The organism is Paraburkholderia sediminicola, from assembly GCF_902859805.1.
Lineage (GTDB): Bacteria > Pseudomonadota > Gammaproteobacteria > Burkholderiales > Burkholderiaceae > Paraburkholderia > Paraburkholderia sediminicola.
In genome coordinates, this window is record NZ_CADIKC010000001.1 from 922,741 (window position 1) to 979,500 (window position 56,760).

Below are 56,760 nucleotides of genomic sequence, written 5' to 3' on the forward strand. Positions count from 1 at the left end.
CGTTGACGTTTATGCGGGTCCGTCCGGAGATTATCCGGTGGTCGCGCAAGTGCCGCCGAGCGCGCAGCTTACGGTGTACGGCTGCGTTTCCGATTACAGCTGGTGCGACGTCGGAGCGCCTGGACTGCGCGGCTGGATCTACGGCGAATATCTCGACTATCCGTACCAGGGTACCGAGGTGCCGATCATGACTTACGGCTTACAGATCGGACTGCCGGTCGTGGTGTTCTCGTTCGGTACTTACTGGGATCACTACTATCGCGGCCAGCCCTGGTATCACGACCGGGACCGGTGGGCGAATCATCCGCCGCCAATGCGAGGCGGTCCGGCTGTGAACCCGAGGCCTGTCATGCACGGCGGCCCGCAACCGCAGCAGCAGCCGCAGCCGCAGCCGCAACCCCAGCCCCAGCAGGGGTACGCTCATGGACCGATGCAGCCGCAGCCAGGATATCAGCGAGGACCTGCACAGCCGCCTGGACAAATGACGGGCGGTCATCAGGGACAGGCTGCCGTGCACCCGGGCGGTCCGTCCGGTGAGCGTGGCGGCGAGGCACGCGGCGGCGGCAATGAAGACCGCAATCATCCGCAGGATAACCATTAGCGACTGAACGCTTTTCGCCCGCCACCGCTTCGCGATCGCATAGCAACGCACCTCGCGCCCATGCCGCTCAATTCGACGGCTGATCGTCGGCGTGATCGTGAAGCGGGTTCGGGCTCTTTTGCATCGAGCGCAACTCGCCTGCGTCGTCGAAATGGAAGCAAGTGGATCTGTCGCGTCAGGAAAAACCGCTCAGGATCGGATAGATGATTGGCAGGACAAAGGACGTCAGAATGCCGTTCAGGCCCATCCCGAGGCCTGCAAATGCGCCGGCTTCTTCACTCATCTGCAACGCACGAGCAGTGCCGATTCCATGAGACGCCACACCCAGTGCGAAGCCACCCAGGTCATGCCTCGACACGTGAATCAGCCTCAAAACTCCGCTGCCGATCACCGCGCCCGTGATGCCGGTCATGATCACAAGGACGGCCGTCAGCGACGGCAAGCCACCGATTTTCTCGGAAATACGAATAGCAATTCCTGCCGTAACGCTCTTCGGCGCAATAGTGGCAAGTATTTGACCCGTGGCTCCCAGGAACCGTGGGATCAAAACGGCCGATAGGATGCCCGTCGCACAGCCCGCTGCAAGTGCGCCAGCCAACTGCGGGGCTAGCCGGCGCAATTTAGGCAATTGCCGGTACATCGGTATAGCAAGCGCAACGATTGCCGGTCCGAGCAAAAAATGAATGGGCTGGGCGCTTTGCATGTAGGTGACATACGACGTGTTCGATTCACGCAAGGCAAGTATCAAAAGCGCCACTGCAATTAACACGGGATTCGCGAGCGCACTTTTTCCTAGCGAACCGTGGACAGCCTGCGCGATTGCGTACGCGACGAACGTGAGGGTCAGCCAAAGAAGTGGTGTTGTTCCGAGAAACGTCCACGCGGACGCGATGTTCTGATGAGCGTTCACGGTGTATCAACCTTCTTGATGTCGACAGCCGCGGGCGCTGTGTTTCCGTCGGCATGGAGCGGCGATGCAAACGCTGTTGCCGGGGCTGCGAGCGGTGCAGCGCGCGCGGGCCATAAAGCGCACAAGCCTTGACCAACAAGCGCGGTAACGACGATTGTCAGCGCCGTACACACAACAACGGACACGGCTATCGGGAGCAGGTCACGAGCCACGCGGCCGGCAAAGACCATGATGCCGACTCCTGCTGGAACGAACAGAAGAGGCAGAAACCTGAGCATGGCAAGAGCGTCGCTCTCAATAACGGATGCAAGGCCGGGGCGCAGACTCAGTGAGGCCAACAACAGGATCATCCCTATAACCGCGCCGGGAATCGGCAGGTTCCCGGCGTAGGCTATTAATTCGCCAAGGCACTGGTAGGCGAGAAGGACAGTGAACGTCTTTATCATCGGGTCACCTTCGATTCCGACGCACACACGTTGAGCCACCAGCAGAGCACGACGAAGTGGCTTAAAGCCGTCATGCCAGAACGTGTTCACCCGTTCGCAATAGTCATCATTGCGGTGGGCAAAAAGCGTCGGGCATCCCGTGCATCTGCTCACTGCCCGCCGTAGAGCGCGTTCAGGCGATCCAGCGTGCCGTCCTGCTGGGCGCGCTGCAATTCCTGTTTGACCTCCGCGCGAGTCTTGCCATGGAGGGCGCCGCTATCGCTACTGCCCATGGACATACCGCCGACAGCGTCCGACGTCATCGCTGCGTTGCTGTCGGTGGCCGTCCTGGATGTATCGGTGTTGTCAGCCGCATAGGCGAGCGTGGTGCACAACGTCAATGCGGCAATGGGGATCAAAGTCAGAGCTTTCATCATATTCTCCAGCATGGTGCATGACATGCCCGACGCCAATCGAATCACGCGGTTTGCGCCGGGATTTCGTGCCGCTTCGAAAAGCATCAAAGGTTCTCGCAAGGACTCGGCACGCTCTTGCAATACCCGGAAGGAATTTCCTTTATTCCCGAGTCATCTTCCTTTTTTGTATCGCGACCGCTCCAGGATGGGACCGGTGCATCCATCCTGGATCTATTTTCATAGCCTGCCACTTGCCGGCGATCCTCGTGGAGTTGCCAGGTTTCGACTGCCCGCCCCGTCCACGGATTGCGGCATGCCGGCAGGTCCCACTGCACTGTATGCGTTGATCGCATACGTATGAATAAGGCGCTTTTCCTAAACGAGGCTAGGGGATTGCCTTATTCAGTGACTGGGCTCCGCTCTATTGGCTCTCGATCCATTGAATTGCAAAGCGCATCAGCTCGTTGCCGCTCCGGATATTCAACTTTTCTTTGATGTTGGCCCGGTGTGCCTCGATGGTCTTGACGCTCCGATTCAGCTTCGCGGCGATCTCGCGAGTACTGAAGCCGAGTCCGATCAGATGCAGGACTTCGAATTCCCGCACCGAAAGGCTTGCAATTGGGCCGGCCGGTGTTTTTCTGGGACCCGCAAGAGCTCGCGCCAGGTTTTCATGCATGGCGGCGCTCAAATAAATATTGCCTGCCAGCACTTCGCGGATGGCGCTCACTACATGGTCTGTGGCCTCGAGTTTCATCAGATATCCGTTTGCCCCGGCCCGTAGTGCGCGTTCGGCAAACAGGCTTTCGTCGTGCATGCTGAGGACGAGGATTGCCAAGTTTGGGTAGCGGTGACGGAGGGTCTTGACAAGATCCAGGCCGGAGTCCGATTGCAGACTGATATCCACAATGGCCATGTCGGGCTGGCAGGCCATTTCCGCCAGGGCTTCTTCGGCGCTGCCGGCCGCACAGCAAACGTGCAGATCCTCTTGCAGATTCAGCAAGTGCGTCATCCCCTCCCGGATGATGGGGTGGTCATCCACGATCAGGATTTGAGTCGCGCGGCCTGGGTTAGACGGATTCCCGTGCATGGTCTGGGCGCTCCGGTATCGGATAGCTAATGGCGACCGTAGTGCCACCAAATGCATTGCGGGTCACGGTGCAGGCGCCACCTAGAAGACTCGCCCGGTGACGCAGGTTTTGGAGCCCCAGTCCTGAGGCACGCTCCATTTGTTCAGGGCCGACGCCCACCCCGTCGTCACTGATTGAGAGCGTCTGCAAACCGCCTACGCGGTCCAGGTCGATCCAGATGTGGCGGCCTTCGCTATATTTCAGCGCGTTGTTGACTGCTTCCTGTGCCGCACGATACAGGTTGATCTGAGTAGGCTGATCCAGTAAGTCTACGTCTGGCTGAATCCGGAGCATGCAGTCTATGCCATCGAGCGTACGAGCCGTTTCGGCCAGCGCATGGAGTGCGGCTGCAAGGCCACCATATTCAATGGCGACCGGATCCAGGCCATGGGCAATCCTGCGGGTCATCAAGGACGACTGCTTGACCAATCCGACGATGTTTGCGGCGTCGGCGGCGGCTGGGTGGCCCTGTGTCTGCAGTTTCTGATTCAGCGCGGCGCAATACAGACCCAGGCTGGTCAGATGTTGCCCAAGTCCATCATGCAGTTCCCGGCCGAAGAGTCTCTGCTGCTGATCGCCGATCTGGATCAGTTCTTCTTCTAACAGACGGCGTTGCGCGATCTCCTCCTTTAGTTCGCTGTTTGTCTTCTTCAGGTCTTCGGTTCGCTCCTCTACGCGCCGTTCCAATTCGATGTAGGACGCCTGCAGCAGGCGATGCACGCGCTGTTCCTGAGCACGTGCCGCCACCAGCAGCAGTCCGGTTATCGCCACGACGTTCGCGAAGGTGCACCACCTCACGAGGCTATCCACCGGCGAATTGGCGGCGAAGGGGCCCGTGCCGTGGGTGGTACCCCAGATAGCCACAACTGAAACCATCAAGGTCGCGAGACTGGTGCCGAGGTGATCGAAGCGCAGAGCCGCCCAGATAATGAACGGAAAAATTGCCAAGGCCGCAGGATAGTAGCCGTGTCCTGCAAGTTGCGGGGCGCCGAAGATGAGATAGCTCACCCAGACGGTCGCAATGGTCATTCCGCACGCCTCTACGGCCTGCTCCGCCGAGCGGATGGGATTCGGATACACGAGCAAGCTGAGCAGGGGCGGAGCCACCACCAGAACACCCATCATGTCGCCGAGCCACCATTTCAGAAAGGCCGCGCCGTACTCGGCGACCGGCATCAAGCCCCCTGCGAATACGGCGGTCGCACCAATCAGCGCACTCACTGCCGTGCTGAGCACCGCAGCCAGGGCAATGAGGGCTAACACGTCCTTGATGCGGTCGAGGGTGATCTGGAATCGGGCTACGCGGTTCAACAGTATTGCCGCCGTCAAGGCTGCAACTATCGCGCCAACGCTAATCACAGCGGCCACTGGCAAGGGCACGCCCACCGACACGTTGGCGAGGAGGGAGCCAACGACAATTCCCGGGGCAACTTCGAAGCCCAGAGCGAGCAGTGCAACAAGGGCGATGCCACTGGAGGGCCACACCAGAGACACGGCGCCGCCCACTATCGCGTAAGCAAGTCCTACTTTTGCGCCTGCGTAGTAAGTCAATGCCACAAGCCCGGTGAGCAGGAAGAGTCTAAACCTGGAATCGCACCGAATAATGGCCATGGTTCGCCTCACCCCTCATGCGAGCGATGCCCCACACGTCCCTGCACAGCCCGCGGGCAGCAATCCTGATGAACCTGTCAATCTGGCGAATCTGATGCCGGGATTACGCGGGTCACATTCCTCATATCAAGGCTACCAAAACTACGATGAACCCACGTCAGAATTCTTCTGCACGCCTTCGCACATACGAAGGATCGTCATGGTAGTGCCGGGCGAAACGGCCATCCATTTGCGACATGGGGCCATAACACGTTAGCACACCGGACTACCGCTCAATGTTGATGGGAGTTCCCTCGCATTGCCCGCCAAAACACAGGTTTCAACTCGCGGAACGCCGTTCGGCCTCCGCCCGGGGTCTATGCTTGATTGGCGCATTCGCACTATATGACCAAGGAGGCGTGTCATGAAACCCGCGCTATGTGTCGCCGTCGTCAGTATGCTGTTCGGGGCCCAACTGGCGCACGCCGCCTGCCCCAACGACGCCGTCTTCGTCATTCTCGGTGATCAGATTCGCGGTTACTCCTTGCGCGCCAATGGAGCGACCGAGCCCTGCCAGGTCCTGCAAGGGTCGCTCACCACCCTCATGACCGCTGGCGCGACGGTGATCGACAAGAAGGACGCCTTTCACGTCGCGCAGTTTCTTACCAACAGCACGGTCGACATCTTTCGGCGGAAGGCCGAAGGCAATGAGGCACCCAGTCGGTCGTTCATGTTGACGATGACAAATGACCTGCTCAGCATCGCGGTGGATTCCCATCTCAACGACTTCGTCCTGACCGTGCGTCCCGCGGAGGCAGGAGTGCTGATCGCTCCCGCCAACAGCTCAGGACCTTTAGCCAATCCGATTCACATCACCGATCCGAATATCGTCCAGTACGTGAGCATTGCGATTGACAGCGACGACAATCTGCTGATTGCGGGCTATGACATACGGGGGGCGGCGATCATCGACACGTTTGGCACGCGTCGGAGCATGACCGCGCCGCCGCTTCTGCGCAGCCTGACGGGTAGCAAAACCGGCCTGCTGCCAGGGGCCGGACTTTTTGCAAGGAACAACATGACGATCGCGGTCGATCCGCGTACGGACGAGTTATTCGTCTACAACCAGACCGCGGACATGACGCAGATCCAGGTGAGCGTTTTCGCCGCCAAGGCGAACGGCGACGCGCCGCCGCTACGCACAATCAGCGGTCCAGCGACGGGAATCACTGGCTCTGGCCTGCCGGGAAACAAGATTGCCGTCTCCACGGACGGGCGGCTCTTTGATGCCGAGCCGAACCTGCGCATTCTCGCGTTCGCGCCGGGGGCAAGGGGCAACGTGGCGCCGTCTCAGGTGATCGAAGACTCCACCCCCGGTCCAGTCACCCTGGGCGGGATCGCGGTCCGATCGAGAGGAGGCCGGCAACATGATGAAGATGACGATGCTCAATGAAACGGACGAGATCGGAAAATCCGTTAATCAGCTAACTAGCGGGACGGTCGGAGATGTTGGTTATCGTCGTTCGCTGCAGGTGCCAACGCCAGCGCCAGCCTTGCCCCAACCTCGGCATTGTGTTTCACGAGCGCGATGTTCGTCGCCAGGCTGCGTCCGCTGGTCAGTGCCTTGATGCGGGCTAGCAGGAAGGGTGTCACGGCCTTGCCGGCAATTCCTTTCGCAGTGGCCTCGGCGAGCGCCTGCTGGGTCAGCGTGTCGATCTCTTCGACGCTCATCGCTGCCGCTTCCGGCACCGGCGTGCTCAACACCACGCCGCCCGCGAGGCCCAGGTCCCACTTGGTGCGGATGAAGCGCGCCTGCTGTGCCGCGTCGTCCAGTCTGAAGTCCGCGCGAAAGCCGCTGTCGCGTGTGTAAAACGCAGCGAAGTTGTCTTGCTCGCAACTGAGCACTGGCACGCCGTGTGTTTCCAGGTATTCCAACGTGAGCCCGATGTCCAGGACAGACTTCGCACCGGCGCAGACCACCGCCACCGACGTCTTTGCCAGTTCCTGCAGGTCGGCCGAAATGTCGAAGGTTTCCGGCGCGCCCCGGTGAACACCGCCAATGCCGCCGGTCACGAAAACCTCGATGCCGGCAAGAGCGGCACATATCATCGTGCCGGCCACTGTCGTGGCGCCAAGCCCGCCGTCGGCCAGCACGGCCGGCAAGTCGCGGCGGCTGACCTTGTGTACCTGGTCCGAGCGGCCGAGCAGTTCCAGTTCGTCGTCCGAAAGGCCGATGCGGATTCTCCCGCCGATCAAAGCGATAGTCGCGGGCTCAGCGCCCAGGTCACGGATCAAGGCCTCCACTTCGCGCGCAGTGCGAACGTTCTCCGGATAGGGCATGCCGTGAGCGATGATGGTCGATTCCAGCGCCACAAGCGGGCGGCCGGCGGCCCGTGCAGCGGCTACAGGTGCGCTGTAGGTCAACCACGAGTGTGCAAGGTCCGCAACCATGTCGACGTATCCGGTGATGTGATTCGCTTAAGTATGCAACACAAGGCTGGTCCACGGGTCGCGCGAAGCGCGACGTTGCCTGGGGCGGAATGCGCCTCGCTCTTCGTGTATAAAGGAGGAAGCCTGTACTACGTGAGCCCGCCGTGCCCGAAACCCCGCCGTCAACCACGAACTCAAGCGCGGAAGGTCCGAACCCGTCCTTGCCGCGAATCATCAAGCCGTTGGCCATCGGCGGCGCCATTGTGCTGTTGCTCGGCATTGCGCTGCTGATCTTCAAACCGTTCCACAAGAGCCCGGACGAACGGGCGCTGAGCGAACTGGGATTCATCAAAGCCACCTGCAACAACAGCGACGCGTCGACAACCACACCCGACTCGGAATGCCTGGCGTTGCGGGCGAAACCGACAATGACGGCATCTCAGGTCGCGGCCGCTTTGCCACATCTAAAGAATTCCGACCGCAAGATTGAACTGAATCTGGCAGGCACCCAGATCGATAACCTCGATTCGCTGAAGGAACTGGACGATCTGGAATCGCTTGACCTGACGGACACGCCCGTCTGGAACATCGACGCCCTGAAGGACATGCATTCGCTGAAAAGGCTCGTGCTCCATCGCACCGAAGTCGAAAACATCGCCGCGCTCAAAGGGCTGACCGGTCTGCAATCGCTGAACCTCTGGGATACTCGTGTCTCGAATCTCGACGCGCTCAAGAACCTGCGCGATCTGCGAGACCTCGACCTGCGCGATACTCAGGTTCGCGATCTCAATCCGCTCGAAGATTTGCCGCATCTGGAAACGCTCAAACTCGGGGGTGCGAGGAACGTCCGGAACGTCGACGCGCTCAGCCAGGTCGCGTCCTTGCAGACGCTCGACCTCAACGAAACCCAGGTCGACAGCATCAGTGCGTTGAAAAAGCTCTCCGGTCTGCAAGCGCTCTATCTGGCGAACACGCCGCTGCGCGACATCGACGGACTAAAAGGAATGTCCTCGCTCAGGACGCTCGTGCTGGACGGCTCGAAGGTCGATGATATCGACGCGGCGCAGGGCATGCTCCAGCTGAACACACTGGTGCTCGCTCGCACGCAAGTGACGAACATCGATGCATTGAAGGGGCTCACCGGTCTGCAAAGGCTCAATCTCGCCGACACCCGGGTGGAGAACATCGAGGCGCTGACAGACCTGAAAAGCCTGCGGATGCTCAATCTCTTTCGCACCAGGGTTCGAAACATCGATCCCCTGCGAGGTTTGACCAGTTTGCAGGAACTCTACCTTGCGAACACCCCTGTCGAAGACGTCGACTCGCTGAAAGGGCTCACTGGTCTACGAGAGCTCGTTCTGTATGGCACTCAGGCCAGGAACGTCGACGATCTCAAAGCGGCGCTTCCAAAAACGCGAATCGTGTGGTGATCATTCGACAGTTTCTCAACACGCGCGCGAGACCGACATCAGCCATCGTGGCGCCCGTGCCGCATCAAACCCGTAAGGCAACGGAAGCAAATCGGCATCGATATCTTCGCCATCTTCCTTGCGTATAACGTTTCTTCTACGGTTAAATAAACCCACCTTAGCGCGTTGATTTCAATGCGCTAAGGCACAGTGCATTTCTTCCAAAAAAGGCAACCGGAGGCCCGCTCTAACCAGCGGGCTTTTGGCTTTCTTACGCCCGCTAAAAGTAGTCATACCTACTCAATATCTGAATCGGCTGCGTGCTAAATCCTTACCAAATTTCAGAGGTCACATTCGACAGAACAGATCGCAAATAGCACGGACGTACGCATAGAATCACCACTGCCTACCAGTAAAAACAGTAAAGACAGAGGAGATAAGATGAAGCAGACAAAGGCATTCGGCGTGGCTGCCGCATTGTTCGTGTGTACGGCCGCCCACGCGCAGAGCGCCGGCGATATTGTTGCAGGCTTCGGCTGGTTTCATCTGGCGCCGCAGGACTCGAGCAAACCGCTGACGGTAAACGCACTTGGCACGAGCGTAACCGAAACCGGCACGGGCGCGACAGTGGATGATTCGGACACCTTCGGTCTGACGGCCACCTATTTCATCACCGACCACATTGCCACGACCGCCGTGCTCGGCGTACCGCCGAAGTTTCATTTAACCGGCACCGGATCGCTCTCCGCGCTTGGGCAGATCGGCTCCGCTTACGAATGGAGCCCGACGCTGCTCCTGAAGTATTACTTCAACGATGCAAAGAGTCACTTCCGTCCTTACGTTGGCGCGGGCGCATCGTACGTGTGGTATAGCGGAGTTAAATTGAGCTCAGCGGTATCGAGCGGCAGTTTTTTGTATTCGCAAACCTATGGCACCGCGTTGGAAGGGACGACAACCGCGAAGTTGAGCAACTCGTTTGCGCCGGTCATCAATGCCGGCTTTGCCTATAACATCGACAAGCACTGGTCGGTCGATGTCTCGCTGTCGTATATGCAGTTGTCGACGCGTGCCACGCTGACTACCCAGTCCAAGGTAGGAACGGTGACCAGTAGCACGAAGCTCAAACTTAACCCGATCATTTCTTATGTTTCCATCGGGTATCGTTTCTAACCGGGCTCCGCATTGCGCCGATGCAATGCGGAAACCAGCGTGATAAGTGTCGTCAACCAGCCGTTAGTCAATGACGTTCACTTCAACGGCTTTTGGATCGGTCAGCTCGAATGTACGAATCCGGCCGGCGCGGACGTCGAGCACCAGCCGGTCTATCCATTCGATTTCGAGCATTTCCCTTTCGACGTTGTCGCTCGCGGCAGTCGCAATCTTTCCCTGCCAGCCACGGCGGTGATATAGCAACATAATCACGGCGCTGCCGCGCCGCATAAAGAACCGTTCCATTCTCCGCGTCCGTCAGTCTTGAATGCCCGTTTCTCAATTCCGGACAGACCATAGCACGCTGGTATCGCCGACTGCGGAGCCGCAAAGAACGTGAAAGAAATTGATGCTTGAGCGGAGGCGGTCAATGCACCGCCTCCGCTCAGCGTAGTGACGCCGTTGCCGCTTAAACCTGCAACGCGCGTAAATCAACGCTCCACTTTCGACATAACCGCCGTCGTTGGGTCATACCGATAACCCTTCTGCGAAAGCCGCTCGGTCATCGTCGCCCCGATCAGCTTTTGCTGCGTGTCCCGGGATACCAACTCACTATCGGGCTTGAGCCGCTCGAGTTCAGATGAGAGCTTTCGGATGAGCGCCACTTCTCCTGTGCTGCGCGAGTCGATGAACAAAAGCTTTTCGTTTGCGGAAGCGAGTCGGTCTTTCAGGTCCTTGGCATGCTCGACCCACTGCTCGGCAATCGTGCGCAGTTCGTTAAAAGCCTTCTCATGCGCTTTGGCCTGAGCCGATATCTGCCGTTGTAACTCGGCGACTTCTTCCGCCTTCGCAGAGTCGCCCGCTTGAAGGGCAAGTTGATGGCTGCGTCGCGCTTCTTCGGCGCGCGCCTTCTCGGCTTCTCCAAGGCGCTGCGCCAATGTCGCCGCATGCTGTTCGGCGGCCTCTGCCCGCTCCTTCACGCTAGACGCATCCTGCGAAACCTGGGCCAGTTCAGCCATCGCAGCCGCTTTCGCCTCGGTCACGGCGCTGACCTGCTCCCGCGCCGCCTCCAGTTCCCGGGTGACGCGTTGGAGTTCGTCGTGTTGAATCGACGCCGCCCCGCTCCGCTCGGCGTTTGTCCGCCGCTCTGCTTCGAGCGCGATTCGCGCTTCCTCGAGTTCCCGGGCGACGCGTTGCAGTTCGTTACGTTGACCCGACGCTTCCTCGCTCCGCGCTGCGCTTGTCTGGCGCTCGGCTGCGAGTGCATTGCGTGCCTCATTGAGTTCAGCCTCGATCGCGGCGACCCGCGCAAGGCTCTCACTCACCTGTGCCGTAGCAGCTTCTGCGCGCGATGAAGCCGCACTGGATTCCTGCGACCAGCGTTCCGCTTCGGCAGACTTCGCCTGCTCGGATTCTGCGAGCCGCTGCTGCAACGTCACCGCATGCTGCTCTGCGAACTCTGCCCGCTCCTTCGCGGCAGACGCGTCGTGCGAAACCTGAACCAGTTCAGCGGTCGCGACCGCATTCGCCTCAGTCATGACGCTGACCCGCTGTCGCGCTGCCTCGAGTTCATGGGTGACGCGCTGCAGTTCGTTGAACTGACCGGACGCTTCCTCGCTCCGCGCTGCGCTTGTCTGGCGCTCGGCTGCGAGTGCAGTGCGTGCCTCATTGAGTTCAGTCTCGATCGCGGCGACCCGCGCGAGGCTCTCGTTCGCGTGCGCCGTAGCAGCTTCCGCACGCGACGAATGCGCGCTGGATTCCTGCGCCCATCGCTCAGCTTCGGACGACTTCGCCTGCTCGACTTCCGCGAGGTGCTGCTGCAACGTCGCCGCATGCTGTTCCGCGAACTCTGCCCGCTCCTTCGCGGCAGATGCATCCTGCGAGACCCGCGCCAGTTCATCCCTCGCGACAGACGCGTCGTGCGAAACCTGGGCCAGCTCAGCGCTCACAGCCGCCTGTACCGCACTCATCGCGCTGACCTGCTCCCGCGCCGCCTCCAGTTCCCGTCCAACGCGCTGCAATTCGTCGAACTGAATCAACGCTTCCTCGCTCCGCGCCGCGCTTGTCTGACGCTCTGCGTCGAGCGCAAAGCGCGCTTCATCCCGCTCAGCCTCCAGTCCAGCAACCCGCGCGAGACCCTCGTTCAGCTGCGCCGTGGCCGCTTCGGCGCGCGCCGAAGCCTCGCCAGCCTCCTGCAACGCTCTATCCGCCTCAGCCGACTTCGCCTGACAGTCGTAGCCCATCGAGATCACGTCCTGCCGCGCCTCGTCGAGCTCCTGCTTCATCTGTGTGATCTGATCGTTGTGACTGGCAGCAGCAGCGGCCAACCCCTCACGCGCGTGACGTTCCTGGTCGAGTTCCGCCTTCGTGTGTTCCAGCGCGGCCTCTTCCAGAGACACACGTTGCGCCAGTTCTTCCGCGCGAGCCTCGGCAGCCTCAGCGCGCCCCATCGCGGCCGCGAGTTCTGCCGTGAGACGCGTGGACGTATCCTCGGCTGTGCTCAGCGCGCTCGTCAGCACACCATGCCGCTCACGGCCGGCTTCGACTTCCGCCGCCGTCTTCTGATACTCGGCAAGCGCCTCGTCCCGTTCCGTGCGGGCAGCGTCGAGGTGCTGGTGCACGGCGCTCAGGTGCTGACTGACCGCCCGGTCAGCTTCGCCCTGGGCGGCCATCCAGAGCCGCTCAGCGGCGCTCGTCATGGTTTCGGCAATGTGCTCCGGCAACCCGGCCTGGACCTGCACGTGGGGCGTGAGGGGCTGTCGCGCTTCGCGCCAGCGCTGCAAAGCTGCCGCAACGGCAACGATCGAACTGCCAGGAATCTCCGGCCAAATGGTCACCGGAGACACCTTCCGGCCCTCTTCGACCATGCGATCTGCGATTCCGGCGACGAGTTCGTCCGTGATTGTGTCTGCGTCCGTAGACATAAGCGCCTCAAAGCTCATTTTGGCCTGACGAAAAATTGAGTCCCCAATACGTTACTCCAACCCGGCACTATTCCCGATGAAAGGATTGCAGGTTGGCTCATACCGCGCGATTCGCCGTTCACTGAAAAAGTGGCGACGCGATGACCGACGTCATCCGCGCAGTAAAGCGTGAGATCGATATTATGGGCGATATCAAGGTGCCATCGGGCGAGCTAACGCGAGGCATCGAACTGGCCAATGTTTAAGGCGGTTTAAGGCGAACCCGCAGTCTTTCCCTATTCCTTATTCGCCGGGATGCAGCCCGGCGTATTCCCGTTTGCTGGTTGTCGGCGGCGCCACCAATGACGATGGTGTGCTCATTGATGGCGCCTCCCGCACTTACTTGCCCTGAATCAGACGACCCAACGGGGCGAGCGGACCGACGTGCATGAACTCGTACTGCGCATGCCCGCCGGACGTGAGCGGCAGCGCTTCTATCGCCGCCTTCGCTTCTCCGATCGATTCAACATCCATCAGGAAGATGACGCCGGGCTTATCCTGGCGCATCCAGAACTGCTCGATCTTGCCGTCGAGATAGAGCTTGAGCGTGGCAGGCACCTCGACCGGAAAGATCTGCGCCTTCTCTTCGTCGGAGAGCGGCTTGACGATGGACGCAACGGCTAAAACTTTCATGAGTGCACTCCTTGTGCGATGGTTGTTCCGGGATAAACGGTCTGAGTATCGGCTCTGCGTTCGGAAAACCGAAAAGTCGCAAATGATGATCTTTATGTCATTCACGCCACAGGCCCGACGAAAAAAGTGTAGTCTTTCGACTATCGGAACGGTACAGTCGCAAACGACAACTTTAGGGTCATTCACGCCATGAGAATTTTCATACTCGCGCTCGACGGTGTCTTCGATACGGGGCTGACCGTGCTGCTTGACGCGCTGGGGCTCGCAAACAAATTTGCGGCCGCGCAGATGGGAGGAGCGCTCTCTTTCGAGGTGTCGATCGTTGGTGTGAGAAAGAAAGTCAAGTCCGGGCAAGGATTTGCCATACCCGTACAGGCGATAGCGCCGGATTCGAAGCCGGACTGGGTGATCGTTCCCGCGCTCAATACCGGAAGTCCGGAGACGTTGGTCCCGGCACTTGGCCGGCGGGATGTGAGCCAGGCAATGGAACAACTACGGAAATGGCACGCTGAGGGCGCGCATATTGCGGCTTCCTGTATCGGCACATTCCTCCTCGCGGAAGCTGGCCTTCTGGATCATGGGGAAGCCACGACGACCTGGTGGCTCGCTCCGCTATTTCGCCAGCGGTACCCGAACGTCCGGCTCGACGAGACCAGGATGCTCGTGCCGTCGGGCAGAGTCGTTACAGCCGGAGCCGCCATGGGCCATCTCGATCTCGCCCTCTGGCTAGTGCGCAAGGCCAGCCCTGAAGTGGCCGCCGTCGTTTCGCGCTATCTGCTCGCCGACTTTCGTTCCTCGCAAGCGCCCTACATCATCCCCAACCATCTGGCCCAGGCAGACCCTGTTATTCAGCGCTTCGAGCGATGGGCGCGGGACCATCTCAAGGAAGGTTTCTCGCTGGAGGCTGCAGCCGACGCGCTGGCTACGAGCCCGCGAACGTTGCAACGGCGTTGCCAGGCTGTGCTCGGGAAATCACCCCTGTCCTACTTCCAGGACCTGCGTGTCGAACGCGCGAGATCGCTGGTCCACGGCAGCGACCTTGACCTCGACGCCATCGCAGTTGAGGTCGGATACGTTGACGGCGCAACGTTGGGAACGCTCTTGCGGGATCGCTTAGGGCGGGGAGTGCGTGAGCTTCGCGCAGAGCTACGTTAGCGGCGCTTAGTTCGTGGAGTTCGGAAGAACGTCAAGCGAACGCGACGCCTATAGGCTCACAACTCCCGCGCTGCGTCACGCAGAATTTCCTGAGCGCGTTGCGCGATCGGAGATAGATAGCCCGCCCTTCGTATCAGTCCAACCTGACGCTGCAGGCCGTCGAACTGAATCGGACGCACGGCAATGTCGACCGGTAGCGGGCCAGGGTCGAAGCTGCGCGCGTTGATAAAGCTGACCAGCTGCGTAGTGGATACGATAAGAATCAACGCGGCCAGACTATTGGCCTCGGCCACAACGCGCATAGGCAGGTGGCCCTGTTTTGCAAACGCCTGCTCAATTTGCACACGCGCAAATTCCTGTCGGCTGGACGCGGCCCATTCGCAGTCCACCAGATCGTCTACCGTGACCGATTTCCGTTTGGCCAGAGGGTGCGCGGTGCTAACCATCAAGCTGTAGTGATCGTCATACAGCACCTCCTTGACCATCGATGCGTCCAATGTCTCGGGCAATGGGCAGACAGCCAGTTCCACTTCACGCTTGTCGATAGCGTCCAATAGCGTGTCGCTAAACGCTGTCGTCACACTGACGCGCGCGGCGGGCCGCTCCACCAGCAGTGTTGGGAACAGCGAGCGCAGCGCGAAACTCGTGGTGGCCGGCGTCGCGCCGATGCGCAGCAGTCCCGCGTGTCCGCCACCGATATCGCGCGCTTCCTGCACCGCGCTATCGAGCTGCATGGATACGCCCAATACCCGTGTGTGGAATATCTTGCCCGCCTCGGTCAATACCGAGCCGCGCGCGGTGCGCTCGACCAGCGTTACGCCCACCTTGCGCTCCAGCCGCTGTATGGCCTTGGTCACGGCAGGCTGAGAAATACCCAGCTGTTCGGCGGCGCGTGCCAGCGTCCCGGTACTCGCGATGGTCAGGAAGTACGTGAGGTCGCCATCAATCATGCCATTCCCTGGAGTTATGGATGTTGGCTTTTCAGTTATTGGATTTTATATCTCACTCGCTCAAATAATGAAGCTCCAATCACACAGAGAAGGAGTAGTTCCATGGGACACAATGAACAGTGCGCCGCATTCCGCCATATGCGCGAGGGTACCGAGCAGGATTGGGCGATCATCGGCAGTGAGGTTGGGCCGTTCGCCAAAGGACTACCTGGGCGCCTGCTGGACCACCTGCGTTTGCTGAATGGCGACTTTGGCGGCTTTCCTGTCGATCGCCTGACGCACAGCTTGCAGACTGCCACGCTGGCACATCGCGACAACCAGGACGAGGAATACGTGGTCTGCGCGCTGCTGCACGACATTGGCGATACGCTGGGAAGTTACAACCATGCCGACGTTGCAGCCGTGCTGCTTGAACCGTTCGTCAGCGCGGAAAATCACTGGATGATCAAGCACCATGGGATCTTCCAGGGGTATTACTTCTTTCACCACATGGGCATGGACCGCAATCTGCGCGATCAGTACCGCGACGTGCCGGAGTTGTTCAAACGTACCGCGCATTTCTGCGAGAAATATGACGCGGCGGCCTTCGATCCGGATGCGGAAACACTGCCGCTAGCGTTCTTCGAACCGATGGTGCGGCGAGTGTTTGCCGAGCCGAAGCGAACCTTGTACAAAGCCGCATTCGAGAAAATCGGCTAAGTGTCTGCAACAGCCGATCACCCCCCCGACAGCAACGCCCCCGCCCCAGGCACGATCGGCTCGAGCTCAAGATGATCTAGCATGCGCCGAACGGTGCATACGGCAGTCGAGACAGTACGGATTCCCAGTATGTCTTCAATGCGCTGAATCGCCGGCAATGAAGGCATCTGGACGCAAGCGGACGCCACCACTACGTCCGCGCCTTCCGTGTTCAGGCCGCGCACGTCGTCAACTAATTGCATCGGGTCGCGCAGACCGACTTCAAGGTTGTCGGGAATCTCAAAGCAGAGGGAATCGATGACCTCAATGCCTTCGTTCTCGATATAAGCGACAACAAGGTCAGTCAAGGGCCGCATGTACGGCGCCATCAGCGAAATCCGGCGAGCGCCCATGATCTTCAGACCTTCTACCAACGCGCCCGCGGAGGTCATGACGGGCGCAAGGCAATGATTGGCCCGCGCAACTTCCAGCAGTTCGCGTTCGGTTTGCCGATGATATCCAGGCCCCATCGCCATGATCGCGACCAGGCACGCCGTACTCATGACATCGACACGAGCGTCGGCGAGTTCCGCCGCACAGCGCAGGCCTTCTTTGTTCATTGCAACCAATTCTTCTTTCGTGACCTTATGCATTCTCATCCGGCTCGAATGGAACGTGAACCGTTCGGGACGGATCGCTTCACGGGCACGCAACATGGCGGGAATTTCAGTTTCCATGGTCGTATTCGAGCTTGGAACGATCTGTCCAATACGAAAACTTTGAGGCATTTTTCTCTCCAAAATAGAATTAGGTATCCAGATTTCTGAACTGACTCAGTCCGGCATGCCTGTGCCACGCGTTTCCGGCAAAAACCACGGAACCACGATACCGAGCAGATACACCGAGCCGAGTGCCAACGCGGCTTGAGACACACCACCAAACGATTTGATCATGCTGCCCGCGATGATCGGGAACACCCACGCGATCAGACGCGCCGCATTGAATACGAAGCTAATCGCGGTGGAACGCACGCTGGAACCAAAGAGTTCGCATGGGTAGATCGCCATCCAGACATAGGCACAGCCCAGCGTGAAGAAACCATTGATCGGCGCCACGACCATCATCGCTTCGACGCTCGTCGTCAGCTTGTACGTGACGATCGTTGTGAGCAGCGCGCCGACGAAAGTGAGTGACAGGAACGCTCGCCGGCCGATTGCATCCACCACAAAGCCTGCGACCATGTAGGCCACAATCGCGCCGATGGTGTAGACAATCGATACCTTCGAGCCCCACGACAAGGCATCGGGAATGCCTTCGGCTTTAGCAAGCGCCACGGTAAACGTCGGCAGCCAACTGGAAATGGCCCACCAGCCGACAGTCGTGACAATCGACAGCACGAGCAGAAGCAGCGTGCGTCGCAACGCTTCAGGTTCGCTGAACAGTTGCGTGAGCGTGAACGGACGCTTGTCGGATGCAGGCGCATCACCCGCAACCGGCCGCGTGCTCGTTGTGCTCGTTGTGCTCGTCGCGCTCCAGCGTTTTTCGCGCACCGCGCGTTGCCATTTCTCCGACTCGTTGACCCCGCGGCGGATGTACAGCACGAATAGCGCCGGCACTGCGCCAAGCACGAACATCAACCGCCAGGTTTCGGCGCCGAGTGGATGCGCCGACGAAAGCGCGTACCACACAACCGCCGCGATCAACGTGCCCCAGCCGAAACCCGACTGCAGGAAACCCGCTCCTTTCGCGCGCGCCCGCTCGGGCCAGGTTTCCGACAGCAACGCGACGCCTGTGCTCCATTCGCTGCCCATCGCGAGGCCAGTCAGGAAACGCAGCCCGCACAATACCCAGAAGGTTTGCGAGAACGCGGTCAAACCCGAAAACACCGCATAGAGGAAGACGGACCAGAGCATCATCCGCTTGCGTCCGACATAGTCCGCGAGAATCCCGCCGATCAGACCGCCCGCCCCCCAGCCAAGCAACGTAATACCGATGACCAGACCCGCGTATGTCGTGGGAGACGCGGCTTGTGCCGGCGAGAGCACCGAATGCAGCATCGGCCCAAGCACAACAACGAGTGCCAGCGCCTCATAGCCGTCGAAGATCCAACCGAGAAAGCTGGCCTTCAGCACACGCCAGTGCATTGCCGTGAGCCCCTCGTACCAACGCGTTCGAGCGCTCAAGGCAAGGTGTTTGTGTTCCATCTTTCGTCTCCTTCATGTTTTCAACCGACTATTCCTGCGTGCCGGCCGTCCGCCGGCTTGTGCTTCCTAAAGGGCTAATGGGCCGGCGTCCAGGACAAGCGCGCCGCCTCGACATAGAATCGCGAAGCACAGTGCCCGGTCTCGCGCCTCGACCGATCGTCCTGCGAGGATTGAGCCCTATGGAACATAGGATGCCGGTCACGAGGCGGATTGAAAACTTCTCAATGTTCAGCAGAGGCATCGCCAACCGCGATGGGTGCGAGGCGCCCGGATAGCCAACCCGAAGGAGTAAGGATGCGTGTTTCAACAGATCGGCCGTTGCGCCTCGACATGGAGTCCCTGCGCATTTTTGTGGCGGTCATCGAGGAAGGCAGCATTGCCGCGGCGGCAGCCCGCACGCATATCGTGGCGTCGGCGGTCAGTAAGCGCGTATCGGATCTCGAAGAGGACGCCGGCACGCCGCTGTTGTATCGGCACAGCCGCGGTGTGCAACCCACGCCGGCTGGCGAGGCGCTCTATCATCACGCGAAGCGGCTGAGCGAGCACTTGCAGCAAATTTCGGACGAATTGTCTGAGTATTCCGCGGGGTTGAGGGGCCATACCCGGATTTATGTGAACTTTACGGCCATGGTTCAGTATCTGCCGGGTGTGCTGCGCACCTTCCTGCGCACCAATCCGAAGGTGCGGATCGATATGGCCGAGAAGTCGAGCGATGAAGTCGTGCAGGCAATCGCAAGCGGCGTCGCCGATCTCGGCATCTGCGCGGCTACCAGGGATGCGCTCGGCGATCTGCAGTGGCGTCCATACAGCGTCGACAAGCTGGTCGTGATCGTGCCGTCGGATCATCGGCTCGCCGAGCGCGCGAGCGTGACCTTCGCAGAAGTTCTCGAGGACGACTTCGTCAGCATGCCGTACGGCACGTCCATTTCCAAGTTGTGTCGCGCCGCCGCTGAGCGTGCCGGCATGCGGCTTCGCGTGCGTATCGAGGTGACCAGCTTCGAGGGCGTGCGCAACATGGTCAGCGCGGGTCTCGGCATTGGCGTGCTCCCCAAAGGAAGCGTGACGCCTTATATGCAGTCGGTGCCATTTCGCGTTGTTGAGCTTGATGAACCGTGGTCGCAGCGGCCGCTGGTGATCATCGCCCGCAACTTTGAGACGCTGCCGCTGCCTGCCCGCATGCTGGTCGACCACCTCGACAAGCACCGGGGCAACGAGTCATGAAGATTGTCACAGGTCGATAGTGAGCCATCGCGGCTCGCGATGGGTGGCGTCGTTACTTATTGATTTACGTGACGAGCCGGGATTCTTAGCATTCGGTTAGCAACAACGTCTACAACTCATGGAGCGCGCAACATGAACCCCAAACTCCCGATCAAGGTCGCCGTCCTCGACGACTATCAGAACGTCGCGCTGAGCGTGGCCGACTGGTCGCCGCTTAAGGACCTGGCAGACGTGACGGTGTTCAACGATCACGTCGCCGATATCGGGAGCCTAATTCAACGCTTGCAACCATTCGACGTCGTATGCGTCATGCGAGAACGCACACCACTGTCCCGCGTGGTTATTGAAAGCCTGCCGAACCTGAAACTGATTGCTTCGACCGGCGCGGGGAATGTGTCGATCGATCAGGAGGCGGCTGCGGAGCGCGGCATCGAAATTCGTCATACGGGCTATTCGTCCACGCCGACGATCGAGATGACGTGGGCGCTGATTCTCGCGATGGCCCGCAATATTCCGCTCGAGACTCAATCAGTGCGTGAGGGAGGCTGGCAGCTTTCGCTTGGCGAACAACTCGCGGGCAAGACACTCGGATTGCTTGGCCTTGGCCATATCGGCTCGGCTGTGGGCATCATCGGCCGGGCATTCAGAATGAACGTCATCGCGTGGAGTGAGAACCTTACCGAGGAGCGCGCTGCGGAAAAAGGCGTGCAGCGAGTCAGCAAAGACGCGCTGTTCTCCACTTCCGATTTCCTGTCGATTCACTTGCGGTTTAGCGAGCGAACCCGAGCTTTGGTCGGCGCGACAGAACTCGCGCAGATGAAACCTACCAGCCGGCTCATCAATACGTCGCGAGGAGCGATCGTCGACAATGCCGCCCTGCTTCGGGCACTCACCACCGGTCAGATTGCGGGCGCCGCGCTGGACGTGTACGACGTCGAGCCGCTCGAGAATCCGCACCCGCTGCGCGAATTGCCTAACGTGCTCGCGACACCTCATATCGGCTATGTCTCGAAGGAGTTGTATCGCACCTTCTATGGCGATACGGTGCAGAACATCGTTAAGTGGCTTGATGAAACCGGACGTTCTGCGTAAGGGTAGCGCTCAGGGCGGCCGTGTATCTGCCACGGCGTGCTCATGCTCGTCCGCGCGCGCAATATCGAGCGTGCCTTGGTGGAATGCCGCAAGCGACTCACGGTGCGTGACACTAACAATCGCCGCGTTCGGCAATCGCTCGGTCAACAGGCGATACAGATAGGCCTCACTCGCGGTATCGAGCGCACTCGTTGCTTCGTCGAGAAACACATAGTCAGGCTTGTGCATCAGCACACGTGCGACTGCTAGCCGCTGTTGCTCACCGGGAGAAAGAATGCGCCACCAATGGTGGGATTCGTGCAATCGGTCGACGTAGCCCTCAAGCCGGCACAGACGCAGCGCCTCGTAACATTCCTCATCGCTGAAGTGGGTAGCCGCTGTGGGATAAGCGAGCCCGGTCTTCAAGCTGCCAACCGGCAGGTAACTCTGCTGCGGGACGAACATCATGCGCGCGTTCACAGGCGCATCGATCGAACCGTTTCCAAACGGCCAGAGACCCGCCAACGCGCGCAACAGCGTGCTCTTGCCCGCGCCGGAAGGCCCACGCACGAGCCAGCGCGAACCGGGCTTGACGGCAATGTCGCGCACGCTCGCGAGCGTTTCGCCGTTAGGCAGCGCGAGCGTCAGGTTATGCGTGGCGAGCTGGTTCTCGTCGACGTAATGCAGATTGATGCCGCCATGCTCGGTGGCGGGCGACACAGACTCCTTCAGATGAGGTAGCTGCATGACGCGCTTGAATTCGCGCAGACGGTTAACGGTTGCGCGCCATTGGACGAGCGTGTCGTAATTGTTGATGAACCACGAAAGCGAATCGCTAACTGAACTGAATGCGTCGCCGATTTGCATCAGTGTCCCGAAACTCATCAAACCTGCGAAGTAACGCGGCGACGCCACGACGATCGGAAATATCTCGGCGATCTGAGCGTAGAAATTGAGCACGAAGCTATAGCGCCGCGTGTACTTCATCACGCGCCACCAGTTCTCACGGATCCGGCCGAACAGGTCATGGGCGGTCGACTCCTCGACACGCATGCCGTCATAGAACGCAATCTGCTCCGCGTTTTCGCGCAGACGGATCAGCCCAAACCGGAAATCCGCTTCGACGCGCTGCAACTGGTAATTGATCGACACCAACGGATGACCGACCTTGTTGGTCAGAAGTGAGCCGACAATCGCATAGACGATGGCCGCCCACAGCATATAGCCCGGAATCTGGACGGGGGTGCCGCCAATCTCGATTGCCAGCACGCCCGCCGTGCTCCATAGAACGGTCGAGAACCAGACGAGTGTTTCGAGCGTCGAGAGCAGATCGAGTGTGAGCGAAAGTGTGGTGTTGGCGAATGACGCGAGGTCGACAGCGACCCGCTGGTCAGGGTTGTCGGCGAGACGGTCGCGCTCGATGCGATAGAAGGTGCCGTCGCCCAGCCATTCCTGCAGATAGCGTGTGGTCAGCCACTGGCGCCATCGGAAGCCAAGCATCTGGCGTAGATAGCGGTTATAGACGGAGATCCCGACGAACGCGAACGCAAGCGCGCTGAAAAGCAGCATCAGCTGCGGGAATTCATGGACTTTTCTGCCTTCCAGTGCGTTGTAGAAATCACGATTCCACGTATTCAGGCGGGCATTGATGCCGACCAGAACCAGGTCCATGACGATGATCGTGATCAGCAGACCCCACGCGGTCTTGCGCTCCTCAGAGACCCAGTACGGTCTGATGAGGCTCCAGGCTGAGACACGGTCCGCTTGCCCGGACGCGGGGCCGGAAGATTGGTCGCTCATGAACGCCCCTTAACGCGCCGTGAATGCGGATCGAGTGCACCTGACGAACTGTGTGACGCATCATGACGGTTGACCCGCTCCAGAACCTCCGGGTGCTGTTGCCGGCGCAGTCAGGTCTTCGTCTGAGTGCCGGAATGCCGTCCCCTTGCCACCCGGCAGCCCGCTTGATTCGACAACGTCAACCCTCAGACTTCCTTGATTGTTCCAATACGCCCAGGAGGCGTCGTTGGCAAAGCAATACAGGTAACCCGAGTAAGGAGCCTTGATCTCCATCTCTCGGCCGATTCTGAAGTAGAAGGGTTGAGGTGACACGCCTGCTTCGCTTGCCTCCCCTGGGTATGAGATTGCACCGCAGAGTTCGAACCAGTTCGCTCCCCTAACCCGCCTGGACCACTCGAACAGGCGTTGCCTCCAGTTACCTGGCGTGCCCTCTGCGCCCGATGCGATGTCTCCATTCAGCCATGTTTGGCCTTCAGGCACCTTGAACCGGTAGCTCACCCCCTCCTTCATGAAAATCCCGGTCCAGTTCCACAATGTGCTGGCGAAAACCCGCACCTGGACCCCGGCCGCAGGCTCTATGTTCGGTCGATAGGGAGCCTGAAAAATCGGCGGATTGGCCTGCCGTGCCAAGGCCAGATCCGATATCGATTCGGAGCATATTCGCGAATCCTTCGCCAGATAAGGAAAGGACCGGGGACGAAAACCGATCTTCCTGTAAAAGCCTGTGAGTGAGTTGTGAAGGACGCCATGTACCGCGGATGGCGACAACTGGCCTGCATCGGCTATCTGGTCCAACATCTTCGGTTCAAACACCGCACCGCATTGCGCAGCCTCGGCAATCATCCATTTGAGCGTGGCATCGGAAAGCCCGGTCTCCTTGTAACCGCCCCCAACGTCCGCGTGCACGCCAGGGAACCACACTTGCGTCACGCGTGCCGGGTCGCAACCATCGGCGTCCGTCCACAGCGTTGGAAAGAAAGTGTTCCGCTGCTCATCAATGGCAAGAGCTTGTACCGCGCGTTCAACTTCCGGCGAAAGCCTCGTGTCATGAAATTCGAGGCGCTGTCTCCCTAAGCCGAATAAGTTCGCAATTTCAGGAATGCCGAGCGCGCCCACCGTCTCCCACACGCCCAGAAAGCGAATGGGAGGCGGTTTGCCATTCTCGATGCAGAACCGTTCCTGCAGGCGGATGTGTTCCGGCATTTCTGGATCAAGCCGGTACAGGTTCCACGCCTGTTTGACTAGCGCCCAGCTTGCCTCGCCAGGAAGTCCACAACGGTGGAGCATGCCCACCAGGCTTCGCGCCGTGAACGCGCCACGCGAAAAGCCAATGACAAAGATTTCAGAGCCTTCCTCGTAGTGGTCGGACAGCCACTTGTACGCAGTTCGAATGTCTCGGGAGAGACCCAATCCCAGCGCACCGTCCACGAGGCGACGAACCCGGCCTTCGTTAGCGCCAATGCCGACGTGGTAGTACCGAAGTTGCTCGACGCCATCCTCGCCGTGTTCACTCAGCGCGTTAAAAAAGCGAACGACATTGGTTGGAACGGGCACCCCCTGAAACTCGTCGCTATCCGAGTTCCATGTGCCGTCGCAGCAAACGAAAAGTCTCTTCATGTTTGCAGGTTCTACCTCATATTTCGACGCGCGAGCCCAACTCGATCACCCGGTTTGAATTCAGCTTGAAATAAGCCGCGGGGTTGCCGATATTGTGCGCCATCACGCTGAACAGTCGTTCGCGCCACACCGGCATGCCCTTGCCTCCGGTCGCCACCACGGTGGCATGACTGAGGAAATAGGAGACCTTCGCCGGATCGACCACCAGGCCCTTCGGCTCGCAGTCGCGCAGCGCTTGCGGCAGGCTGGCCACGTCCTTGAAGCCGTAAGTCACTAGAATGCTGTGGCAGTCGTGGCCCAGCGGCGTGATCGCCACGCGCTGCTCGCGTGGCACGTAGGGCACATCCAGGTTGGTCACGTGCACGAACAGCACACGCTCGTGCAGCACGTGGTTATGCGCCAGGTTGTTGACCAGCGCGTGCGGCACGGTGCTCGGGTCGATGGTCAGGAACGCGGCGGTGCCGGGCACGCGTATTGTTTCCTTCGCGAACAGACTGTCCAGGTACTTGCCCAGCGGCAACGCGCCGGCGTGGATGCTGGCCTCTTCGATCATGAGCGCACGGCCGCGGTGCCAGGTGGACATAACAGTGAACATGATGGCGCCCAGGAGCAACGGGAACCATCCGCCATCTACGAACTTGAGCAGGTTGGCCGAGAAGAACGCGAGATCGATGACGAAGAAGAAGCCGGTGGCCAGCACGCACAGCAACCAGTTGTAGTGCCAGGCGTAGCGCACCACGTAAAACGTGAGGAAGGTGGTGATCATCATGGTGCCCGTCACCGCGATACCGTAGGCCGACCCCAGCGCCGTAGAGGAACCGAAGCCCAGCACCGCCCCCACCACCGCGATCAGCAGCAGCCAGTTGATGGCGGGCACATAGATCTGGCCGACCTCGCGTTCGGAGGTATAGACGATACCCATGCGCGGCATGAAGCCGAGTTGCATGGCCTGCTTGGTCATGGAAAACGCGCCGCTGATCACGGCCTGCGACGCGATCACAGTCGCCACCGTGGCCAGCACCACCATCGGGAACAGCGCCACCGACGGGAAGAGGTGGAAGAAGGGGTTGTCCACAGTCTTGGGGTCCGACAACAGCAGCGCGCCCTGACCCAGATAGTTGAGCGCCAGCGCGGGCAGCACGAGGCCGAACCACGACAGACGAATCGGCGGCGCGCCGAAGTGGCCCATGTCGGCATACAGCGCCTCGGCGCCGGTCAGCGCCAGCACCACCGCGCCAAGCGAGACAAAGGCCCGCCAGCCGTTGCGCATCAGGAATTCGAGGCCCACGAACGGGTTGAAAGCATCAAGGATGGCCGGCGCGCGGCCGATGCAGAGCAGTCCCGACACCGCAATCACGCCGAACCACAGCACCATCACCGGCCCGAACACCGCGCCGATGCCGGCCGTGCCACGCCGCTGCACCAGGAACAAGGCGATCAGCACAACCAGCGCGATCGACACCACGAAGGGCTTGAGCTGCGGCTCCGCCACTTCCAGCCCTTCCACTGCGCTGAGCACCGAGATGGCCGGCGTGATGACGCCGTCGCCATAGAACAGCGCCGCGCCGAATACGCCGGCGAGCAGCAGCCCGTTGCGCAGCCGGGGCCGGTCCATTACAGAACTGGAAGCCAGCGCGAGCAGCGCCATGATGCCGCCCTCGCCGTGGTTATGCGCGCGCATGATCAGCGTCACATACTTCAGCGTCACCACGATGATCAACGACCAGATGATGAGCGACACCACGCCCAGCACATTGAAGCGGTCGAGCACCAGACCGTGACCGGAGTCGAATACCGTGCTCATGGTGTAGAGCGGACTGGTGCCGATGTCGCCGAACACGATGCCGATGGCGGCCAGCGCCAGCTTGGGCATCGACCCGTGGCTGGCTTCCGCGACATGGCCGGCAGGGGCGCCCGGTTGTTGGCCTGAAGACGATTCCATGAATGGCTCCTTCTCAGTGGGTGGGGCCCCCAGCCAGCGAACGGTGCGCCGGCGCTCAAGCGCCTGGCGGCCCGTCTGGTCACGCTGATCCTTCTGCAATGGGCTGATCAGCGGACGGCCTGTCGGTGACAGCGTACAGAATAAAGGGCGCGGTTCAAAGCCAGGCATCTCCTTAGGATCAACCAGCAGAACAGGTCCGCCTCAATGGGTCTCCGGCCATTCACCCATGATGAACAGAAACTGTGTCGCCTGTGAGGAGATGTTCAGCTTCCTGTAAAGATTGCGCCGATGAGCTTTGGTAGTGAGGCGGATCGACGTATTGCGTCAGCGTTGGATTGGCCAGCCGACATCGGGATCCTGTTAGTTCTTTTCATACGATGACGTCACCACTTCAACCGAACGGGAAATGGCCAGATAGTCATGGTGACAATCACGGAGGTTTCACTATGCGTATCTTTCTGACGGGCGCGACAGGCTTCATCGGCGCGGCCATCGTTCCCGAACTCATCAACGCGGGTCATCATGTGATCGGCATGACGCGTTCGGATACGGGAGCACAAGCGCTTATCGATGCTGGTGCGGAGGTGCATCGCGGAACCCTGGAGGATCCGGAGAGCCTGCGCAGCGGCGCCGCAAAAGCAGATGCCGTCATCCACACGGCATTCGATCACGATTTCTCACGATTCGTGGAGAACTGCGAAAAGGACAAGCGAGCGATCGCGGCACTCGGTTCGGTGCTCGCTGGGTCCGACCGTCCTCTCATCATCACGTCGGGGACCGGCATGGGTAGCGGCGAGCATGGCCAACTGGCGACCGAGGATGTCTTTAATATCAGTCATCCCAATCCGCGGATCGCATCTGAGGTTGCGGGGAATGCTCTCCTGGAGGCGGGTGTCAACGTATCGGTGGTACGCCTGCCTCAGGTTCACAACCCGTTCAAGCAGGGTCTCATCTCGCCGCTCGTTGCTATCGCTCGGGACAAAGGCGTCTCCGCCTTCGTAGGCGAGGGCCGTAACCGCTGGCCGGCCGGCCATCTCTCCGATGTCGCGCGTCTCTATCGGCTCGCCGTAGAAAAGCGCCAGCAGGGGGCTCGATATCATGCGGTTGGCGAAGAAGGGATCAGTAGCCGCGAAATCGCCGAGGCGCTTGGCCGGGGTCTGAACTTGCCCGTCGTTTCGATCAGCCCGGATGAAGCGGCATCGCATTTTGGATGGATGGCAATGTTCGTCGGATTGGATATGCCGGCTTCCAGTGTCCAGACTCAGGCTCGGTTGAACTGGCATCCGACTGGGCCGACGCTCATCGCCGATCTCAACGAAGCGCGGTACGTCTAGTCATCTTTGTTGATCTGCCCGCGGCGCAGCGGAATCAATCTGCGCCGCGGGTCGATGCTCAACGAAGCGATTAACCCCCGGCGCGCTTCGCGCTGTGGCCGTACTTCTTTAGCGCTTCGATGATCCGCTCGCAATGGTCACCCTGCACTTCAATCACGCCATCCTTGACCGTTCCACCAGAACCGCAGGCCGTGCGCAATTGCTTGCCTAACGAGGCCAATGCAAGAGGATCGAGCGCCAACCCCTTAACGATCGTCACACTTTTCCCACCCCGGCCCTTGGTCTCGCGTGACACTCGCACCACGCCATCGCCTACCGGCAATTTTCTCGCAACTGTCTTGCAGATGCATTCCGCGATCACCTGTCTGCATTCGGGACACATCTGCCCGCCATCGGTCGAATAGACGAGGCCGCCTTTTGAACTATGTTTCATGATTAGCTACTCAAAGACACTACCTGACTGCGAAACGCCGGCTCGAAATGGATAGGGAGTTACCGTCCGGGTCCTTCGCATTGGCAAAACTGTAGCCATCCGCTTGATGAGTTGCACCAAATTCAAGACCGTCTTTCGCGCATCGGCTCTTGAAGCCTTCGACGTCATCCATGTCGAACACCAACTTCACCGTAGCCTGCCCTGACCTTACTCCCTTCGCGGCTTGATGGACCATGATGATGACGCCTCCGTGCGGCGATACGAGTTCGGCAATACGACCGTCGTCATCGAACTTATAGGCGAAATCGAAGTATCGTTCGTAGAACACACAGGTTTTTTTCACGTCTTTCGCGTACAGCAATATCCGGTTCAGAGACGGACCCATCTTTCCCTCGACTATTTTTGTAAGCTATCGCGCACTGGCCGCCGTTCGTATCGGTTGTGCCGAAGCGGTGCTGATTACTCTGCTACGACGGCGCGCTGTTTGGTGCAGTCGTTGTGATTACCTGCATCGCTCGACGCCCAGCGTCCGCAAACATTTCACGCAGCCGTTGCCGTTCATCGTCAGTGAGATGTGAAGCCGCGGCCGGCATCGCGAGCACCAGTTGCAGCGTCAGATCACCACGCGAGCCGTTGCGGTCGGTGAGTCCATGTCCGCGTAGACGAATCGTGCTGCCCTGTTGCGCGTTCGGCGGAATCGTCATCTGGTGCGCGCGGCCCAGGATCTGCGCTTCGAAGTTACCGCCGAGCGTGGCTGTCACGAAATCGACCTGAAGCTCGCTTGCGAGATCCAGACCGTCACGACGAAAGGCCGCGCTGCACACAATCGCAACCGAGAAGATCGCGTCGCCGGGCGGACCACCGTTCGGCCCGGGATGACCACCACCTTCGACGACAAGACGCTGGCCATCCCACACACCCGCTGGAACCTTCACGGTCTCGAACTTCCGGGAGGTTCTGATCCCCGTGCCAAGACACGCTTGACACCGCTCACTCGCCGACGGGCGACCGGTACCCCCGCAAGCGGTGCAGTGCATGCCCGAGACCGACAGACCACTGCCGTTGCAGCTCGCGCACTGGGCGCCCCTTTCCTGACATGGGTGACACGGTCCCCTCACCGCATAGCTCGCTTCGACCTCGCCACCGTGGATCGCGGCTTCGAGCGGCACGAAAAGTTCGATCAGGCAGTTCGCGCCGCGCATCGGAGGCGCGCTGCGGTGTTCGCGTGAGTGGGCTGCCTTATCGCGGCGCTCAGTCGATGCCGCCGCCGGACTGGACACGGGCGGCTCACGCTCGCCGGTCAGAATCTCAAACGCCTCCTGAATACGCTTGAACACTGGCTCGACTGCCGATTCGCGCCCCTTGTTGCGATCAGGGTGATACTTCGCCCTTAGCCGTCGATACGCGCGCTTGACGTCTGCCGGCGACGCAGTGTCCGGCAACTTCAGCCGCCTATAGTATTCGTCAAAACTCACGCATTTCCCCCGCATTTCTTTCTGTACGCGCAAGTCTATCAAGACGCGATGAAAGGACTGCCAGTTGTCAAAGCGTCATCTCATCTGCCGCGCTCAGTCGCCGGACCTTCGCCTTCGCCGCGAACCTTACAAAGTAATAACTTGAAAGTCTAAAAATACAGCGAATTTGCGCGTAAACGATAATTGGTATGAAGAATAGATTGTGGCTGCCGTTAACTGAGTACATGGAGCACTTGCCGCATCTCCGGACGGCATTGCCGACTATCCGGCAACGCGCGAGCGTTGCTGGATCTATTTCTTTGTTCCAATTTTTTCACGTTGACGAAGCAAGCTATGAATATCGGCAATATGAAGCTCGGCGCCAAACTGATCTGCGCCTTTATCCTCGTATCGGTCATCAGTGCCATCGTCAGTGTGATCGGTGTCCGCAGCATGGGCCAGATCAGCGACAACGCGGACACGACCTATCGAATGGATCTCGTGGGGCTTAACCAGATCCAGCAAGCGAACGCCGATGTACTGAGAACCGGTACCTATCTACGCAACGCCATTCTGGCCGCCACTATCGACCAGCGGACTGCCTCGCTAGCCCAGGCTGAAAAGGCCATGGCCTCGGCACGTGAGCACCTCAATCAGGCCGAGCCCCTTGTCTACACCGATAAAGGTAAGGCGACCTTCGCCGAGCTCGATCAGGGCTGGCACGACTACATACAGGCTTTCGATGAAATGAAAGGCCGGATTAACGCCGCTGGGCTGCAGGATCAGGCTGCCCTGACGGCCTATCTGCTGGGCGAATATCACGAGAAGGGTTTCAAGACCCTGGTCCTGATGAGCACACTGGTTAATGTGAAGCAGAGCGATGCCCAGGCGACGGCCGGATCTAACGACAAGGTCTACGAGGACGGCCGCAATCTGATGCTTGTTCTGGTGGTCCTGTCGCTGTTGGTCGGCTGGGGAATCGGCGTCTGGATGGCGCGCAGTCTGACACGGCAACTGGGCACTGAGCCGGCGACAGCCGCCAACCTCGCCAGAAGCGTGGCAGCCGGCGATCTCAGCGTAAGCATCGACCTCCGGCCTGGCGACACGACCAGCCTCATGGCATCGCTAAAGGCAATGCGTGATGCGCTGGCGCAGGTCGTGGCTGAAGTCCGCGAGAACGCCGAAGGCGTAGCGACGGCGAGCTCGCAAATCGCACAAGGGAATCTTGATCTGTCGAGCCGCACAGAGGAGCAGGCGGCATCGCTCGAAGAAACCGCCTCGAGCATCGAAGAACTGACCGCCGCGGTCCGCCACAACACCGACAACGCGAAGCAGGCCGCAACGCTCGCCGGTACGGCCTCCGGCATCGCACAGCAAGGTGGCGAGGTTGTCGGTCAGGTGGTCGAAACGATGCGCGATATCTCCGCAAGCTCGACCAAAATGTCCGAGATCATCAGCGTGATCGAGGGGATTGCCTTCCAGACCAACATCCTCGCGCTCAACGCGGCGGTCGAGGCGGCTCGCGCTGGCGAACAGGGTCGCGGCTTCGCTGTCGTGGCCGGTGAAGTGCGCGCGCTTGCGCAGCGCAGTGCCAGCGCCGCAAAGGAAATCAAGGACTTGATCGCCGATTCGGTCAACCGGGTGGAGGTGGGTTCGAATCTTGTCGAGCAGGCGGGCGGCACGATCAATGAGATCGTCGCGTCGGTGAAGCGTGTCACCGATATCGTGGGCGAAATCTCGTCGGCGTCGCAAGAACAGAGCACCGGCATCGAGCAGGTCAACCAGGCCGTCAACCAGATGGACCAGGTCACTCAGCAGAATGCCGCGCTGGTGGAAGAAGCTTCGGCGGCGGCCCAGTCGATGGCACAGCAGGCTCAGGGCCTGCGTGCAGCGGTGGCCTTCTTCAAGATCGACGTCAGGCGCGCGGCTGTGTCGCCTGCGAACACACCCCGGAAGGAGCCGCATCGAAAGCCGCACGCAGCGTCCCCTGCGAGATTGGCAAAGCCCATGGCGACGCCACGTTTAACAGGCGGCGCAAGCACCGTGGTCACGGCCAGCGCCAGTGAGACTGCCGACTGGCAGACATTCTGAACGGAGCAACGCGTTCAAGCTGGACGACAACCCGTAGTCGAACGGACCGAGGTTCGCGATTCACGCGCGCCGCATGGTCGATAACACCTCGCAGCGCTCGCCTCAGCCATTGAGGCAGTGCATGCGAGCGACGTCGCAACCGAGAAAGAGTACTCACGGATGGAGACACGGGCCCGTTTCAGGCGGGCTCGATGAAGCAGCACGGGACGCGATTGCAACCGCTGTGCAACGCGTTCAGGGCCGTCTCGCTGTCTCCACATACCGGCGTTGTGCCGCCGGCTTCGTCACGTTGCTCTTTCGAGGGTCACGCGCGACGTCCGGATGAGGGATAGCGAGATCCGATTATTGGTTTCTACTCGGATCGTACTCAAAAAATATGGAATCACACGCTCCTCTCAATGTATCGACAACAGTCGTGAAGTCGCTGGAAGTCGCGAAAATCGACCACGTCTTCCTCGTGCCGGGGAAGATGATCTACCCACTGCTGGATGCAATCGACAAGTCGCCATCGATCCGCGGCATTGTTTGTGCGCATGAGACCAGCAGTGCTTTCATGGCTGACGGTTATGCACGGGCCAGCCGGAAATTTGGCGTGTGCGTAGGAATATCCGGACCAGGCACCATGAATTTCGTGCCCGGAATGGCGGCCGCTCACGCAGACCAGATTCCCATGCTCTATATCGCCGGAGGGGTTTCGTCGCGTGCGGAAGGCAAAGGCGCGTTCCAGGACGCGACGCAGAGCGGTATTTTCGAAAGCGGCGTGGTGAGGAGCCTGGTCGAAAATGTCGTTGAACTGAAGAACAAAGACAATCTTCAAGCCGAAATGCGTCGCGCCACAGATGGGTTGAACTGGATGCGTCGAGCGCAGTCTTTCGTGAGCATTCCCGTCGACGTTCAACGGCAGGAAGTGCTAGCCGGCCACAACGCATCACGGCAACCGTACGATCATGACGAGTTCAACGCCTGCGAGGTCCCCGCGAACCGCGCTGCGTTGGAGGCGTTGTGCAACCGGTATCTGCTCAAATCGAAGAGAGTCGCTTTCCTGATCGGCAGTCGCGGCAATGACCCGGAAACCGCGAAGGTCCTGCTCGAGGTGGCCGAAAAATTCTGCATTCCTGTTGCGACCACGCTATCGGGAAAGGGTGCGTTTCCTGAAGATCATGTCCTTTCGCTCGGCGTGTACGGATTCTCGGGCCACTCGCGGGCCGTTCGCGTCATCAACTCGGACGAACTCGACGTGCTCGTCGTATTCGGCAGCGATCTGAATCAGCGCGACAGCATGAACTGGACAGAAAAGCTCTCTGCCTGGAAGGAACTGATCATCTTCGACGATAGCTTCGACGCACCCGCGACGGGGCATGTCGCGCGCAGTAGGGTTTTCTCCGGGATTGGCGCCACATTCCGCTTGCTGTCCCAGATGGACACAAACCGGAGTGCCGACTTTCACACGGTGCTGGAAAGAAGAAAGGCATGGGTCGCCGAGGTCAACCAGACCCCGCTGTACGACTATAAGTTCGAGCAACCCGGTGGCCGGGGTTCAGATGGCGATCAATCGCTCTATACGGGAGACGTCGTCAAGCAACTGTGTCAACTCCTGCCGAAGGATGCAAACGTTGTCGTGGATTCCGGCGCCCACCGGATATTCATGGCCCACTACTGGCTCTCGTCGGGTATTGGCAACTATTTCTCATCTAGTTCCCTTGCGCCGATGGGTTGGGCAGTCGCCGCCGGGATCGGCGTCAAGCTTGCGGCTCCGGAGCGCCCGTGTGTCGTAGTAACCGGAGACGGATGCATGCTGATGCACGGCATGGAGATCCAGACCGCAGCCCGATACGGCGTAAAGGTGCTTTACGTCGTGTTGAACAATGCTGCGCATGGCGCGGTCCACATCGACGCAATCAGCAATGGCTCTATTCCCGCGCAGTTCAGCGAACTGCCGAGTCATGATTGGGCCGCTTTTGCCGCTTCGCTCGGTGTCGCGTCGCGCAGGGTCGAGCGCCTCGATGACCTGGCAGATGCGCTCGGCGAGGCGTCTCAGCTTAACGGTCCATTCATGATTGAAGTGATGACCGGCGTTTTTCCGGCACCGAACCGGTACTACGCGGAATGCGCGGCTTGAACAGCAGCTATCAAGGTGCAACTGTCGTTTGCGCAGTCGGGTCAACTTTCTAGCGACAGCAGCTGCAGCCACCTTGATGCCTTAAGCCATAAGCCCCTTCTTCCGCCGGCACGGTCTCGCCACGCTGCGCCAGCAACACCGTCGCACCGCTGGCGATGCGCGGCGACAGCAGGCCGCACTCCGGGCACGGCGTTCGCTCATCACGCCTCGCGACCGGGCGGATGGAATCGAACGTCCCGCATGCGTCGCAGGCATATTCATAGATTGGCATGACGCTCTACCAGTGACCGCCCAGTTCGCCGCGCGTGACAAACTGCCCCTGACCGGTCCGTCCGACCCAGTCGCCGTTGTCGATCAGCAACTCCCCTCGCAGCAGCACTTTCTTTACCCGGCCCGTGACGGCGCGGCCTTCGAACAACGTAAAGTCGCAATCGCCATGTTGCGTGTCCGCGCTGATCATGTGCGACTCGTTCGGATCGAACAGGACAATGTCGGCGTCGCTGCCGATCGCAAGCGTTCCCTTCTTCGGGAATAGGCCGAATAGCTTGGCGGGCGCAGTCGACATCAATTCGACAAAGCGATTCAGCGAAATGCGGCCGCCGCGTACGCCACCGTCGTAGACCACAGTCATGCGCGTTTCGACGCCAGGCACGCCATTCGGAATCTTCGAAAAATCATCGCGTCCAAGCGGCTTCTGGTTGACGTTGCCGCGATGCCCCTCCTTCATGCAATACGGGCAGTGATCGGTCGAGATCAGTTGCAGATCGTCGGTCTTGAGCGCGGTCCAGAGCGCGTTCTGCGCCTCCTTCGAGCGCAGCGGCGGACTCATCACGTAACGCGCGAGCTCGAAGCTGTCGTCGGCGTATGCCGACTCGTCGAAGAACAGATAGTGTGGACAGGTCTCTGCAAACACCGGAATGCCCAGGTCGCGCGCTTCGATCACATGCTTCAGTGCCTCTTTCGCCGAAAGGTGTACGAAATAGACCGGCGCTTCGGCGAGTTCGGCGAGCTTGATGCCGCGATGCGTCGCTTCGCCCTCCATGATCGCGGGCCGCGTTAGCGCGTGATAACGCGGCGCCGTATGGCCCTGTGCGAGCGCCTCGCGAATCAGCAGGTCGATGACGGTGCCGTTCTCCGCATGCAACGCGATCATGCCACCGTGCTGGCCGACCATCCGCATGGCCTGAAAAATGGCGGCGTCGTCCGACATGACCGTGCCGGGATAGGCCATGAACATCTTGAAGCTCGAGACACCTTCGTGGCGAATCGCGTATTGCATGTCGCCGAGCACGCGCTCGTCCACCTGCGTCACGATCACATGAAAACCGTAGTCGATGCTCGCGGCCGATGCGGCTTTCGATTGCGCCCGCGAGATCGCATCGAGCGGACTTGTGCCGGCGGTTTGCAACGCGAAGTCGATGATCGTCGTCGTTCCGCCGAAGGCGGCCGAGCGTGTGCCCGACGCAAAGTTGTCGCAGGTCACCGAGGCCCCGAAGGTGTTCTCCATGTGAGTATGGCAATCGACGCCGCCAGGAAACACCAACAGCCCTGCCGCGTCGATCACCCGCGCATCCGGTCCCCCGTCGAGATTCAGTCCAATGCTGACGATGCGCTCGCCTTCCACAAGAATGTCGGCGAGGTAGTCGTCAACGGCCGTAATAATGCGGCCGCCTTTGATGAGGGTTGGGGTCGAACTCATGAATCACTCCGTTGAGTGTCGGTTGCGATGGCGAGCGCGTCTTCGAGACGCATCAACTCTGCATGGGAGAGCGGTGGGATCGGCGGGCGCATCGACGGATACGGAAAGTGGCCCAGCAAGTGCAGGCAGGCTTTCAGGCGCGCATTGGCGTACGAACCCGGCGCGGTTCCATAGATAGCCTTCGCAAGCGGATAGATGCGCTCGTGAAGCTGCTGCGCGCGGCCGAGATCACCGTGTTCGACGGCCCGATACAGCGCCACGACCAGTTCGGGCACGACGGCCGCAAGGCTGACGAGGCTGCCTTCGGTACCGATCGCAAAACAGGTGAACAGGTGTTCGTCGCCGGAAGCCATCACGGCCACATGCGGCGCGATCGATTTGACGAGCCGGCGGTTTGCTTCGTACGCGGCAGTCTCCCAACTGCCTTCCTTGATCGCCACGACCTCGGGCAAGCCGACGAGCGCGGCAAGCATCTGCGGCGTGTAGGCCATGCCGCCCGCGGCGACGCCGGCCTGGTAAAGCATCATGGGCAGGTGTGCTTCGCCGTTGGCGATCCGGTGATGCGTCAGAACGGTGTCGAGATCGGTAGACAGCGCCCATGAGAACGGCGGAAACAGCAGCATGGCGTCGGCGCCGGCCTGTCTCGCGTCGTTTGCGTGGGCCTGCGCCTCATAGCTGTCCTCGGCATTCACGCCGGCCACGATGATGGAACGATCGCCGCAGACGGCATGCGCAATTTCCACGACGCGTCGCTTGTCCGCCGCCGAGAGCGTGAAGTTCTCGCCGGCATGGCCGTTCACCAGAAGCCCGACAATACCGTCGACGCTCGCCACCGCTTCGATATGCCGCTCAAGCGCCGCTTCGTCCAGGGTTCGCCCATCCGCGTCGAGGGGGCACAGCGTAGCGGCATAGACGCCGTTGAATGGGTCGGCATGCGTAGGGATCATTCTGTCTTTTCCCGATGAAGTTGGGCGGGCGCATCGTCATGAACGACAAGCCGCGCCGGATCGAACAGGGGCAACTCGGGTTCCTCGCCGAGCATGGCCTGGGCGAGCAGCTTGCCCATGTAAGGGCCGCTGGTGTAACCGGAATGCACGCAACCGATCACCCATGCATCGGGGGAACCGGGGAGCGCACCGATCATCGGCATGGCGTCGGCCGTTTCGGCTTCGAGGCCAAGCCAGATGCGGGCCACGCGCGCTTTGGCGAGCGCGGGGATTACGTGCTGCGCGAGCCGGAGATTGCCGATCAGGTTGTCCGGCACGGTTTCCACGCTGCCCTGCTCGCGATCGCCGATGCCTTGCCAGCCACCGCCTATAAGGACACTGCCGTTGGCAAACTGCTTCATCGACAGCAGCCCGTTCGCGATGCTCAGCACCGATCTCATCACGGGCGGCATGCGTTCAGTGACGATCAACTGGTTGACGAGCGTCTTGACGGGGATGCGGAAGCCGAGCATCGCGAGCAGGGGTTCCAGCCACACGCCGCCCGCCATCACCAGACGCGTCGCGTCGATGCGGATGGAGTCGTTCGGACCGTACACCCGATACATTCCCGCGACGCGTTCGATGCGCGTTACCGGTGTCTGCTCGAAAACGTGTACACCCGCTTCATGCAACGCCGCGTGGAAAGCACGGCCCGTGAGATAGGCGCTGGCGAAACCATCGGTTGCACAGTAAGCGGCTTGCAGCATCGCGGGATTCAGGCCCGGCTCGACGGCGAGCGCGGCATCCCGGTCGAGCAGATCGATCTGCGCGCCGTACTCGCGCCTTGCCGCCGCGCGTTGCTGCAGTAGCGCTTTCTCGGATTCGGTGAAGGCGAGCGAGAGACCGGGCGCCGACGTCGCAAGCACGCCGTGGCCTAGCCACGTGTCGGTATTCATCCACATTTTCCACGCACGGATCGCATAGGGAACGAGCGCGGCACGCGTCATATGCAGCGTCAGCGTGCCGGCGTTTACACCCGACGCGCCACGGCACAGCGCATCGCGTTCGATCACCGCTACTCGCATGCCGGCTCGCGCCAGAAATAGTGCGGTGGTGCATCCCATCACGCCGCCGCCGAGCACGGCGACATCGAATGCGGTCGACGTCGGCTGACTCATAACGGCGCAGCCCTCGGGATCGGAATGTCGTCATAGCTGAACTCGCCGGTCAGCGCTTCGAGCGTCACGGGCCGCAATGGCGTGCGGGCAGAAAAACAGCCCGCGCGTTCGCGCGAGCCACCGCATGCGCGCGCGGCAAGCAGTTCCGCCGCTACGTCCCCGCATGTGCGGCCCTGGCACGGTCCCATGCCGCAGCGCGTCCAGGCCTTGAGCTGGTTCACGTCGTGCGCGCCGGCGTCGCAGGCGGCATCGATCTCGGCGCGCGTCACGTCTTCGCATCGACACACGATGGTTTGCGCCCCAATGCTGTCGGTATGGCCGGCGCGTAGCGCCATCAATTGCGCCATCGAACGACCGAAGCGCGCCGCCTTGAGGTGCGCCCGACGCACGGATGACAGTCGCGACCGGAGCCCAGCGACGTCCTGGCCGCCAAGCTCGATGGCGCAGGCGAGTCCTGCGAGCGTGCCATGTTGGCTCGCTGCGGCCGCGCCGGCGATGCCTGCGCCGTCGCCCGCCACGTAGAGCCGTGGGCGCGAGGTGCGGCAGTTTTCATCGATGATGGCGATCCATCCTCCCGCCTGCCGCGAGTACCGGTGCTCCGCGCGCAGGAGACGCGTGATTTCGGATGACGGGGTCAGCCCATGACCTACCGCGATGCAGTCGGCGACCACGCTGCGGTGTTCTCCGGAGACGGGCCGCCCTGCTGCGTCACACGGCGCCAGAGTCGCGCGTAGCCGATCGTCAGCAGGCTCCACTTTGACTATCGTGTGCCGCGCATGAATCGGCACACCTGCGCGGCGAATTTCGCGCCACCAGCGGAAACCCTCGCGCATCAGATCGGGGCGCGACACCATGGCGGGCAGCGCACGGGCCCAGTCGCCGAGGCCCGCGATATCCGCAATTGCTTCGACCTTGCCACCATTATCTATCGTCTTCGCGGCGACGGCCGCAAGCAATGGCCCGCAACCTGCGACTAATGTCGAGCGGCCCGGCAGGATGGCTTGCGATTTGAGGAGGATCGTTGCAGCGGCCAGCCCGATAACGCCGGGCGTGGTCCACCCGTCGAAGGGAACGACCCGTTCCGTGGTTCCCGATGCGACGATCAGCGCGCGCCCAGCGCAATGCACGGGGCCGTCCGGACCCACGGCATCGACGCGATAGTCGGCGGTGACCGCCCAGACCACGTGATAGAAGTAGGTGGTGACCTTACTTTCGGCGAGTTCGCGCCGTAGCGCGTCGCCCGCTTGCTGGTCCGCACTCGACGGAACAGCGGCGCTGACCGGTGCGCGGTAGACCTGACCGCCGGCCGCCTGGTTCTCATCGAACAGCGCGACCCTGAGACCTGCTGCCGACGCAGCCAGCGCCGCGTTCACACCGGCCGGGCCGCCGCCGAGCACGAGGACATCGAACTCAGATATCAAGGCCGATCTCCGGTACTTTGTCGACGCGCATTCCTTCAATGACGGTCGTTCGGCATGCAAGCGCGCGGCGGCCATCGACTACGACCAGACACTCCTGACAGGACCCCATCAAACAGAACATGCCGCGCGGTGCACCATTGCGCGGACTCGCCCGTAAGGTCTTCGTACCCGAGGCGAACAACGCTGCCGCCACGCTTTCGCCCTGGCGCGCCCGCACCGGCCGACCGTCGAAGAGAAACCTCACTGTAGCCGCGCCGCCTGCCTTCTCGATGCGCATGGTCTTCTCATCCAGCATGGGGCATGGCTCCCTTGACAACTAATTTCGTCGATGTTTTTATCTTATCGTATACGTTTCGTATACACAAAATGGCCAAAATAAAGACGGTCCGGGAAGCGTCCGAACCGTGCGCCAGACCGGTCAGCATTCGCCCCCGAACCTCTTACGGAGTTGCCGCATGAAATCCTCGATCCTCCTCACCCGCATGCTCGCCGTGGGTATTGCCGCCTGCGCGTTGCTCGGCTCGTTCGACGCCAGCGCCCGTACGCTCGACGAAATCATCGCGTCGAAGAAGATCGTGTTCGGCATCAACCCGAACCTGCCGCCGCTCGGCATTTATGACACGAAAAACAACATCGACGGCTTCGATGTCACTATTGCGAAGAAGATTGCCGACTCACTCGGCGTGAAACTTGAAATCGTTCCGGTTGGCTCGAACGATCGCGTGCCGTTTCTGATGACCGACAAGATCGACGCGGTGATGGGGGGTATGACGCGCAACGCGGACCGCCTGAAGGTGATCGACTTCACCGATCCGGTCAACACTGAAGTGCTAGGTGTCCTGACGACACAGGCAACGTCCTATTCAGACTGGACCCAGCTGAACGATCCGGCGGTACGCCTCGTTCAGGTACGCGGCACGACGCCTATCCAGCTGATCCATGACAAACTGCCCAAGGCGCAGCTTCTGATTCTCGACAATTATCCGGATGCGGTTCGCGCGATCGCTCAGGGCCGCGCCGATGCATTGATCGATGTGCTCGACTTCATGCTGAGCTACACGAAGAACTATCCGACGAAATGGCGTGTGGTGGATGCGCCGATCGAAGTGGACTACGACTGCATCGGCGTGCAAAAGGGTAATGTGGCACTGACGCAGCGTCTGAACAAGGAAATCGGCGCGTTGCAGAAGAACGGCTTTGTCGCCGCAAGCTGGAAGAAGTGGTTCGGCAGCGCCATGCTGCACGATCCGACCGCCTCACCTACACCTGTTGCAGCCGCGCAGTAAGGGAAACTGGCGACAGCGCTCGTCGCCGTAACGGACGAGCACTGCCCATCCGGCGGGAGCCACTATTCGATGACCCTACATTTCGAGCCCATCCTCCAGCAGTGGCCTTATCTGCTTGCCGGCGCATGGCTCAGCCTGCAGATCGCCGTGCTCGCGTTTGGGTTCGGCATGATCATCGGCCTCGTCTGTGCTTCGGTGTTGCGCTACGGGCCGGCGTTTCTGCGCAAAGTGGTGATGGCTTATGTGGTGTTTGCGACCAATACGCCGCAACTCGTGCAGATATTTTTCCTGTTCTTCGCGCTGCCTGAGATCGGCGTGACCCTGTCGCCGTTCACAGCGGTATTGATCGGGGCGACGTTCAATGCGGGCGCGTATCTGTGCGAGATCCAGCGTGCAGGGTTCAATTCGGTCCGGCTGATGGAGATCGAGGCTGCCGAAGTGCTCGGCTTCTCCACGCCGCAGATCGTGCGGCATGTGATCTTTCCGCACGTACTGAAGGTGATGTTCCCGCCGCTGTCGAACCAGTTCATCGTCATGACGCTCGGCACGTCGATGGCGTCGATCTTCGGCGTCGAGGAACTGACGGGGCGCACGTACAACCTCAGTTCACAAACCTACCTTTCGGTCGAAGCGTTCAGCGTGGCCGCCGTTCTGTATGTCGCCGTCACATTGATCGCGACGTTCGCGCTGGCGATGATCGGGCGCCATGTCTGCCGCGCCAAAATCAAGGTGTTCTGATGTTCGCTTCCTCACAGGCCGAAATCGCACAACTGTTTTCTTCCTACAATCTGCTGTTGCTAGTGGAAGGGTTCGCCGCAACCTTCGTGCTATCTGCTGCCGGCTGCTTTACGGGCTTCCTCGCGGGCTTTGTCATAGCGATTATCCGCGCCACACATTCCCGGACGATGGCGCCTTTGCGCGCCCTCGCCTTTGCCTATTGCTTCCTGTTTCGCCGCATCCCGTTTCTTGTCACCTTGATGCTCGTATTCTTCGCAAGCCAAACATCGAAAGCCAATCTCTCGACCTTTGCTGTCGCGTCGCTGAGCGTCTGTCTGATCGCGTCCGCGTACCTTGGCGAGATCATTCGAAGCGGACTCGAATCAGTTCATAAAAATCAATGGGAAGCCGCGCAAACGCTGAATTTCTCGTACTTTGAGTCGCTGCGCTTCGTCATCGTGCCGCAAGCGTGGCGCGTCATCGTGCCGCCCACGTTCGGGTTCTTCGTCATGTTCATCAAGGACACAGCGCTCGCCTCGCAGATCGGTGTGATGGAACTGACGTCCGCCGGCAAGGTGCTGACCAACAAGGGATTTTCCTCGTGGCTCGTGTACGGAACGGTGTTGGTGCTTTATTTTGTGATGTCGTACCCGTTGTCGCGCTTGGGTAAGCGCCTGGAGAAGAAACTTGCCGCAACTCGAAATCGTTGATCTGAAGGCGTCGTATGGGCCGCACACGGTCCTCGAACGTATCAACCTGTCAGTCGAGAAAGGTGAAATCGTCAGCCTGATCGGGCCGTCCGGATCGGGCAAGAGCACGTTGCTGCGTGTTCTACTGGGGCTGTTGCCGCCGGAGCACGGTAGCGTACGGCTAAACGGTGGTCTCGTGAACTATGGGGACAAGGCGGCCGTGCGGTCGCTGCGCTCGGAAATCGCGATCGTTTTCCAGCAATACAACCTGTTCCAGAACATGACCGTGCTGGACAACGTGATGATCACGCCTACCCGGATCAAGGGGTGGCCGCGCAAGCAGGTGGAAGACGATGCCATCCGGTTGCTCACGCGCGTGGGTCTCGAACACAGGCTGAAAGCGTATCCGGACGAGTTGTCGGGCGGTCAGCAGCAACGTGTGGCAATCGCCCGCGCGCTGGCGTTGAAGCCAAACGTGCTCTTTCTTGATGAAGTCACCGCCGCGCTCGACCCCGAACTCGTCACCGAGGTGCTCGATACGATTCGCGCTCTGGCGCTGGAGGGCATCACCATGTTCATCGTGTCGCACGAGATGAGCTTCGTGCGCGAAGTGTCGTCGAAAGTCGTGTTCATGGCAGGTGGCCATGTGATCGAAACAGGCTCGCCGCAGCAGATTTTCGATGCCCCGCAGGAAGCGCGCACGCGTGAATTCGTCGGCAAGATCCTGCGCCACTGATGGAGTCGATGGGGCCGCGAGTCGCTAACGGGCCGATCAGGTTCAGGGACTGCCGCCTCCACTCAGACGGTTAAGCACGAAGCGGCGCAAGTTTTGCAGGTGCGTGCGAACGGCGGCGCGTGCAGCTTCCGCGTCGTCGGCAGCGTACGCTTCGAGGATCGCAAGGTGCTCGGCACGATCCTCCTCGATTCGATTGAAAGGTGTCGTGAGTTCAAACAGCCGGCTGTTCGTGCGCACCACTTCGATCATCCGCGCGAGCACGTCGTTGCCGCTTGCATGCGCCATCATCGTGTGAACCTGGTCGTCAATCTGCCAGTGTTCCTGCTCCTGCTGCCCACTGCGCAGAGCCTTGATTTTCTTTATCAGTTGCTGGATCTGTTTTTTGTCGATCTTGCCGATGGCAAGGCCGACGGCCTCCGCTTCGAGCAGCTCGCGCACCTTCATCGCCTGTAAATATTCCTGTGCGCTGACGAAGCGCACCGAATAGGAGCGGGCTCCGGCGCGCGTCAACAGCCCCTCGCCTTCGAGCCGCAGCAACGCTTCGCGCATGGGCGTGCGAGAAATGTTGAGCTCCTCGGCCAGTCGCCCTTCAACGACGGCGCCGCCGCTGCGTAATGCCTTGTCGAGGATCATTCGCCGCAAAGTCTGATAGGCCAGTTCCCCCAGTTTTTCCGGGGTCGTCAGGGAAGATGCTGTCACGTCGTCTCACTCGCTTCGGATGCACGGTATACGTATTGTATGCGATCGAATGTCCGCATTGATACGCAGTCGAACGACTGAGACTGGCCCGCATGCCACCCGTGCTACCGAAAATCGCCTCAGTAGCACTCGATGATCTTCCGAACCGCTGCGGGGGAAAACTCCAGCTGTTGAAGTCTCCCCGTCGCCGCATCCACATCGCCTTGCTCAAGCAGCGTGGCGACCGACAACAATTCGCCGAGTACGCCACCGCCGTTAAGGATTGCCAGCCGGATTGCATCAGAAACGGGCAGCTCGTCGACGAAGCTGCGCAGTTCCATGTGATACGCCACATGCAGCAACGACAGCATGCCCGTCAGATAGCCCGCGGCTGCCAGCGAACGCGGGCCATCCGGCATCGCCTCGATCGCTTCTTCCATGAAATGCGCCCGACGTTGCGCGAGCAGCGCGAGCGGATCATCTTCGACTGGAAGGTCGTCGCGGCCGACGTAAAGCAGAAGTCCGCACCAGTGCAAAAGTCTGCGGCTTCCGGCTATCGAGAGCGCTTGTTTAAGCGATGAAATGCGTTCCGTTTTGCCGTTAGGCTGCTCGCTGCTGTTTGCAAGCCGTAAGAGTTGGGCAACCAGCATTGGCGTTTCTTTTAACGCTCGCGCAATACTACCCAACGGCGCGTCGCTGCCGACCAGGTCGAACACGTGAAGAATCGCCTTGACTGGCGGCACCGCGCGCTTACCTGACAGAATCTGCGGTTTGGCAAAATAATAGCCTTGCAACAGATCGCAACCCAGCTGCCGGGCATACTCCGCATCTTCCGCACGTTCGATTTTCTCGGCGAGCACGACCTTTCCCGCGCGTTTGAACTGGCTGACCAGCTCCGGTAACTCCGCGCGTTCAACAAACGGCCAGTCGATCTTGACTATGTCGACGGAAGGAAGAAACCATCGGACCTCGTCGGTCATGCTCCTGACGTCGTCCAGCGCTATCTGGAAACCCGCTCCTCGCAACTCGCTGCAACGTCGCGAGAGATCCGCTGTCAGCTCGACAGACTCCAGAACCTCCAGAACGAAACGTGAGGCCGGCAGCACATACGGGTAGTCCGAAAATAGAAAATCACTTGGGCAGTTCAGAAAGCAGGCCTTGCTGCCGGCAAGCCGCTCGAGACCGATCGAGCCCACTGCACGTTCAATCACCGCCGTGGTGCAACGCAGTTCGTCCCCGATCCGCGCCCCCCCGGTGGGACCGTCTCTGAAAAGAAGCTCGTATGCGACAACGCGACCAGCCCGATCCATGACGGGTTGACGTGCCACAAACACGTCGGCATCGCCCGGCGCGACGGCCTCAATTGAAACGCTGTTCACGACTACCCCTGGTTGAAAGGCTTAACAATATGCAAAATGGTTATGCATCGCCTTTCGTCACACGCCTTCGACGAGAACGGCGCGATAGCGCGCGCCCTTGAACCGGTGCTGCGCGACCTCCTGATAGGCCGGGCTGTCGTACCACGCGCGCGCGGCCGCCGTCGACGGAAACTCCACGATCACGACGCCCTCCGGCGCGTCGCCCTCAAGGACCTGCTGAGGTCCGTAAGCAGCGAGAACCTTAACGGGGTGACCTTTAAAGGTCTCGCCCACCCTGCTTTGGTAGATGTCGAGTTCCCCTTGATCGTTAGTGCTTTCTTTCGTGAAAACAATGTAAGTCGCCATGACGTATGCTCCAGCGCAGGTTTGAAGGTGCACACGATAATGCCATGAAACCGCGTTGCACCTCGTCCCCCTGCACGACCCAGGACGCCTGACTTAAGCCTCAGACAGTCGGGGCGGGGCGGCCTCCGCGTGCCCCGCAGACTGATGCGGCAAATATTGTCAACGGGTCTGCCCGTCAATCTGCTGCCGTAGACGCTTTTCCTGCTCCTGAAGCTCAGGTGTAAACGCCTCACCAAAATCCGCAGGCTCAAAGAAAGGTCGAATCTCAATCTCTGAATCACTCATCATCGGATTCGGGCAGCGCTTGACCCATTCAATCGCTTCGTCCATCGATTGAACTTGCCAGAGCCAATACCCGGCGATCAATTCCTTGGTCTCTGCAAATGGGCCGTCAACGACGGTTCGATCCTTCCCTGAAAACCTCACGCGTACACCCGCCGAACTCGGTTTCAGTCCGTCGCCGCCTTGCATGATCCCTGCCTTTACCAGTTCCTCGTTATATTTGCCCATCGCCGCGATGAGCTCCATGCTTGGCATCTGCCCGGCTTCGGATTCGGGGGTTGCCTTAACCATGACCATTACACGCATTTGGGTTTCTCCTTTGAATGCGATAGTGTTCGGAGGCGAAAGCGCCTCCTGTGATTACGACGAATGATCGCGGGAGAAATCGACATGTGCAAGGCACGACTTCGCGGTTTTCTAAAAACGCGGCGAGGCGCTAATTGGATCGATCGTATGTGGAGTGATACGATCGTCGCGACGCCGCCGCAAGGGCGGCGAGCTGCTTTGTCTCCTGCGTGGATTGTCCACCACCAATCGTCAGCGAGACCGCGGCCTCTTTTGACACCACATAGTAGCGGTCAAAGCGCTTAAAGGAATTTCTCTTTGATCTATGACATCGTGATTGCCGGTGGCGGGCCCGTCGGCTTGTTTCTCGCCTGTGAGCTGTGCCTCGCAGACCTCTCGGTGTTAGTACTGGAGCAAGCCGACGACCCGGGCTCTCCATTGAAGCGGCTTCCGTTCGGCATGCGCGGCCTGTCGGCACCTACCATCGAAGCCTTCTACCGTCGCGGTTTACTGAACGAGATCGCGACACCGCCACGCGCGAAAGATGATTCGGGCGGCAGTGCGTCGAATTCCGCGCATTGGATGCAACAGTCGCGTCGCCCGGGTGGCCATTTTGCCGGCATCCAGTTCTATCTCGACAACATCGACACCTCGAAGTGGCCATATCGCCTACCAACTCCGGCCAGCACCAACATGGCCGTCGAGATGGAGTACATCGAATCCGTATTGGCCTCTCGCGCAATCGCGTTAGGGGCTGAGATCAGGCGCGGCCTCGGCGTCGAAGGTTTCGACCAGTCGGACGAAGACGTGACCGTTCGCGCCGGGGGTGAAATTTTTCGTGGACGATGGCTCGTCGGTTGTGACGGCGGGCGCAGCACAGTGCGCAGGGCCGGCGGCTTTGAATTCGTCGGCACCGATCCCGAGTTCACCGGCTATTCCGTGCAAGTCGAGATGGCCGATCCGGACAAACTCAACCCGGGCCGCCACTACACGCCGACGGGCATGTACACCTACCAGAAGCCCGGTACCATCGCGATGGTCGATTTCGACGGAGGCGCTTTCCATCGGACTGAACCGATCACACTCGATCATGTGCAGGCAGTGTTGCGCCATATCTCGAACACCGATGTCACCGTGACGGCTCTCCTGCTTGCCACCACGTGGACAGATCGCGCCTATCACGCGACGGCTTACCGCAAGGGGCGTGTGCTGCTCGCAGGGGATGCTGCGCACATCCATTCCCCGTTGGGCGGCCAAGGCCTTAACCTTGGCTTGGGCGACGCGATGAATCTTGCGTGGAAGCTTGCTGCCACCATCCGCGGCGATGCACCGGACGGTCTGCTCGACAGCTATACGAGCGAGCGGCATCCGGTAGGCGCGCAGGTCCTTGACTGGTCGCGCGCCCAAGTCGCGCTCATGCGACCGAGCCGGAGTTCGCGCGCGCTCGAAGCCATCATCCGTGATCTCATCGATACGCGTGACGGCGCGACATACTTCGCCGAGCGTGTGTGGGGTGTTTCTCTTCGCTACGATCCTGGCGGCAGCCATCCGCTGGTGGGCCGCAGCGCTCCCGATTTCGAGTTGGTCGATGGGACAAAGCTCGGCGAGCTTCTCGCTAACGGAGGAGGCTTGTTTCTGGACTTTGACGCAAATGCGTCACTTCAGGCGCTGGCGAGCCGCTGGAGTGATCGAATTACGTATGTCGGAAGTGACGTCAAGGAACGGCTTGGCTTGAGCGCGGTGCTCGTGCGGCCTGATGGTTTCGTCGCCTGGGCCGGTGAGGCTTCCCCTGGCGATGAGGAGGCTGCTCAGGCCGTGTCGCGATGGTTCGGTGAACCGAAGGGTGCGTGAATCTGCGTGGGCCTGTGAGCGCGACGAAAGCGATTCGAGTCGTCGCGCCCACATTGCGAACGTTCAACCGACCACGAGGTTCGATTTCAGAACGACGGCGTTCGCCAGATTGTAGACATTGGGGGAAGTGGCCATTACCGCGTCATGGACTTCCGCAAATTGCTGGCTGGTCCCACTGCCCTTGATACGAACGGTGTAACGCAGGCTCTCATAGCCGTTTGCCACTTTCGGATCGATCCCGAGAAAGCCCCTAAGGTCGATTTCACCCTCGGTCTCGATCTGCAGGGACTCGAGCGTATTCCCGCGGACGGCGCATTGCGCCACGTAGCCCACCGTCATAATGTTCCATCTCCTTCAACATAGGTGGATTGTTCAGCTTCGGTAAATCTCATTGCAATGCGGCGAGCGCGGCATGGATGCGCATGCGCTGGCTTTCGGAGATGAGGCTATAAAGCACCTCGCCGAAATGCGGATGACGCACACCCGAGTGGGTGTACTGCCACCGGTAGGCCTCAAGGAAATTCGCTTCGATCGACTGGGCTTCCGTCTCGTCGACTGCACGGCTGCAGTTCGCCTTGAAATAACGCGCGTCGGCTGTAGCCTGTGCCTGCAGAATGCCGTCGATGGCGGTGACCAGTTCGATGGATTCGTCAACGGCCTTGTTGCGATCACTGTCCGTCGCAGTGGCGTCGTGACGGACCCATTCGAGCTCGTCCAGAATGGCATGCTGGCTCTCTTCCTTCCAGTGGTAGAGGAACACGCTCTTGAATAGCTCCGATATGAACCTGCGTACGGTCGAGCTGTGAATGTTCATCTACCGGTCAGAACCAGATGGTTGATCTGGCATCCGGTACGCTCGAATGTACGATTGGGAGACGCGAGGTTCTATGGCCGGGCCACCGGGAGATATGGCCGAAACGCCGGGTCAGCTTTGACGCGTGCGAGTGAATGTTGCTTTGGGCATGGCAATCGACGTCACTGATCTAATGGTGGCGCGAAGCCGGCGGCAGCGGGCGCGGCCTGCACAGACTCAGCAGCGCCGTTCATCTTTCCTTTGCTCTTGCGCCAGCCTGCCGGCGGCATTCCAAATTCCCGCCTGAAGGCTCGACTGAATGCCGCCTCGGACTCGTAACCAATCTGCTCCGCTACAGCGGCGAGCGACTTTCTGCCAGCGAGAAGTTCCTGCGCCGCGATCTGCATGCGCCATCGCGCCAGGTACTGCATGGGCGGTTGTCCAAGGAGATCGGTGAAGCGTTGCGCCAACGCGGAACGCGATAACCCCACCTTGCGCGCAAGCTCATCGACGGTCCACGGATGGACTGCTTGAGCATGGAGCAACGAAAGCGCGCGCCCCACGTAACGATCACGCACACCGGCCAACCAACCTGTCTCGTGGGCAGGAAGCGCTTCAATACAGCTACGCACCGCCTCGACAAACAGAAGTTCGGACAGTCTGGCGAGGACAATCGTACCGCCCGCCCGCGAACTCGCAGCTTCACTGGCGGCTAACTTGAGAGAGGACTCAAGCCATGCTGATCGCGGATCATGGCGCATATCAATCTTGAAGAGTCGCGGCAGCGATGAAAGCAGTGGATTGCTCAGCGTATCGTCGCAGGCCAGAAAACCGCAGACGATGCGAGTCGTAGGCCCCCCGCCTCCGTAAGACACCGTCATCACCTCACCTGGTTCTACCGCCATCTGGCCAGCCAATAGCACCTCCGTTGGCGTGGGCGCAAGATCCACAGCACTACCTATCAAATGCGTTTCGCCTTGCGGCACCACCAGCAGTTCTCCGGCATTGAGATGAATAGCAGAGCCGGGTTCGTCTTCCAATTGGGCCCAGCAGCTACCTTCTATGATCAGATGATAGGAGACGACACGCTCGGATTGCGGCAGATAGGCCGCGCAGAGCGCGGCATCCGTGCGGCCTATCACGCACCACGGTGCCGTGAAGGTCCCGGTCAGATACACCGCGCCGCTTAGGCGCACAGCGCGCAGGACGTCAGAAACTGCATCCATGAAGAGCTCGCGTGAGATGCGATTTCCCTGGTAAGGAATCGGAGAGGCCGGTCATTCTTCAATTTGACCGAGGGGTTCATGTTATACCCGCTGCGGAGGTAGATGACAAATGGCTTACCGAATTTTCAGTACGCTCGATGCATCGTCGCGTGGCATAAGCGCATGCAACAAACTCGCCTTTTTGCAGGAGAAACGGACAAGCTTTCCGGACGCTCTGCAATGGTCAGGAGAACCATTGGCAAGACGTGGACGATAGGACAAAAAACATCGACGCACGGGCAGGACGGCAACAGGTTGCGAGCTGCAAAGTTCATCGCAGGACGGGACATGACAGATCAGTGTCATCCGTACTTCGCAGCCAGATCTTCCACGGATTCCGGAAGGCTGGCACGCCACGAAACTTGCGCAGATCGGTTCACGCACAGTGACTTACCGGTTCGGGCAAACGAAACCGCGTGAGACGCCGATGAAACGCCTGATAAACCGTGCGATGTACCACCCGCTTGTCGCGCTATCCATGTTCTCTTTGATCGACCTGATGTTCAACGTCGACTACAGCGTCTCCGGCGCGCTGCTCGTTCTGGCGGCGAAATCAATGTCCCGTGTCGTGAGCCTTTTCAATAAGGGGTAGTGGGTTCGGATTACCGTCGCAATTGGCTGCCGGCGCTCTCACCTGGCGCGCTGTTGGTGAATCGTCTCAGCCAATCCCTATGCGATATAAGACAAATAAACGCAACCGGCAACAACGCGCGCACATCCAACATTCAAATCAACGCTAGCCGACCGTCTATCAGGTAGTGATTTCTTGCCGAGCGGCGAGAAAAAATCAGAACGTCTGTCGTGTTACCGAGGATCGACATCGCGCGCGGATCGCGTCGTCCTTGTCGACCACGCAAAGCGTACTAGTATGCATACAGTGTAGTAATCCTGATCGTTTGCGGATAGGTGGGCGCCGTGCGTGTTCCAAGCACACAGTGGAGACGGCAGCATGAAAATCGCGAACCGTGAGTGCGAATGGCTGCAAGCGACCGCGAGAGCGATCGGACGACTGAGAAGGATGGCAAATATCACGCGACACTTCTCTGGCACATCGCGCATATGCACGTGGATGGCAATGGCCTTCTGCGGTGCGATCTCGTCCTCCGCACTCGCGACTTACGTCGACACAAGGATCGAGCCGGCTGGCGATGAACGTCCTCTGATGCACGTCCAGTTGGACAGCCGCGAACAGGTGCCCGCCTCAACTGCAATACTCACCAGGCCAAACACACGCTTGCCATTGACCTACGAGCCACAAGCGGCCGGGCAAAGGGTCCAGGTGCCGCAGATTGAACAGTCGACGGTTGCCGTCGCGCGAGAGCGTGTGGAGGCGGTCGGGCTACGCCTGCGTTCCTTTGATGGCAGGCCGCTGGACGATGCCGCGGTGGTAATCCTGCAGAGGCCACCCGCACTGACGCCAGCTTCCGCCAATTCTTTCGTGACGGTGGTGAAAGTGCAGGCTCCGCCACCTCAGCCGCAATCGCCCGCCGTCGCGTCCGAATCGGCGCCCGTGCCGGCCGTAGCCGCGTCGAGCCAAACACCGCCCTCCACAAAGCCACAAATCACGCAGGTGCCCACGACTCATAAACCCGTGAGGCCCCTCCCTTTCGCTGTAGTACCGAAAGTGCTCGGCATGACGCTCGATGTCGCCAGATCCACCGTTGACAGCGCCGGCCTGCGCGTCGTGCCGGACGTGGATGACGGCGACGAAGTGAAGCGGCGTGTGATCCGGCAGCGACCGAACCCGGACATGCAGGTCTCGCCGGGCTCGCCGGTAGAGGTCGACTCGGAGCTGATACTCTGGGCGCAACTGAAGAAGTGGATCGGCATCGCGGTGCTGATCTGCGCGGTAGTGGGCGTGGCGCTCTGGATACGCCGGAGCCCGAACATCGGGTCGCAAACGATTCGGCCGGGACGGCCCGATGCAGGCAAAGGCGCAAGTACGTCGCCTCTGCGGCATGAAGTGCAACCACCGGTTTGCAACATCAGCGCTACCCTTACCCACGGCCCGGACACGCACACGTTTCGAGGCAAGGCGCCGGAGATCGCCTGCCCCAGCGTAAACGTGCGGCTCGACGGGTCCTCGTCCACCTTCCGGATCACCGAGCCGCGTGCTCCGTTCTCTCAAAGGAAGCGCTGACATGACCGACATCCCCCTCTTCAAGTTGCTCTTCGAGGCATCGCCGACGGAGGGAATCATTGCGCTGGAGAACGGACTCAAGCGCAGCAATCCGCGCGCATGGGCTGCCTGGCAAACACTGCAACACCAACAGATCCGCGCTGCAATCGAGGATCAGGTGGCGCACGGCTCCGACCCGAAACTCGGCACGGTCCTCGCGGCGGTCTGGAGCGACGTGGCAAATGTGCGCGCAGCGATCAACCCCGCGCTAACTCCCGCGGGTGTTTCGCGTACAGTAACGCTCGTCAAGCACGAATTCGAATGGGCGAACAAACCGGTGCTGACAATCAACGTCGACGGCGTAAGCGCCGTCCGCGTTGAGTTCGAACTGGCGATGAGTCTCGGTATCGAAGCCGCGACATTGACGATTCGCGACGCTCGAATTCACAGAATTGAAATGGGCAGGTTCCGTATCGAAGCGAAGTTGCTGTGCGACGGCAAAGCGCTCTGGAGTCGCCCGCTCAAGGAGGGACGTCTGCCCGGTGCGATCGAATCCGATGCGGGCATCCCATTGCGCCACACGCGCTACGATGAAACGTCTTTCGGCAACCAACGGCGTGGTCCGACTACTGGCCACATCTGAACGCGCGGCCGGATCGACACGGTCACCAATAAGCTACGCGGCTCAGATCATTTCGCATGTTGCGCCTACTGGCATTTAACGTGCACCCCGCTCCAACAACTGACTCCAAAGACGCTGCGCAATGGGACCGTGCGCGGCATCGCGAAGCCGCGCCGCGTAGTGTTTGAGTGCCGCGCCTTGCAAGTGGCGCCCCTCCAGTGACACGAGCCGTTTCTTCTCGAGGTCGCCCGCGACCAAGTGATAAGGCATGTGCCCCCACGCAAGCCCCTGCACAATCAACTCGCGCTTCATCAACTGGTCAGGCACGGTGCAGGTGGGCGCGCCCTCGATCAGATAGTAGTTGGCGTCCGAAGACTGCTTGCTCGTATCGCGGATGATGCACTGAACATAGGGGCTCAAATCGTTTGGCGTGAGCGATCCGACTGACAGTGACTTGATATACCCAGGGGCCGCGACCGGAACCAGCTTTACTTCGAACAACTCAACCGATTCGATCGCGGGCGACGGTTTGTCGAGGTGATGAAATATCAAGTCACACTCGCCGTTCTGCAGCCGTTCCCAAGGGCCGCTAATCGCCTCGAACAGAAGCGTAAGACGTGTACCGCTACTCGTCTCGAAGAACCGCTTGAGCGTGCCGAGGGTTTCCGTCAATGGGCACAGATCGCCCACCACAACGCGTAACTCCGCCTCCTGTCCAGCCGCGAGCTGCGCCGCTTCGCGCCGCAGATTTTCATATTGCCGAAGAAACTGCATCACGCGCTCGTGATACGCCGCGCCTTCCACGGTCAGCGTGACACGATATCCGGCCCGGTCCAGCAGGACCATTCCCACTTGAGCTTCAAGCGCCCTCACCGCTGCATGGACCGTTGGATGCGTTCGGTTTAACCGTGCAGCGGCCGCGGCAAAGCTGCCTTCGGCAACCAGTGCGTCAAAGCACTGCAACTGTAAAAGTGTGGGCTCGTTCATTGTAGATATTGTCTTCAGTCTTTGTCGAGAGAGAGTAATTTCCTTCGACGAAGTTCGATCCTACCATTCAGTCTCCCAATGAGGAGATCGACATGAAAGCAATCGTGAGAAACAAGTTTGGTGGCCCCGAGGTGCTTCAACTCGTAGAGAGGCTGCGCCCTGCCCTCAAACCTGGCTGTGTTCTGATTCGCGTTCGGGCGTTTGGTCTGAACCGCGCTGAGCTCTATATGCGGCGAGGGTTATGGGGAGAGGTGGCGGAAGTAAGCGGCATCGAATGTGTTGGGTCTGTGGTATCGGATGCAGCCGGGATACTGCATGAAGGCCAGACGGTAGTCGCACTGATGGGGGGGATGGGGCGAACGATCGATGGCAGCTATGCCGAATACGTCGTTGTGCCCGCCACCAACGTCGTGGCCGTTGAAACGACCCTCGACTGGCCGGAACTTGCCACACTGCCCGAAGCCTACGCAGTCGCGTGGACGTGCCTCCACAGAAACCTCGAAGTAAAGTCCGGGCAGCGACTCGTCGTGCGCGGGGGAACCTCGAGCCTAGGGCTGGCGGCGATCGATATCGGCGTCCAACTCGGTGCGGAGGTGATTGCGACGACGCGTCGGCCGGATTACGAAGACATGTTGCGCGCGCGTGGAGTCGCCCATGTGGTGACGAATGCAGGTGAGTTATGTGCAGCGCCGGGATGGCCTGGGGGCAAGGTCGACGCGGTACTTGATCTGATTGGAAACAGCACTGTGCTCGACTCGCTGCGCGCGGCACGTCGTGGCGGCGCTGTGTGCCTGGCCGGATTTCTGGGTGGGCTTACGCCGCTCGCCGAGTTCGATCCGCTCGGCCAGATGGCAAGCGGTGTTCATCTGAGTTTCTTCGGGAGCTTCGTGCTTGGGACTCCGGATTTCCCGCTGCCGGATGTACCGATGCAGAAAATTGTCGAGTTGGCCGCAAGCGGTTTATATCAATGTCGACCCGCGCGGATCTTCGGCCTGTCGGAAGTAGCGATTGCTCACGAACTTATGGAGCGTGATGAGGCCGTGGGAAAATTTGTGGTCATAGTCTAGGTCGACGTTACGAAACAGCGCATGTTGGTGACGGGCACTATTCGACTTATCCCGCCGCAACACGACGTCACGCACCCTGCTGAACCCATTGACTCCGCCAACCCGGCGCCTCAAAGGGATCCGAAAAATACTGGGTCTCGTGAACAACCTTGCCGTTGCGGAACTCCATAATGCTTACTGTGTAAGCCGCTCGCCCCTGATAGTTGATGGAGTATTCCGTGACCCACAGATTACCTTCTCCTTGAATTCGCCTGACGTCGAAACCCGATGGCTTACCTGGATGATGACCCCGCAGCGCCTGCAAATTGACTCGTCCGAGGATTCGTTCGCCTGACTGCGGATACTCACAGATGGCGTTGTCATCGTAAATATCGTGTTCAGCGTCGAGGTCCCCCGCTGCCGACGCGCGCCAGTGGGCATTCAGTGCTTCACGTATCTGTTCTTCCTGCATGGCTTGCCTCCGGATACCGTTCACATCGATCTATTGTGTGCTTCGCGGAATGAACCCCGGGCTGCCCGTCTTGACGACTTCGTTCAACCTCTGTCTCGTCTCAATCCGGTTGATTTCATCGAACGCGTCTGCCGGAAGCGCGGAGATATCGAAATTCTCGCGCGCGCGTGCCGCAGTTTTGGGGGTGGTGAGCAGAGCGCAGCCACGTTGAATCGCCCAGGCAAGCAGCACCTGTGCTGGCGTCTTTCCAATTCGCTCGGCGATCTCGGATACGATGGGATCCTCAAGTGGCCCCGGCCTGATTCCGTGACCCAATGGCGCAAAGGCCAAAAACACGATCTCTTTCTCTTTGCAGAATTCCAGAAGTTCCGTTTCTGGAAGATACGGATGTGCTTCGACCTGCACTACCGCCGGCTTGATTCGTGCCGATTCATAAAGAGGCCGCAATTCGTCCAAGCCGATGTCGGATAGTCCGATGGCCCGGCATCTTCCATGGTCGACGAGATCCTCCATCGCCTTCCACGTGTCTAACAAAGTCACGCCTTTGTCGTAAATGACGTTCCCGTTTTCATCGCGCGGGTCCTGCTCGTCTCCCGCTTGAAATGCGAACGGCGTGTGTATCAGATAGAGATCAAGATAGTCGAGTCTGAGCCTTTCAAGACTTGCATCGAAAGCATGTCCGACACGCTCAGGCCGGTGATTGGAGTTCCATAACTTGGTGGTCACGAAGATGTCTTCGCGGGCGATCCCTCCTGCAGCAAGCCCTATCCGCAGCGCCTCGCCGACCTCGCGCTCATTCCGGTATCGCTCGGCACAATCGAAGTGTCGATAGCCGGCTTCCAGCGCGTCTCTGGTAGCACTGGTTGTCGTAGCTGGGTCGGGAATCAGTGTGCCGAATCCGAGTGCGGGCATGCGACCGCCTCCGTGATTGAGCAATAGCTTTTTGCTCCGAAAATCGGAAGACTCAATCATGACGACACTCCGCACTCATTCGTGCCCTGCGACGAAGGACCGACGCTCAGGCTTGCAATTGTGGTGCCAGGTCTATGAAGAGAAAATGTCGACGTAGTTGCTCAGCCGCCGCCCTCAGGGTCAAACCGAGCACCAAACAGGTCTGGTCCTTGATCGAGTGTAGCAAATGAATCGCGAGGCGACCGCGGAGGGTTTCTGAAAGGTTCGACCTCGTGCGGGGTCAATCTCTTTGCGTGTGTATCTCGTGACTCACCGGTGCCGGAGGCGTCGAGAGTAGTTTTTGCCTTCGGTACAATCACGCGCAATATTGCATATCAAGGGCGATAGCCTAATGGCAAATGCAGCAAATCATCCAGACAACGGACTGACTACCGAACGCGTGATATTGCGAGCCGTCAGCGAGAATGACGCGAGCGCGCTGCAGGCGTACTACGCAGCCAATCGAATACATCTTCAGCCTTGGGAGCCCGCGCGGCAGGAAAGTTTTTTTAACCTGGATGTCATCGCTGAAAGACTACGTGCAATGGCTCATCAAAGCACAACAGGAAGCGCTCTTCATCTCGTGCTGTTCGAACGCGAAGGCGGCCAGTTGATCGGAGAGTGCAATTTCACCAATATCGTTAGGGGACCGTTCCAGGCTTGTCATCTCGGATTTTCTCTTGCGAAAGTGGCCGAAGGGAAAGGCCTGATGCGAGAGAGTCTAACGGTGGCCATCCAGCATGTGTTCAGAGATATCGGCTTGCATCGCATCATGGCCAACTATCGACCGGAGAACACTCGTAGCGAACACTTACTGGCTGGCCTTGGGTTCGAGAAGGAAGGTCTGGCTCGGTCGTACCTGAAGATCAATGGTTCCTGGGCCGATCACGTACTTACATCGTTGGTCAATCCAGACGATCTTGCCGATCCCGTATCCAACTCACGTATGCTGTGAATGGAACAATAACGCGGTCTTCAAAATGCGCGATCAAAAATCAACACGAGCAAGACCCGTAACCTGTTTCACCAACAGGCTCTGGAAACCGCTGCTCAGATTCGCGGCCCCAATCTGCGCATTCGCGTGCACACTCCTAACCGCGATCCCAGCGTATTCCGGTGAACTACTGCAGGTGCCCGTACGAGGGCCACAAACGCAGGCTATCTTCATCGAACAGCCAGCCAGCGCGCCGCCTTGGGTCATCGTCTTGTTTGCCGGAGACGACGGCGCAATCGCCCTCGGCGAAACCGGCCCAACGACAATGAGGGCAAATTTCCTCCTCCGGACCGCCGGCTACTGGACTTCTGCGGGCG

The 56,760-nt window shown here is 60.0% G+C and carries 55 protein-coding genes and 1 pseudogene (2 of these 56 cut by a window edge); 22 read left to right on the top strand and 34 right to left on the bottom strand.

The features are described 5' to 3' along the window. Positions 1-601 carry the 3' portion of an SH3 domain-containing protein gene (locus R8871_RS04040; protein ID WP_246287361.1) on the top strand. It extends 101 nt beyond the left edge of the window, so the window shows 601 of its 702 coding nt (coding positions 102-702); its start codon lies beyond the left edge, outside the window; the stop codon is at positions 599-601. A gap of 175 nt (positions 602-776) precedes the next feature. On the opposite strand, the gene R8871_RS04045 is transcribed toward R8871_RS04040, so the two are convergent. The 5 genes and pseudogenes from R8871_RS04045 to R8871_RS04065 all read right to left on the bottom strand — a co-directional run bounded on the left by R8871_RS04045 (position 777) and on the right by R8871_RS04065 (position 5,090). Next, complete coding sequence (locus tag R8871_RS04045; protein ID WP_175049157.1) at positions 777-1,511, bottom strand: LrgB family protein; 735 nt, start codon at positions 1,509-1,511, stop codon at positions 777-779. Between the two features lie 122 nt (positions 1,512-1,633). Continuing rightward, positions 1,634-1,957: pseudogene (locus R8871_RS04050) on the bottom strand (CidA/LrgA family protein); the annotation flags it as partial. A 149-nt stretch (positions 1,958-2,106) separates the two neighbouring features. Further along, on the bottom strand, positions 2,107-2,370 hold the full coding sequence (locus tag R8871_RS04055; RefSeq protein WP_234486937.1) for a DUF4148 domain-containing protein: 264 nt from the start codon (positions 2,368-2,370) through the stop codon (positions 2,107-2,109). Positions 2,371-2,773: 403 nt separating this feature from the next. After that, entirely contained in the window at positions 2,774-3,439 is a 666-nt protein-coding gene (locus R8871_RS04060; RefSeq protein WP_175049159.1) for a response regulator, read from the bottom strand. Continuing rightward, the gene (locus tag R8871_RS04065) at positions 3,420-5,090 is read right to left on the bottom strand and encodes an MASE1 domain-containing protein (RefSeq protein WP_175049160.1); all 1,671 of its coding nucleotides are present in this window, start codon (positions 5,088-5,090) and stop codon (positions 3,420-3,422) included. Before R8871_RS04065 ends, R8871_RS04060 begins: the two co-directional genes overlap by 20 nt. A 403-nt stretch (positions 5,091-5,493) precedes the next feature. Between R8871_RS04065 and R8871_RS04070 the strand changes: the two genes are divergently transcribed. Next, a complete protein-coding gene (locus tag R8871_RS04070; protein ID WP_175049161.1) occupies positions 5,494-6,522 on the top strand; it encodes a hypothetical protein in 1,029 nt (342 codons plus the stop codon). A 35-nt stretch (positions 6,523-6,557) separates the two neighbouring features. On the opposite strand, the gene R8871_RS04075 is transcribed toward R8871_RS04070, so the two are convergent. After that, positions 6,558-7,520 (bottom strand): pseudouridine-5'-phosphate glycosidase, encoded by a 963-nt coding sequence (locus R8871_RS04075; RefSeq protein WP_175049162.1) that lies wholly within the window; start codon positions 7,518-7,520, stop codon positions 6,558-6,560. Positions 7,521-7,663: 143 nt separating this feature from the next. Between R8871_RS04075 and R8871_RS04080 the strand changes: the two genes are divergently transcribed. Both R8871_RS04080 and R8871_RS04085 read left to right on the top strand, forming a co-directional pair. Further along, positions 7,664-8,929, top strand: coding sequence for a leucine-rich repeat domain-containing protein (locus tag R8871_RS04080; RefSeq protein ID WP_175049163.1), 1,266 nt, complete (start codon positions 7,664-7,666; stop codon positions 8,927-8,929). A 420-nt stretch (positions 8,930-9,349) separates the two neighbouring features. Next, positions 9,350-10,078, top strand: a complete 729-nt coding sequence (locus tag R8871_RS04085; RefSeq protein ID WP_175049164.1) for an OmpW/AlkL family protein — start codon at positions 9,350-9,352, stop codon at positions 10,076-10,078. 63 nt (positions 10,079-10,141) lie between these two features. On the opposite strand, the gene R8871_RS04090 is transcribed toward R8871_RS04085, so the two are convergent. From R8871_RS04090 to R8871_RS04100, 3 genes are all read right to left on the bottom strand, one after another. After that, positions 10,142-10,363 (bottom strand): hypothetical protein, encoded by a 222-nt coding sequence (locus R8871_RS04090; protein WP_246287363.1) that lies wholly within the window; start codon positions 10,361-10,363, stop codon positions 10,142-10,144. 185 nt (positions 10,364-10,548) lie between these two features. Beyond that, positions 10,549-12,981, bottom strand: coding sequence for a DNA-binding protein (locus R8871_RS04095; RefSeq protein ID WP_175049165.1), 2,433 nt, complete (start codon positions 12,979-12,981; stop codon positions 10,549-10,551). Between the two features lie 378 nt (positions 12,982-13,359). Further along, the gene (locus R8871_RS04100; RefSeq protein WP_175049166.1) at positions 13,360-13,653 is read right to left on the bottom strand and encodes a hypothetical protein; all 294 of its coding nucleotides are present in this window, start codon (positions 13,651-13,653) and stop codon (positions 13,360-13,362) included. Between the two features lie 189 nt (positions 13,654-13,842). On the opposite strand from R8871_RS04100, the gene R8871_RS04105 reads away from it, so the two are divergent. Next, positions 13,843-14,808, top strand: coding sequence for a GlxA family transcriptional regulator (locus tag R8871_RS04105; RefSeq protein WP_175049167.1), 966 nt, complete (start codon positions 13,843-13,845; stop codon positions 14,806-14,808). 56 nt (positions 14,809-14,864) lie between these two features. Here R8871_RS04105 and R8871_RS04110 read toward each other — a convergent pair whose 3' ends face one another. Further along, the gene (locus R8871_RS04110) at positions 14,865-15,758 is read right to left on the bottom strand and encodes a LysR family transcriptional regulator (protein WP_175049168.1); all 894 of its coding nucleotides are present in this window, start codon (positions 15,756-15,758) and stop codon (positions 14,865-14,867) included. A gap of 102 nt (positions 15,759-15,860) precedes the next feature. On the opposite strand from R8871_RS04110, the gene R8871_RS04115 reads away from it, so the two are divergent. Beyond that, positions 15,861-16,457, top strand: a complete 597-nt coding sequence (locus R8871_RS04115) for an HD domain-containing protein (RefSeq protein WP_175049169.1) — start codon at positions 15,861-15,863, stop codon at positions 16,455-16,457. 17 nt (positions 16,458-16,474) lie between these two features. On the opposite strand, the gene R8871_RS04120 is transcribed toward R8871_RS04115, so the two are convergent. Together R8871_RS04120 and R8871_RS04125 are read right to left on the bottom strand one after the other, a co-directional pair. After that, positions 16,475-17,224, bottom strand: coding sequence for a maleate cis-trans isomerase family protein (locus R8871_RS04120; RefSeq protein ID WP_281370217.1), 750 nt, complete (start codon positions 17,222-17,224; stop codon positions 16,475-16,477). 45 nt (positions 17,225-17,269) lie between these two features. Next, the gene (locus tag R8871_RS04125) at positions 17,270-18,640 is read right to left on the bottom strand and encodes an MFS transporter (protein WP_175049171.1); all 1,371 of its coding nucleotides are present in this window, start codon (positions 18,638-18,640) and stop codon (positions 17,270-17,272) included. 294 nt (positions 18,641-18,934) lie between these two features. Here R8871_RS04125 and R8871_RS04130 point away from each other — a divergent pair, with 294 nt between their 5' ends. Then, entirely contained in the window at positions 18,935-19,861 is a 927-nt protein-coding gene (locus R8871_RS04130; protein ID WP_246287365.1) for a LysR family transcriptional regulator, read from the top strand. Between the two features lie 132 nt (positions 19,862-19,993). Next, positions 19,994-20,953: a D-2-hydroxyacid dehydrogenase family protein gene (locus R8871_RS04135; protein WP_175049172.1), complete on the top strand. Its 960-nt coding sequence runs from the start codon at positions 19,994-19,996 to the stop codon at positions 20,951-20,953. A gap of 9 nt (positions 20,954-20,962) precedes the next feature. Here R8871_RS04135 and R8871_RS04140 read toward each other — a convergent pair whose 3' ends face one another. From R8871_RS04140 to R8871_RS04150, 3 genes are read right to left on the bottom strand one after another with little or no spacing between them, the layout of a single operon-like run. Next, entirely contained in the window at positions 20,963-22,732 is a 1,770-nt protein-coding gene (locus R8871_RS04140; protein ID WP_175049173.1) for an ABC transporter ATP-binding protein/permease, read from the bottom strand. 60 nt (positions 22,733-22,792) lie between these two features. Next, complete coding sequence (locus R8871_RS04145) at positions 22,793-24,349, bottom strand: DUF2235 domain-containing protein (RefSeq protein ID WP_175049174.1); 1,557 nt, start codon at positions 24,347-24,349, stop codon at positions 22,793-22,795. Positions 24,350-24,365: 16 nt separating this feature from the next. Beyond that, positions 24,366-26,291 (bottom strand): potassium transporter Kup, encoded by a 1,926-nt coding sequence (locus tag R8871_RS04150; protein ID WP_407673088.1) that lies wholly within the window; start codon positions 26,289-26,291, stop codon positions 24,366-24,368. Positions 26,292-26,737: 446 nt separating this feature from the next. Here R8871_RS04150 and R8871_RS04155 point away from each other — a divergent pair, with 446 nt between their 5' ends. Next, on the top strand, positions 26,738-27,625 hold the full coding sequence (locus R8871_RS04155; RefSeq protein ID WP_175049175.1) for an SDR family oxidoreductase: 888 nt from the start codon (positions 26,738-26,740) through the stop codon (positions 27,623-27,625). 70 nt (positions 27,626-27,695) lie between these two features. Here R8871_RS04155 and R8871_RS04160 read toward each other — a convergent pair whose 3' ends face one another. From R8871_RS04160 to R8871_RS04170, 3 genes are all read right to left on the bottom strand, one after another. Continuing rightward, positions 27,696-28,058, bottom strand: coding sequence for a translation initiation factor Sui1 (locus R8871_RS04160; protein ID WP_175049176.1), 363 nt, complete (start codon positions 28,056-28,058; stop codon positions 27,696-27,698). A 19-nt stretch (positions 28,059-28,077) separates the two neighbouring features. Further along, positions 28,078-28,443 carry a VOC family protein gene (locus R8871_RS04165; RefSeq protein ID WP_175049177.1) on the bottom strand — a complete coding sequence of 122 codons (366 nt, stop codon included), beginning with the start codon at positions 28,441-28,443 and terminating at the stop codon, positions 28,078-28,080. Between the two features lie 82 nt (positions 28,444-28,525). Further along, positions 28,526-29,533, bottom strand: a complete 1,008-nt coding sequence (locus tag R8871_RS04170; protein ID WP_175049178.1) for a DnaJ C-terminal domain-containing protein — start codon at positions 29,531-29,533, stop codon at positions 28,526-28,528. A 348-nt stretch (positions 29,534-29,881) separates the two neighbouring features. On the opposite strand from R8871_RS04170, the gene R8871_RS04175 reads away from it, so the two are divergent. After that, positions 29,882-31,603, top strand: a complete 1,722-nt coding sequence (locus R8871_RS04175) for a methyl-accepting chemotaxis protein (protein ID WP_281370218.1) — start codon at positions 29,882-29,884, stop codon at positions 31,601-31,603. A gap of 376 nt (positions 31,604-31,979) precedes the next feature. After that, on the top strand, positions 31,980-33,722 hold the full coding sequence (locus R8871_RS04180) for a thiamine pyrophosphate-binding protein (protein ID WP_175049180.1): 1,743 nt from the start codon (positions 31,980-31,982) through the stop codon (positions 33,720-33,722). 49 nt (positions 33,723-33,771) lie between these two features. Here the strand turns inward: R8871_RS04180 and R8871_RS04185 are convergent, their stop codons facing one another. Genes R8871_RS04185 through R8871_RS04210 form a run of 6 tightly spaced genes read right to left on the bottom strand, consistent with a single transcriptional unit; the run spans position 33,772 to position 39,241 of the window. Next, a complete protein-coding gene (locus R8871_RS04185) occupies positions 33,772-33,993 on the bottom strand; it encodes an FmdB family zinc ribbon protein (RefSeq protein ID WP_175049181.1) in 222 nt (73 codons plus the stop codon). A 6-nt stretch (positions 33,994-33,999) separates the two neighbouring features. Then, the gene (gene hydA / locus R8871_RS04190) at positions 34,000-35,421 is read right to left on the bottom strand and encodes a dihydropyrimidinase (protein WP_175049182.1); all 1,422 of its coding nucleotides are present in this window, start codon (positions 35,419-35,421) and stop codon (positions 34,000-34,002) included. Then, positions 35,418-36,368 carry a dihydrodipicolinate synthase family protein gene (locus R8871_RS04195; RefSeq protein WP_175049183.1) on the bottom strand — a complete coding sequence of 317 codons (951 nt, stop codon included), beginning with the start codon at positions 36,366-36,368 and terminating at the stop codon, positions 35,418-35,420. Before R8871_RS04195 ends, hydA begins: the two co-directional genes overlap by 4 nt. After that, a complete protein-coding gene (locus R8871_RS04200) occupies positions 36,365-37,525 on the bottom strand; it encodes an NAD(P)/FAD-dependent oxidoreductase (protein WP_175049184.1) in 1,161 nt (386 codons plus the stop codon). Before R8871_RS04200 ends, R8871_RS04195 begins: the two co-directional genes overlap by 4 nt. After that, complete coding sequence (locus R8871_RS04205) at positions 37,522-38,946, bottom strand: NAD(P)/FAD-dependent oxidoreductase (RefSeq protein ID WP_246287368.1); 1,425 nt, start codon at positions 38,944-38,946, stop codon at positions 37,522-37,524. Before R8871_RS04205 ends, R8871_RS04200 begins: the two co-directional genes overlap by 4 nt. Continuing rightward, a complete protein-coding gene (locus R8871_RS04210) occupies positions 38,936-39,241 on the bottom strand; it encodes a (2Fe-2S)-binding protein (protein WP_234487551.1) in 306 nt (101 codons plus the stop codon). The genes R8871_RS04205 and R8871_RS04210 overlap by 11 nt, the downstream gene beginning before the upstream one ends. A gap of 160 nt (positions 39,242-39,401) precedes the next feature. Here R8871_RS04210 and R8871_RS04215 point away from each other — a divergent pair, with 160 nt between their 5' ends. The 4 genes from R8871_RS04215 (at position 39,402) to R8871_RS04230 (ending at position 42,374) form a co-directional block, all read left to right on the top strand. Continuing rightward, entirely contained in the window at positions 39,402-40,232 is an 831-nt protein-coding gene (locus R8871_RS04215; RefSeq protein WP_175049185.1) for a transporter substrate-binding domain-containing protein, read from the top strand. Positions 40,233-40,301: 69 nt separating this feature from the next. Further along, positions 40,302-40,970, top strand: a complete 669-nt coding sequence (locus R8871_RS04220) for an amino acid ABC transporter permease (protein ID WP_175049186.1) — start codon at positions 40,302-40,304, stop codon at positions 40,968-40,970. Positions 40,971-41,032: 62 nt separating this feature from the next. Then, positions 41,033-41,659, top strand: a complete 627-nt coding sequence (locus R8871_RS04225) for an amino acid ABC transporter permease (protein WP_246287370.1) — start codon at positions 41,033-41,035, stop codon at positions 41,657-41,659. Further along, complete coding sequence (locus R8871_RS04230) at positions 41,637-42,374, top strand: amino acid ABC transporter ATP-binding protein (protein ID WP_175049188.1); 738 nt, start codon at positions 41,637-41,639, stop codon at positions 42,372-42,374. Before R8871_RS04225 ends, R8871_RS04230 begins: the two co-directional genes overlap by 23 nt. 42 nt (positions 42,375-42,416) lie before the next feature. Here R8871_RS04230 and R8871_RS04235 read toward each other — a convergent pair whose 3' ends face one another. From R8871_RS04235 to R8871_RS04250, 4 genes are all read right to left on the bottom strand, one after another. Further along, on the bottom strand, positions 42,417-43,007 hold the full coding sequence (locus tag R8871_RS04235; protein ID WP_175049189.1) for a GntR family transcriptional regulator: 591 nt from the start codon (positions 43,005-43,007) through the stop codon (positions 42,417-42,419). Positions 43,008-43,192: 185 nt separating this feature from the next. Continuing rightward, complete coding sequence (locus R8871_RS04240) at positions 43,193-44,431, bottom strand: EAL and HDOD domain-containing protein (protein WP_175049190.1); 1,239 nt, start codon at positions 44,429-44,431, stop codon at positions 43,193-43,195. A gap of 57 nt (positions 44,432-44,488) precedes the next feature. Beyond that, a complete protein-coding gene (locus R8871_RS04245) occupies positions 44,489-44,776 on the bottom strand; it encodes a DUF1330 domain-containing protein (RefSeq protein WP_175049191.1) in 288 nt (95 codons plus the stop codon). A gap of 159 nt (positions 44,777-44,935) precedes the next feature. Beyond that, complete coding sequence (locus tag R8871_RS04250) at positions 44,936-45,364, bottom strand: YciI family protein (RefSeq protein WP_175049192.1); 429 nt, start codon at positions 45,362-45,364, stop codon at positions 44,936-44,938. Positions 45,365-45,661: 297 nt separating this feature from the next. Between R8871_RS04250 and R8871_RS04255 the strand changes: the two genes are divergently transcribed. Continuing rightward, on the top strand, positions 45,662-47,194 hold the full coding sequence (locus tag R8871_RS04255; protein ID WP_175049193.1) for an FAD-dependent monooxygenase: 1,533 nt from the start codon (positions 45,662-45,664) through the stop codon (positions 47,192-47,194). 63 nt (positions 47,195-47,257) lie between these two features. Here R8871_RS04255 and R8871_RS04260 read toward each other — a convergent pair whose 3' ends face one another. The 3 genes from R8871_RS04260 to R8871_RS04270 all read right to left on the bottom strand — a co-directional run bounded on the left by R8871_RS04260 (position 47,258) and on the right by R8871_RS04270 (position 49,213). Continuing rightward, a complete protein-coding gene (locus tag R8871_RS04260) occupies positions 47,258-47,533 on the bottom strand; it encodes a hypothetical protein (RefSeq protein WP_246287372.1) in 276 nt (91 codons plus the stop codon). A 49-nt stretch (positions 47,534-47,582) separates the two neighbouring features. Further along, on the bottom strand, positions 47,583-48,008 hold the full coding sequence (locus tag R8871_RS04265; protein WP_246287374.1) for a hypothetical protein: 426 nt from the start codon (positions 48,006-48,008) through the stop codon (positions 47,583-47,585). 161 nt (positions 48,009-48,169) lie between these two features. Then, entirely contained in the window at positions 48,170-49,213 is a 1,044-nt protein-coding gene (locus R8871_RS04270; RefSeq protein ID WP_175049194.1) for an AraC family transcriptional regulator, read from the bottom strand. A gap of 466 nt (positions 49,214-49,679) precedes the next feature. Here R8871_RS04270 and R8871_RS04275 point away from each other — a divergent pair, with 466 nt between their 5' ends. The 3 genes from R8871_RS04275 to R8871_RS04285 all read left to right on the top strand — a co-directional run bounded on the left by R8871_RS04275 (position 49,680) and on the right by R8871_RS04285 (position 52,014). After that, complete coding sequence (locus R8871_RS04275; RefSeq protein WP_175049195.1) at positions 49,680-49,844, top strand: hypothetical protein; 165 nt, start codon at positions 49,680-49,682, stop codon at positions 49,842-49,844. Positions 49,845-50,201: 357 nt separating this feature from the next. Beyond that, a complete protein-coding gene (locus R8871_RS04280; RefSeq protein WP_175049196.1) occupies positions 50,202-51,392 on the top strand; it encodes a PASTA domain-containing protein in 1,191 nt (396 codons plus the stop codon). A gap of 1 nt (position 51,393) precedes the next feature. Beyond that, entirely contained in the window at positions 51,394-52,014 is a 621-nt protein-coding gene (locus tag R8871_RS04285; protein ID WP_175049197.1) for a hypothetical protein, read from the top strand. 75 nt (positions 52,015-52,089) lie between these two features. On the opposite strand, the gene R8871_RS04290 is transcribed toward R8871_RS04285, so the two are convergent. Further along, a complete protein-coding gene (locus tag R8871_RS04290; protein ID WP_175049198.1) occupies positions 52,090-52,980 on the bottom strand; it encodes a LysR family transcriptional regulator in 891 nt (296 codons plus the stop codon). Positions 52,981-53,072: 92 nt separating this feature from the next. Here R8871_RS04290 and R8871_RS04295 point away from each other — a divergent pair, with 92 nt between their 5' ends. After that, complete coding sequence (locus R8871_RS04295) at positions 53,073-54,047, top strand: zinc-binding dehydrogenase (protein WP_175049199.1); 975 nt, start codon at positions 53,073-53,075, stop codon at positions 54,045-54,047. Between the two features lie 67 nt (positions 54,048-54,114). Here the strand turns inward: R8871_RS04295 and R8871_RS04300 are convergent, their stop codons facing one another. Together R8871_RS04300 and R8871_RS04305 are read right to left on the bottom strand one after the other, a co-directional pair. Continuing rightward, entirely contained in the window at positions 54,115-54,498 is a 384-nt protein-coding gene (locus tag R8871_RS04300; RefSeq protein WP_175049200.1) for a nuclear transport factor 2 family protein, read from the bottom strand. 30 nt (positions 54,499-54,528) lie between these two features. Then, positions 54,529-55,470, bottom strand: coding sequence for an aldo/keto reductase (locus R8871_RS04305; protein WP_175049201.1), 942 nt, complete (start codon positions 55,468-55,470; stop codon positions 54,529-54,531). 331 nt (positions 55,471-55,801) lie between these two features. On the opposite strand from R8871_RS04305, the gene rimJ reads away from it, so the two are divergent. After that, positions 55,802-56,404 carry a ribosomal protein S5-alanine N-acetyltransferase gene (gene rimJ, locus R8871_RS04310; protein ID WP_175049202.1) on the top strand — a complete coding sequence of 201 codons (603 nt, stop codon included), beginning with the start codon at positions 55,802-55,804 and terminating at the stop codon, positions 56,402-56,404. Positions 56,405-56,429: 25 nt separating this feature from the next. After that, positions 56,430-56,760, top strand: partial view of an alpha/beta hydrolase family protein gene (locus R8871_RS04315; RefSeq protein WP_175049203.1) — the 5' portion only. 530 nt of this gene lie beyond the right edge of the window; 331 of the gene's 861 nt are visible here — the first part of the coding sequence; it begins with the start codon at positions 56,430-56,432; its stop codon lies off the right edge, out of view.

Excerpts from the sequence above, each read along its gene's own strand:
- R8871_RS04245 (WP_175049191.1), bottom strand. The coding sequence starts at position 44,776 with ATGGCGACTTACATTGTTTTCACGAAAGAAAGCACTAACGATCAAGGG.
- R8871_RS04160 (WP_175049176.1), bottom strand. The coding sequence starts at position 28,058 with ATGAAACATAGTTCAAAAGGCGGCCTCGTCTATTCGACCGATGGCGGG.
- R8871_RS04295 (WP_175049199.1), top strand. The coding sequence starts at position 53,073 with ATGAAAGCAATCGTGAGAAACAAGTTTGGTGGCCCCGAGGTGCTTCAA.
- R8871_RS04065 (WP_175049160.1), bottom strand. The coding sequence starts at position 5,090 with ATGGCCATTATTCGGTGCGATTCCAGGTTTAGACTCTTCCTGCTCACC.
- R8871_RS04070 (WP_175049161.1), top strand. The coding sequence starts at position 5,494 with ATGAAACCCGCGCTATGTGTCGCCGTCGTCAGTATGCTGTTCGGGGCC.
- R8871_RS04090 (WP_246287363.1), bottom strand. The coding sequence starts at position 10,363 with ATGGAACGGTTCTTTATGCGGCGCGGCAGCGCCGTGATTATGTTGCTA.
- R8871_RS04280 (WP_175049196.1), top strand. The coding sequence starts at position 50,202 with ATGAAAATCGCGAACCGTGAGTGCGAATGGCTGCAAGCGACCGCGAGA.
- R8871_RS04145 (WP_175049174.1), bottom strand. The coding sequence starts at position 24,349 with ATGAAGAGACTTTTCGTTTGCTGCGACGGCACATGGAACTCGGATAGC.
- R8871_RS04055 (WP_234486937.1), bottom strand. The coding sequence starts at position 2,370 with ATGAAAGCTCTGACTTTGATCCCCATTGCCGCATTGACGTTGTGCACC.
- R8871_RS04305 (WP_175049201.1), bottom strand. The coding sequence starts at position 55,470 with ATGATTGAGTCTTCCGATTTTCGGAGCAAAAAGCTATTGCTCAATCAC.
- R8871_RS04115 (WP_175049169.1), top strand. The coding sequence starts at position 15,861 with ATGGGACACAATGAACAGTGCGCCGCATTCCGCCATATGCGCGAGGGT.
- R8871_RS04290 (WP_175049198.1), bottom strand. The coding sequence starts at position 52,980 with ATGAACGAGCCCACACTTTTACAGTTGCAGTGCTTTGACGCACTGGTT.
- R8871_RS04140 (WP_175049173.1), bottom strand. The coding sequence starts at position 22,732 with ATGAGCGACCAATCTTCCGGCCCCGCGTCCGGGCAAGCGGACCGTGTC.
- R8871_RS04085 (WP_175049164.1), top strand. The coding sequence starts at position 9,350 with ATGAAGCAGACAAAGGCATTCGGCGTGGCTGCCGCATTGTTCGTGTGT.
- R8871_RS04175 (WP_281370218.1), top strand. The coding sequence starts at position 29,882 with ATGAAGCTCGGCGCCAAACTGATCTGCGCCTTTATCCTCGTATCGGTC.
- R8871_RS04125 (WP_175049171.1), bottom strand. The coding sequence starts at position 18,640 with ATGGAACACAAACACCTTGCCTTGAGCGCTCGAACGCGTTGGTACGAG.
- R8871_RS04155 (WP_175049175.1), top strand. The coding sequence starts at position 26,738 with ATGCGTATCTTTCTGACGGGCGCGACAGGCTTCATCGGCGCGGCCATC.
- R8871_RS04150 (WP_407673088.1), bottom strand. The coding sequence starts at position 26,291 with ATGGAATCGTCTTCAGGCCAACAACCGGGCGCCCCTGCCGGCCATGTC.
- R8871_RS04110 (WP_175049168.1), bottom strand. The coding sequence starts at position 15,758 with ATGATTGATGGCGACCTCACGTACTTCCTGACCATCGCGAGTACCGGG.
- R8871_RS04195 (WP_175049183.1), bottom strand. The coding sequence starts at position 36,368 with ATGATCCCTACGCATGCCGACCCATTCAACGGCGTCTATGCCGCTACG.
- R8871_RS04220 (WP_175049186.1), top strand. The coding sequence starts at position 40,302 with ATGACCCTACATTTCGAGCCCATCCTCCAGCAGTGGCCTTATCTGCTT.
- R8871_RS04215 (WP_175049185.1), top strand. The coding sequence starts at position 39,402 with ATGAAATCCTCGATCCTCCTCACCCGCATGCTCGCCGTGGGTATTGCC.
- R8871_RS04275 (WP_175049195.1), top strand. The coding sequence starts at position 49,680 with ATGAAACGCCTGATAAACCGTGCGATGTACCACCCGCTTGTCGCGCTA.
- R8871_RS04250 (WP_175049192.1), bottom strand. The coding sequence starts at position 45,364 with ATGCGTGTAATGGTCATGGTTAAGGCAACCCCCGAATCCGAAGCCGGG.
- R8871_RS04135 (WP_175049172.1), top strand. The coding sequence starts at position 19,994 with ATGAACCCCAAACTCCCGATCAAGGTCGCCGTCCTCGACGACTATCAG.
- R8871_RS04260 (WP_246287372.1), bottom strand. The coding sequence starts at position 47,533 with ATGACGGTGGGCTACGTGGCGCAATGCGCCGTCCGCGGGAATACGCTC.
- R8871_RS04270 (WP_175049194.1), bottom strand. The coding sequence starts at position 49,213 with ATGGATGCAGTTTCTGACGTCCTGCGCGCTGTGCGCCTAAGCGGCGCG.
- R8871_RS04060 (WP_175049159.1), bottom strand. The coding sequence starts at position 3,439 with ATGCACGGGAATCCGTCTAACCCAGGCCGCGCGACTCAAATCCTGATC.
- R8871_RS04185 (WP_175049181.1), bottom strand. The coding sequence starts at position 33,993 with ATGCCAATCTATGAATATGCCTGCGACGCATGCGGGACGTTCGATTCC.
- R8871_RS04300 (WP_175049200.1), bottom strand. The coding sequence starts at position 54,498 with ATGCAGGAAGAACAGATACGTGAAGCACTGAATGCCCACTGGCGCGCG.
- rimJ (WP_175049202.1), top strand. The coding sequence starts at position 55,802 with ATGGCAAATGCAGCAAATCATCCAGACAACGGACTGACTACCGAACGC.
- R8871_RS04130 (WP_246287365.1), top strand. The coding sequence starts at position 18,935 with ATGCGTGTTTCAACAGATCGGCCGTTGCGCCTCGACATGGAGTCCCTG.
- R8871_RS04285 (WP_175049197.1), top strand. The coding sequence starts at position 51,394 with ATGACCGACATCCCCCTCTTCAAGTTGCTCTTCGAGGCATCGCCGACG.
- R8871_RS04095 (WP_175049165.1), bottom strand. The coding sequence starts at position 12,981 with ATGTCTACGGACGCAGACACAATCACGGACGAACTCGTCGCCGGAATC.
- R8871_RS04180 (WP_175049180.1), top strand. The coding sequence starts at position 31,980 with ATGGAATCACACGCTCCTCTCAATGTATCGACAACAGTCGTGAAGTCG.
- R8871_RS04075 (WP_175049162.1), bottom strand. The coding sequence starts at position 7,520 with ATGGTTGCGGACCTTGCACACTCGTGGTTGACCTACAGCGCACCTGTA.
- R8871_RS04265 (WP_246287374.1), bottom strand. The coding sequence starts at position 48,008 with ATGAACATTCACAGCTCGACCGTACGCAGGTTCATATCGGAGCTATTC.
- R8871_RS04120 (WP_281370217.1), bottom strand. The coding sequence starts at position 17,224 with ATGCCTCAAAGTTTTCGTATTGGACAGATCGTTCCAAGCTCGAATACG.
- R8871_RS04235 (WP_175049189.1), bottom strand. The coding sequence starts at position 43,007 with ATGATCCTCGACAAGGCATTACGCAGCGGCGGCGCCGTCGTTGAAGGG.
- hydA (WP_175049182.1), bottom strand. The coding sequence starts at position 35,421 with ATGAGTTCGACCCCAACCCTCATCAAAGGCGGCCGCATTATTACGGCC.
- R8871_RS04105 (WP_175049167.1), top strand. The coding sequence starts at position 13,843 with ATGAGAATTTTCATACTCGCGCTCGACGGTGTCTTCGATACGGGGCTG.
- R8871_RS04165 (WP_175049177.1), bottom strand. The coding sequence starts at position 28,443 with ATGGGTCCGTCTCTGAACCGGATATTGCTGTACGCGAAAGACGTGAAA.
- R8871_RS04200 (WP_175049184.1), bottom strand. The coding sequence starts at position 37,525 with ATGAGTCAGCCGACGTCGACCGCATTCGATGTCGCCGTGCTCGGCGGC.
- R8871_RS04100 (WP_175049166.1), bottom strand. The coding sequence starts at position 13,653 with ATGAAAGTTTTAGCCGTTGCGTCCATCGTCAAGCCGCTCTCCGACGAA.
- R8871_RS04210 (WP_234487551.1), bottom strand. The coding sequence starts at position 39,241 with ATGCTGGATGAGAAGACCATGCGCATCGAGAAGGCAGGCGGCGCGGCT.